Raw genomic sequence first — 42,856 nt, 5'->3', positions numbered from 1 at the left:
CGCGTCGCGGAGGCGGTCGGGGTCCGCGGCGGGGTCGCCGTCGGCGACGGGGTCGCCCGCCGCCGCGGCCGCCTCGTGGACCGCCGCGGCCGCCTCCAGCCGCTCGCGGTTCGCGGCGAAGAACGCGAGCAGGCGCTCCGGGACGGTCTCGGCGGGCTCGTCGAGGGCGTCCGGCCGGACGTGGACGTCGCCCTCGACGTCGAGCCCGGCGAACTCCTCGTCTAAGACGATCACGGTCGCGTACGAGCGGGCGAGCTCGGAGACGTCGCGGGCGTCCTCGACCGTCTCGACCGAGAGCTCCGGGACGGCGGCCTCGGCCCGCGCGAGCGTCTCGGCGTCGGCGGTCGCGAGACAGCGGTCGCGCACGCGGACCGTCGGCGGATCGGTGAGGGGTTCGACGCCCGCGAGCGCCTCGCGGACCGCGGGGTCGGGGTCGCGCTCGATCGCCGACTCGACGAACGACTGTGCCTCCGCGATCCGAGAGGCGGAGGCGCTCGGATAGAAGGTCTCCAGCCGCTTGGCGGCGTAGTCGGTGACCGTGCGCTCGCGCAGCAGGTCGATCGCCTCCCGGTACACCTCGCGGGCGCGGTCGGTCGCCAGCACGCGGCCGTCGTCGCCATGTCGGCGGCGGATCGCGCCGCGGGCGATGCGGGCCGCGCGGGCCTCGTTGACACCGGGCGCGCGGGCGATCGCGGCGACGTCGCCGGACTCGACGGTCGCGGCCGGGTCGTCGAGCTCGCGCAACGCGGCGGCCGTCTTCGCTCCGACGCCGGGGATCGCCTCCAGCTCCATCTACTCGGCGCTATCGCGGCAACGCGCAAAAGGATGGGGGGTCGCGGTCGAAATGAGGTGCGACGCCGGATTCCTCGCGCTCGCCGCGGCCGACGCGCTTTTTCCCGCCGCCCGCGAACGCGGGGGCATGAGTCACCACACCCTCGCCGCCGACCGGGACGCCCTCGACCCGGAGACGGCGGCGAAGGCGGCGGCCGCCCGCGACGCCCTCGGCGAGCGCGACGGCGTCCTCGTCGCCTTCTCCGGCGGCGTCGACTCCGCGGTCGTCGCCGCGATCGCGCGCGACGCCCTCGGCGACGACGCGGTCGCGTGCACGGCGCGGAGCGAGACGCTACCGGCCGCGGAGCTCGACGACGCGAAGCGGGTCGCCGGCGAGATCGGGATCCGCCACGAGACCGTGACGTTCTCCGAGCTCGACGACCCGAACTTCGTCGCCAACGACGGCGACCGGTGTTACCACTGCCGGACCATGCGGCTCGGCCGGATGTACGAGACCGCCCAAGAGCTCGGCATCGGCACCGTCTGCGACGGGACGAACGCCGACGACCCCGGCGAGGGGCACCGCCCCGGCCTGCGCGCGGTCGAGGAGCTGGACGTGTCCTCGCCGCTGCTGGACGCCGGGATCTCGAAGGGCGAGGTCCGCGAGATCGCCGAGGCGTACGACCTCTCGGTCGCCGACAAGCCGTCGATGGCGTGTCTCTCCTCGCGGATCCCGACCGGCCTAGAGGTGACGGAGGAGCGGCTGACACGCGTGGAGAAAGCCGAGCGAGTGCTCCGCGAGTGGGGGTTCGAGGGGTTCCGCGTCCGCGACCACGACGGGCTCGCGCGCGTCGAGATCGCCCCTGACGAGCTGGAGCGCGCGCTCGACCCGGCGTTCGCCGACGCCGTCCACGAGCACCTCACCGACCTCGGCTTCGACTACGTCACCCTCGACATGGCCGGCTACCGGACCGGGAGCGTGAGTCCGGGCGAGGAGACGGCGGAGGACACCGGAGACGAGAGCGCGGAGAGCGACGACGCAACCGAAGCGGAGGACGGCGGCCACGGCGTCGACCTCGGCCGACGCTATCCGCGCTGACGGCGGTCGAGAGGTGCGCCGCCGACGGTTGAGAGGCGCGTCGACGACCGCTCGTCCCGTTATCACCCGTGAGAGCCCGACGCGAACGCTTATTATCCGTGTTGGGAAACCGACACCTATGAGCGAGGCACAGACGCTCGCGGTCATCGCCGGCGGCGTCGGCGGCTCCGTCGGCGCGTTCGTCGGCGTCGCGGTCGGCGGTGACGCACTCTCGGTGACGCTGACGACGCTCGTCGTCGCGCTGCTGGTCGGCGGCGGCGTGGTCGCGAGCGCGGTCATCGCCGGCGACGTGGAGTTCTTCGCGAACGCCGACGGCGAATAAGCGGAGTGAGAACTCTGAGTCGGTTGTTTATAGGCGGACAGCTGCGGATCGCCGGTGAACACCTCCAAAGCCCCGGCCGCTCGGGTATACGCAGCTGCTGACGGAGCGAGGACGAACACCTCCAAAGCCCCGGCCGCGACGTCTCGCGCGCCTTGCTGCGCTCCTCGCTCGCTATCGCTCGCTGCGGTGCTTGCTGCGGCGTGCTTCGCCCTCGCGACCGCCCCTTTGAGTCCCGCCCCCACCGCGACCGCAGCCTCACACCTCCCCAGCCTCGCGGTTCGCGCTCTTCGAGCGCTCACCGCGTCCCTCGCGCGTGCACCTCGCGCCCGGTGGGCGCTCGGTGGCACGCGCCACCGCACAGCTTTACTTATAAATAAGCGTTCGGCGCTGTCGCAAGCTCCGGCCAGCATCACGCAAAAAACGGAGTATCGAGATCGCGTCGGCCTCGGCAACCGAGGGGGTCGACTCGGCTGTTACGCGATCTTCTCGTACTGCTCGGAGAGCTTCTCGGCGGCCTCATCGAGCAGCTCGGCCTCGTACTCGTCGAGGTCCCACTCGACGACCTCCTCGACGCCGTTCGAACCGAGCTTCGCGGGCACGCCGAGCGCGGTGTCGTCGTAGCCGAACTCGCCGTCGAGCACGACCGAACAGGGGAGCACCTCGCCGGTGTCGTTCAGGATCGCCTCGACCGTGTGCGCGACGCCGGTGGCCGGGCCCCACTGCGTGGCGCCCTTGCGGCTGATCACGTCCATCGCCGACTCCTGGAGGTCCGCCAGGATCTGCTCTTTCTCGTCGGCGTCGAACTCGGGGTCGCGGCCGTCCACGCGCACCTTCGAGAAGACGGGCGCCTGCGCGTCGCCGTGCTCGCCGAGGATCGTCGCCTCGACGTTCTGCACGGGCGCGTCGAAGCGCTCGGAGAGGACGTAGCGGAAGCGCGCGGAGTCGAGCCGCCCGCCGAAGCCGACCACCTGACCGCGGTCGCGGTCGCCCGCCTCGTACAGGTGGCGGTTCAGCAGGTCGACCGGGTTCGAGGTGGTGACGGTGACGAAGTCGTCGTTGTGCTCGGCCAGCGACGAGCCGATGTCCTCCATGATGGGCGCGTTGTCGCCCGCCAGATCGATCCGGGTCTGGCCCTCCTTCCGCGGGATCCCGGCCGTGATCACGACGACGTCCGAGCCGGCGGTGTCCGCGTACTCGCCCTGCCGGACGGTCGTGTTCGAGTCGTAGGCGATGCCGTGGTTGGTGTCGGCCGCCTGCCCGATCGTCGTCTCGCGCTGGTCCGGGATGTCGACGAAGACGAGCTCGTCGACCACGTCGCGCAACGCGAGGTTGTAGCCGGCCGCGGCCCCGACGGTCCCCGCCGCACCGATGACGCTGACTTTTGTCATACCGTCTGAAATCGCGTCCGGCCGGCGAGTAAACGTTTCGGAAGCGGGTGATCGATCGTGGCTATTCCGAGCGGCTCCGGGGTCGCCCGGCGCTCCGCCCCCGCCGGGCGTCGCGAAAACCCTAACTCCCGCGGCCGCACACTCCCACCCAGTGCCGACGTTCCGCTACCCGTGTCCCGGCTGTCGGACGACCAACAGCCTCCACGACGCCGACTGCGACTTCGAGGGCGTGAGCTGGCCGACCATCGAGAAGGCGTACACGGACCTCCTGACGGTCCTCACCGCCGAGCCCGACGGGATGGCCGAGTCCACGCTCCGCGAGGCGGTCCACGGCGAGTGGGGCGGGCTCCGTAAGGCCGCGCTCGACGCCTTGGAGCGCGAGCAGCGCGTCGTCGAGGAGAACGGTCGGCTCCGGCTGCTCACCGCCGCGGAGTTCAAGGAGCTCGTCTCGGAGCCGACCCGCGACCCCATGCGGACCGTCTACGAGCACGGCTCCGTCCCCGGCTGCCACGACAACGCCGTCTTCGCGATGGTCGCGTGGTACGAGATGGTCGGGCTCTCGTGGCCCGAGACCCGCGAGAACGTCGTCGAGTGGCTGCGCGAGTCCGGCGCGTGGGACCGCGGCGGCTTCGAGGAGTCGACGCCCGAGGAGCTCGTCGACGCGAAGCGCCACGTGTACGACGAGGGGTACGGCTGGAAGGAGAAGGGGCAGGCCGCGAAGCGCGTCATCGAGCGGCATTTATAAGTCAGAGTCGCCGCCGGCCGCGGCGACGTACCGCGGCCGCCTTCTTAAGTTCGCGCGCGGCCTCTCTCGACCGTGACACACCCGGAGGCCGGCGCGGCGGCGAGCGGGGACGAGGTGGAGACGCTCGTCGCCGACCGCGGCGACGACGAGGGGCAGCGACCACCCGCCGTCGCCAACCCGCGGCGCGCGCTCGCGGTCGTGATCGGCGTCGTGTTCATCGACCTGGTCGGCTTCGGGATCGTGATCCCCATCCTCCCCTTCTACGTGCGGTCGTTCGGCGTCAGCGACGCCTTCATCGGCCTGCTCGCGGCGTCGTACTCGCTCGCGCAGTTCCTCGCGGCGCCCACGCTCGGCCGGCTCTCGGACCGGATCGGGCGCCGGCCCGTCCTGCTCGCGTCGCTCGCGACCGCCGGCGTCGCGTGGGTGACGTTCGGCTACGCCGGGGAGTCGGGGGCGCGCTTCGGCACCGTCGCCGCGCTGGCGACGCTGTTCGGCTCCCGGACGCTCGCCGGGGCGATGGGCGGCAACATCGCCGCGGCGCAGGCGTACGTCGCCGACATCACGCCCCGAGACCGACGCGCGGGCGCGCTCGGGCTCGTCGGCGCCTCCTTCGCGCTGGGCTTCGTCTTCGGCCCGGCGATCGGTGGCCTGCTCGCGGCCGATCCCGTCGTGGCCCGCGCAGGCGCTCTCTTCCCGGCGTTCATCCCGGCGACGGCGTACTCGCTGCCGAGCTTCGCGGCGGCGGGGATGAGCTTCCTCGCGGTGGGCGTCGGGTTCGTCTTCCTCGAGGAACCGAACCGGACGCGGCCGGCGGCGGGCGCGGCAGGCGCGGAGGGCCGCCGCCGCACCACCGCGATCGGCCAGTTCCGCGACGCGCTCTCCTCGGTCGCGCTCCGACCGCTGACGGTCGCGTACTTCGTCGTCGCCGTCGCGTTCGCGGGCGTGCAGGTGATGTTCATCCCGTACGTCGCCGACGCGTTCGGCTACGACGCGACGGCCGCCGCGTTCCTGCTCACCTACGTCGGCGTCCTCGGGGCGGTGAACCAGGGGGTGCTCGTCGGACGGCTCTCGCGGATCGTCCCCTCGCGAACGCTCGTCGCCGTCGGATCGGTCGTTCTCGCGGCCGCGCTCGTCGCGATCCCCGCCACCGGACTCGTCGACCGGGCGGCCGGCGACGTCGCGCTCGGCGGGCCGGCGTGGCTCACGCTCCCGCTGGTCGCGCTGCTCGTCGCGCTCGCGGCGCTCTCGCTGGGGAACGCCCTCGTCAACGTCTCGCTGGCGACGCTCGTCTCGACGTCGGCCGACGACGCGGAACAGGGGGCCGCCTTCGGCGTCACGCAGGGCGCGTCGAGCCTCGGTCGAACGGTGGGGCCGCCGCTGATGGCCGTCCTCTACACGGTCGCCGTCGCGTCGCCGTTCCTCGTCGGCGCGCTGCTCCTCGTCCCCGTCGCGGCGGCGTTCGGGCGCCGGACCGGATGACCGCGCCGAGGCGGGGGCGACTCGGACCGCGGCCGCACGACAGTTTTACGCCGGCCGTCGCCGTCGTCCCCCACGCATGGTCCTCGACCTCGTCCCCGCGTGGCCCGCCGGCGGCTCGCTCGCCGGCGGGGCGGGGGCGATCGGTCTCGCGCTGGCGATCCGCGAACACCGGGGACGCCCCGGCGTCGACTGGTTTCTCGGCGTGTTCGCCGCGCAGGCGACGTGGTGTCTCTCCTACGGGGTCGGGCTGCTCGTCTCGGACCCGACGCTCCGGGCCGCGCTGGAGACGACGGCGTGGCTCGGGATCGTCTGGACCGGCGTCGCCTTCCTCGGCTTCGCGCTGGAGTACACGGGCCGGAGCGACGTGGTCCGCGGCCGGCTGTTCGCCTCCGTCGTCGGCTTCGGGCTGCTCTCGACGGCCCTCTTGGCGACGAACCCGTTCCACGGGGCGTTCTGGACCGGGTTCGGGATCGACCCCGCGTTCGGCGTCGCGACGGCCTCGTACGCGTTCGGCCTCTGGGCGTACCTCGTCGTCGCCGTCGAGACCGTGCTCGTCGCCAGCGCGGTCTTCCTGCTGGTCGACACCCTGCTCAGCTACGGCCCGCTGTACCGCCGGGAGAGCGCCGCGGTCGCGCTGAGCTCGCTGCCGCCGGGGTTCGCCCTGGTCGCGTGGACGCTGCAGATCGGGCCGGTGCCGCGGCTCCAGCTCGCGCCGATCATGTTCGTCCCCCACGTGCTGCTCGACGCGTACGCGTTCAACCGCGCGGAGATGTTCGACCGCAACCCGACGACGAGCCGCGCCGCCGAGCGAACCGCGATCGACGACCTCGCCGACCCGATCGTCGCGCTCGCACCGGACCGACGCGTGGTCCGGCTCAACCCCGCCGCCGAGACGCTGCTGGGCGCGGACGCCGAGACCGCCCGCGACCGCCCCCTCGACGCGTTCCTCGACGTCCCGGTCGGAGCGGACGGGAAGGACAACGAGAGCGGCGACGACGAGGGGGGCACCACCCGCGAGACGGTCGAGGTCGACACCGGACTCGGCGCGGGGCGCCGCACGTACGCGGTGTCGACCTCGCCGCTGACCGACCCCAGCGGGACCCGCGTGGGCTACACGGTCGTCTTCTCGGACGTGACGGAGCGGGAGCGCCGGCGGCAGCAGCTGGAGGTGTTGAACCGCGTGCTCCGGCACAACCTGCGGAACGACGCCGGCGTCGTCCACGGCTACGGCGAGCTGCTCGCCGACCGATTGGAGGACCCCGAGCTGGCGCGGATGGCCGACGCGATCGAGCGCCGGGCGGGCGCGCTGGCCGCGCTCGGCGAGAAGGCGGGCACCGTCGAGCGGCTCCTCTCCGACGGGGAGGCGAACGCGGTCGCCGTCGACGAGCTCGTCGAGAGCGCCGTCGCCGACGGGCGGGAGCGCGACGGCGACGCGACCGTCGAACTGGACGTGGGGCGGGGCACAGAGAGGGACACCGAAGAGTGGACCACCCGCGTCAGGGCCGACGCGCTCCGCGCGGTCGTCGAGAACACCGTCGAGAACGCCGTGGTCCACCACGACGGGGAGGGCGTCGAGCGCGACGACGGCGGGCCGTGGGTCCGGGTGTCGCTCGAACGGGAGCGCGGCGAGGGCGACGAGGAGGAGCCCGACCGGTTCGTCCTCACCGTCGCCGACGACGGTCCGGGGATCCCCGACCACGAGATCGAGACCGTCGAGGCCGGGCGGGAGACGGCGCTCGAACACGGCTCCGGGCTCGGGCTGTGGGTCGTCGCGTGGGGCGCCGCGGCGGTCGGCGCCGACGTCGACTACGCCGAGCGCGAGCCGCGGGGGACGACGGTGACGGTGTCGATCCCGATCGTGAACGGAGAGTGAGGAATAGAGCCGTCAGACAGCTACACTGGAAAGGTCGTTTTCGGGCGCTTCAGTCGCTCTGAATGCGGGGGGCTAGCATGAATGTCACATTTCCGAGCCCTTCTGCGAACCCGTAGTGGAGCTTGACCGGGAACTCCTCGCCGAGCTCGATGGTGACCTCGGCGTCGCCGGGGATCGCCTTGTTCATGTCCTTCAGGTAGTCGAGGCTGAACAACGAGTCGGCGGGGCCGGCGGTGAGCGCGATGAGGTCCTCGCGCGTGAGTTCGAGGTCGACGTCGTCGGTGTCGCCCTCGGCCTCGATGAAGAACGCCTCGTCGGTCTCGTCGACGCGCAGGCGGATGTGGTCCGAGACCATGTCGGCGGCCTTGATCCCGCGGTCGATCTGGGCGCCCTCGACGACGATCTCGGCGGCCAAGTCGAGGTCCGGGATGTCCGGCTCCTGGCGGATAGAGTCGGGGTCGATGAGCGCGAGGGTGTACGAGAGGCCGTCGATCTCGATGTGGAGCTTGCGGGTCTCCTCGTCGAGTTCGAGGTGGATCAGGTCGCCGGAGTTGGCCATGCCGGCGATGTCCTCCAAGCGCGCGAGGTTGACGCCGATGACGCCGCCGTCGGCCTCGTACGACTCGAACGCCGCGGCTTCGAGGGTGAGGTCGACCATGCCAACGTTGGCGGGGTCGACGGCGCGGATCGAGAGCTCCTCCTCGTTCAGGCGGATCTTACACTCGTCGACCAGCACGCTCACCGAATCGAGCGCGTCCTGAAACGTCGACGCGCCCACGATGGCCTTGAACATATACGTTCGGCTAGGGCGGTATCACCTAAAAAGGCACCCAATCGGGCCGGCACGGAAACGCTCAAAGCGACCGGATGAGGCGGGCGACGACGACCGCGAGCGTCGCCAGCGTCCGCCACAGCCGGAGCCGTTCGAGCCGGTACGCGAGGGGTGCCTCGTCGCCGTCGCGGTCGGGGTTGTCGCCGTCGCGGTCGGGGTTGTCGCCGTCGCGGTCGGGATCGTCGTCCGACGCGATCGGCGCCTCCCCGTCGGGCGGGTCCACTCCGTCTCGGGGGCGAGGCGAGGGAGGTTCGGTCGCGGGCGCCTCCCCGCCGCGTTCCGGTCGGTCGTCGCGCTCGCGGCGGTCGTCGGTCGGTTCGGCCGTCGAGTCGGCGATCGGTACCTCCGTCGTCCGTGGCGCGGGCGGCTCGTCGTGCATGGGACTCGCGGCCGGAGGGCGACCGCACGCGACGATACGAAGTTAATTTATAAATATTCGAGCCGAATGCAAGGCGGAACTGAAAGTCGTTCGCCGTGCGCCGCGGGGATTCGACGCGCCGGGTCGGGCGTCCTCGGCGGCGCGCTCAGATCAGCGGCTCGACGATGTCGCGGCCCTCGGCGAGCAGCTCGTCGACCGCCTCCTCGCCGTCCGCCTCGGCGTACACCCGAAGCTTCGGCTCCGTCCCGGAGGGGCGCACGAGCAGCCACGAGCCGTTCTCTAAGAGGAGCTTGAAGCCGTCGAGCGTGACGACCTTCGCGACGGGGGAGCCGCGGACCGACTCGGGGATGTGGTCCTCCAGCTCGTCGAGGACCCCCTCCTTGCGGTCGTCCGGGCAGTCGAGCGACACCTTCCCGGCCGCGATCTGCCCGTGCTCGTCGAGCAGGCGGTCCACCCGCTCGTCGAACGGCTCCGCGGCGTGGGTGCCCGCGGCGAGCAGCGACATCAGCACGCCGTCCTTCTCCCGGACGTGCCCGCGGAGGGTGAACCCGCCCGACTCCTCGCCGCCGAACAGCGCGTCGTGCTCGCCCATCGCCTCGGCGACCCACTTGAACCCGACCGGGGTCTCGTACACCTCCTCGCCGTGCGCCTCGGCGATTCGGTCGACGAGGAACGTCGTCGAGACGGTGCGGACCGCGGGGCCGGAGTCCTCCTCCAGCAGCCGGTCGTAGCAGGCGGCGTAGAAGAGGTTCGCGTCGAGCACGCCGCGCTCGGGCGTGACGACCGCGATCCGGTCGGCGTCGCCGTCGTTGGCGATCCCCAGGTCGACGTCGCTGTCGGGGTCGGTGACGCGGGCGGCCAGTTCCTCGAGGTGCTCGGCCGACGGCTCGGGGGAGTCGCCGCCGAACGTCACGTCGCGCTCGCAGCGCAGGCGGCGGACCTCCGCGCCGGCGGACTCCAGCAGCGCGTCGGTGACGCCGCGCCCGCTCCCGTGCATCGCGTCGTACGCGACCGTGAGCCCCTCCAGATCCGCGCCCACGAGGTCGTGGGCCGCGTCGGCGTGCGCGGAGACGAGGTCGACGCGGGAGATCTCGCCGCGCTCGTCTTCGGGGAGGAGGTCGGGCTCGGCGAGTCGGTCGACCACGTCCTCCGTGACGTCCGGGAGCGCTGGCGCGCCGTCGCTCGGGATGAACTTCACGCCGTTGTACTCGGGCGGGTTGTGCGAGGCCGTGACCATGCAGGCGCCGGCGAGCCCGCGGTCGACGATGGCGTACGCGATCACGGGCGTCGGCGCGTCGCGCTCGGGGAGAACCACGTCGAAGCCGTTGCCGGCGAACACCTCGGCGAGGCTCTCGGCGAACCCCTCCGAGGTCTCTCGGGCGTCGTAGCCGACCGCGACCGGTTCGTCGTGGCCCGCCGCGTCGAGGTGGTCGGCGATGGCCTGCCCCACGATCCGCACGCGCTCGTCGGTGAAGACGTCGAGCGTCGCCCGCCACCCGTCCGTGCCGAAGGCAATCTTGTCCATGTCCACCCCGTCGGCGGCCGGGACAATAATGCCCGGTGCCGCGCGCGAGCCTTGCGGGGGCGAGCCGAGAGTGATGATTTATAAATGGACTGTGGTGGCGCGCGCCGCCGAGCGCCCGCAGGGCGCGAGGTGCACGCGCGAGGGAGTCGGTGGTCCGGAGCGAAGCGAAGGACCACCGACGAGGCTGGGGAGGTGTGAGGTGCGGTTGCGGTCCCGCGAGTGGAACGAGCGGGAGCATGGAAGTCGCAGCCCGCGCAGCGAACCCAGTGAGCGAGCAGGACCGTCTTCCAGTGGTGCTGTTGGGCGGGACTCAAAGCGGCTGGGGCTTTGGAAGTGTTCGCTGTCGATCCGTCAGCAACGACGTATCGCCGAACGGCTGGGGCTTTGGCGGTGTTCGCTGTCGATCCGTCAGCAACGACGTATCGCCGAGCGGCTGGGGCTTTGGAAGTGTTCGCTGTCGATCCGTCAGCAACGACGTATCGCCGAGCGGCTGGGGCTTTGGCGGTGGTCACCAACGGTCTCTAGTCAATTATTTATAAACGACGACAAGACAGCGCGGTCGGTCACCGACGATGGCCCTCGTTTTTTGCCGTTCGGCGCCGAGCCTGACGTATGACCCGAATCGTCGCCGTCTCCGGCAGCCGGCGGACGAACAGCACCACGCGGACCGCGCTGGAGGTCGCGCTCGGCGCCGCGGCGGACGCCGGCGCCGAGACCGGAATGATCGATCTGGGCGCAGTCGACCTCCCGCTGTACCACCCGGACGAGGACGCGCAGGGCGACAGCGAGGCGCTGCTGCGGCGGGTGCGCGAGGCCGACGGCGTGCTGGCCGGCACCCCCGTCTACCGCGGCTCCTTCTCCTCGACGTTCAAGAACTTCCACGACTTCTGCGGCTCGACGGAGTACGAGAACACCGCGGTCGGACTGCTGGCGACCGCCGGCGGCGGCTCCTACGGCGGAACCTTAGAACACCTCCGGTCGACGTTCCGGAACGTCCACGCGTGGACCGTCCCCCACGAGGTCGGGATCCGCGGGGCCTCGGGCATCGTCGGCGAGACGGGGATCACCGACGACGACGTCCGGGAGCGCACGGAGCGGCTCGGCCGAGTCGTCGCGGAGCACGCGGAGCGGCTTCGGGAGTGAGTACGCGGAAGCGACTGGGAGAGTGAGCGCGACGGGAGGTGCCTCGACGCGGCGACGACGCCCGCGAGCGGCAGTGATTTCCCCCGCGAACCCGATCGTCCGCCGATGGGTCGCATCCTCCCCGCCGAGTTGGACGAGCGCCTGGGAACCGACGACGAGCCGCTCCTGCTCGACATCCGGCCCGCGTCCGACTACGAGCGCGGCGCAATCGACGCGAGCCGAAACGTGCCCGTGTACGACGACCTGCGAGGCGGCGACGAGTCGACGCTCCGACGCCGACTCGACGAGCTCCCCGACGACCGGGAGGTCGTGACCGTCTGCAAGATGGGTATCGTCGCCAAGCGCGCGACGAGCGTGCTCGATGCGGCCGGCTACGAGGCGTCGACGCTCGCGGGGGGCATGAGCGGGTGGAACGGGTACGAGCGGAACTCGCTGGGGTATCGGGTCCGATCGCTGTGGTGGCGGCTGCGCGGGTGACGCGGGACGGGCGGAGTCAGAGAGCGGGCCGCGCCGACCCGCCGCCCTTTTGACCGCCTCGCGCCTACGGCGCGCATGACCGAACCGGGTGACGACGACCGTGTCCGCTAACCGGAAGGGCGACCGCCGCGAGCGCGAGTTGGTGAACGCGCTGGACGAGGCCGGCTTCGCCGTGATGCGCGCGCCGGCCAGCGGCGCCGCGACGGAGCGAGAGCTCCCCGACGTGCTCGCCGGCGACGGCGACACGTTCTACGCCATCGAGGCGAAGTCGAGCGCGGGCGACCCGATCTACCTCACCGGCGAGGAGGTGGAGGCGCTGACGTTCTTCGCGCGGAACTTCGGCGCGAAGGCGCGGATCGCGGTGCGGTTCGACCGCGAGGACTGGTACTTCTTCCACCCGGGCGATCTGTACACGACGGACGCCGGGTCGTATCGGGTGAAGAAGGAGAAGGCGCTCGCCGACGGCACCGACTTCCCCGAGTTCGTCGGCGAGACGGAGAAGGTGACCCTCGACGAGATCGGCGGCGGCGAGGACGCGGTCGACCCCGAGGCGGAGGAGCGCCGCGAGGTGCTGGAGGCGGTCCGGGACGGCCACATGCCGGTGGAGGACGCACTCGACGTGCTGTGACCCCCTCGCTTATCCCTCGCGGCGACGAACGCCGAGGCGAATGAGCGAGGAGTTCGTCCTGCTAGAGCCCGACGACCAGCCCGGCGACGAGTGGGAACAGTTGGACGTCTCCGACACGGAGGCCGACCGGATCGCCCGGCGGCAGGACCGCGAGTTCGACGAGTTCCGCAAGCGGATCAAGGACACCGAGCAGTTCAAGCTCCAGGAGTCGGTGTTCGACGACGCGACGCTGGCGGCGGTGTACAAGCTCGTGCAGGACGGCTACGTCGACGCCTTCGGCGGCCCGGTGTCGACGGGGAAGGAGGCGAGCGTCTTCGAGGCGCTCGGCGGGCAGGCGGGCGAGCGCCCGGAGCCCGGCTCCGAGGCCGCGAGGGGCGGCCCCGAGGGCGCCCACTCTGAGCGCGAGGTCGCCGTTAAGGTGTACCGGATCAACTCCTCGAACTTCCGGCAGATGCGCGACTACCTCGAGGGCGACCCGCGCTTCGAGGGGATCGCGAGCGACAAGAAGGCGGTCGTGCTGGCGTGGACCCGCAAGGAGTTCGCGAACCTCGAACGCGCGCGCAAGGCCGGCGTGCGCGTCCCCGAGCCGATCGCGGTCCAGCGGAACGTCCTCGTGATGGAGCTCGTCGGCCACGCCGAGGACCGCGCCCGGCGGCTGAACGAGGTCGACGTGGAGAACCCCGAGACCGCCTACGAGGTCGTCCGCGAGTACATGCGCCGGCTCTACCGCGCCGGCCTGATCCACGGCGACCTCTCGGAGTACAACATGATCATCCACGACGGCGAGCTGGTGATCATCGATCTGGGGCAGGCGGTGACGGTCCACCACCCGAACGCCGGCGAGTTCCTCCAGCGGGACTGCGAGAACGTGGCGACATTCTTCACCCGGCAGGGGATCGACGTCGACCCGGACAACCTCCGGTCGTACGTGACGGAACCGGAGGCCGACCCGAGCGGGGAGCCGGACGAGTGAATCGCGACGGTATCGGTCTCAAGCGGCCGAAGACCCCGTCACGCGACCGCACACCCGGGGCCGGCGGACACGCTTAAAAGGCTTCGCCGGGTATTCCGACGCATGCAACACGTGACGGTTCCGCAGGACCGTATCGGCGTCGTCATCGGCGCCGGCGGCGAGACGATGCGGGAGATCGAGGAGCGGGCGAACGTGCGGCTGGACGTGGACTCAGAGTCGGGCAGCGTCGCCATCGAGGAGCGCGACGACCCCGTCGCCGCGATGGTCGCGCCGGACGTGATCAAGGCGATCGGGCGGGGGTTCACGCCGGAGACGGCCATGTCGATCCTCGACCACGACCTCCGGACGCTCGACCTGATCGATCTGTCCGAGCACACCCGCAACGACAACGACCTCCAGCGCAAGAAGGGGCGGATCATCGGCGAGAACGGTCGGACTCGGGAGCTGTTAGAGGAGCTGTCGGGCGCGAACGTCGTCGTCTACGGCTCGACGGTGGGCGCCGTCGGCCAGCCCGAGGAGCTCGAAGTGGTCCGTCGAGCGGTCGGGATGCTGCTGGACGGCGCGCCCCACGGCGCGGTGTACTCGTACCTCGAACGGATGTCGAACGAGCTCGACGACGACGTGAGCTTCAACGCACCGAAGTAATCAGACTAGGGCGTCCCGGTTGTCGGCGTCGTCACTCAGTTATAGTTCAGCGTGGTGGCGGTGGACCGCTCCAAACCCCCAACCGCTCGTTTATAAACGGCTCATACTGGATCGACGGTGAACACCGCCAAAGCCCAGCCTCGTCGCGCGTGCTCCTCGCGGGCCGACGGCCCGCTCGTAGGCACGCGCCGACCGCAGATCCATTTATAAACGATCCACGCCTCATCGCCCAATCTGTCGTTCTATATAAACACCCGTGTGAACATAACCCATACCGGCCGGTACTCCCCCACCGTGTTGCGGTTTCGCACGACCCGAACGAAGGGTTTATATAGAATCACAAACAATCAAAGGTTGTAATGTCACAGCGCCAGCGGATGGGCAATCAGCCCATGATCGTACTTTCTGAGGAGTCGCAGCGAACCTCCGGAAAGGACGCTCAGAACATGAATATCACGGCCGGCAAGGCGGTCGCGGAGTCCGTCCGCACCACGCTCGGCCCGAAAGGGATGGACAAGATGCTCGTCGACTCCGGCGGGTCCGTCGTCGTCACGAACGACGGCGTCACCATCCTGAAGGAGATGGACATCGACCACCCGGCGGCCAACATGATCGTCGAGGTCTCCGAGACGCAGGAGGAGGAGGTCGGCGACGGCACCACCTCCGCGGTCGTGGTCGCCGGTGAGCTCCTCGATCAGGCCGAGGAGCTCCTCGATCAGGACATCCACGCGACGACCCTCGCGCAGGGGTACCGTCAGGCCTCCGAGAAGGCCAAGGAGATCCTCGAAGAGGAGGCCATCGAGGTCTCCGAGGACGACTACGACACGCTCGTCGAGATCGCCGAGACGGCGATGACGGGCAAGGGCGCCGAGAACTCCAAGGACCTCCTCGCCGAGCTCGTCGTCGACTCCGTGCTCGCAGTCGCTGACGACGACGACATCGATACGGAGAACGTCTCCGTCGAGAAGGTCGTCGGCAGCTCGATCGACCAGTCCGAGCTCGTCGAGGGCGTCATCGTCGACAAGGAGCGCGTCGACGAGAACATGCCCTTCGCCGTCGAGGACGCGGACGTGGCGCTGTTCGACGGCGCCATCGAGGTCAAGGAGACGGAGATCGACGCCGAGGTCAACGTCACCGACCCCGACCAGCTCCAGCAGTTCCTCGACCAGGAAGAGGAGCAGCTCCGCGAGATGGTCGACCACCTCGTCGACATCGGCGCCGACGTCGTCTTCGTCGGCGACGGCATCGACGACATGGCCCAGCACTACCTCGCGCAGGAGGGCATCCTCGCCGTCCGCCGCGCGAAGTCCGGTGACCTGAATCGTCTCGCCCGCGCGACCGGCGGCCGCGTCGTCTCCAACCTCGAGGACATCGAGTCGGACGACCTCGGCTTCGCCGGCTCCGTGGCCCAGAAGGACATCGGCGGCGACGAGCGCATCTTCGTCGAGGACGTCGAGCAGGCGAAGTCCGTCACCCTCATCCTCCGCGGCGGCACCGAACACGTCGTCGACGAGGTCGAGCGCGCCATCGAGGACTCGCTCGGCGTCGTCCGCACGACGCTGCTCGACGGGCAGGTCCTGCCCGGCGGCGGCGCCCCCGAGGCCGAGCTCGCGCTGCAGCTCCGCGACTTCGCCGACTCCGTCGGCGGCCGCGAGCAGCTCGCCGTCGAGGCGTTCGCCGACGCGCTGGAAGTCGTCCCGCGCACCCTCGCCGAGAACGCGGGCCTCGACCCCATCGACTCGCTGGTCGACCTCCGCTCCCGCCACGACGGCGGCGAGTTCGGCGCCGGTCTCGACGCCTACACGGGCGACGTGATCGACATGGAGGCCGAGGGCGTCGTGGAGCCGCTCCGCGTCAAGACCCAGGCCATCGAGTCCGCCACCGAGGCGGCCGTCATGATCCTCCGCATCGACGACGTCATCGCGGCCGGCGACCTCAAGGGCGGCGGCACCGACGACGGCGGCGACGAGGGCGGCCCCGGCGGCGCGCCCGGCGGCATGGGCGGCGGCATGGGCGGCATGGGCGGTATGGGCGGTGCGATGTGAGCTTCGCGTAGGCCACACCACACACCCCACGCCGACCGCAGTCGCTTCGCCGAACCGACCCGCCGACCGACCGTCGCGCGCCCTCACGGGCCTCGACGACACGCGATTTTTATCGAGACGACCGCTCGCGTAGCCGGCGGCTCGTCGATCGCGGTATCGACCAGCTCGTCTTACCCGTCACGAACCGAGCGGTCGCCCCGCCGACACGACGATAACACCGGTGTCACCACCCGACACGAGTGTTCGCGAGTCGTTAAGTGTCGTCCGCTCCTCGGTTCGTACACGAGACGGACCCGGCGTCTCTCGGCGTGGACTCATCCACGGAGCGGCGCACCGTGGTCCCGATTCGCGGTCACTTCACCATGCCACAACAGAAAGCGGACTACGCGGACGACACCGAGATCGACGACGCGCTCGACCAGCTCCCCGACGACGAGACCGTCGAATCGGCGGTCGAGGGCCTCGAAGCCAACGGGTTCGAGGTCGTCGTCGTCGACTCCGCCGACGAGGCGCTGGCGGCGGTCGAAGCGCAGATCCCCGCGGGCGCGTCCGTGATGAACGGTCACTCGACGACGCTCGAGGAGATCGGGTTCGACGAGCTCCTGAGCGAGGGCGACCACGAGTGGGAGAGCCTCCCGGACGAGATCTGGAGCATCGACGACGACGCCGAGCGACAGGCGGCGCGCCGGAAGGCCCAGACCGCGGACTACTTCCTCGGCGGGATCAACGCGATCGCGGAGACGGGCGAGCTCGTCGCCGCCGACCTCTCCGGCAGCCGGATCGGGGCGTACCCGTTCGCCGCCGGCAACGTGGTCATCGTCAGCGGCGCGAACAAGATCGTCCCGACCCTCGACGACGCCCTCGACCGACTGGAGTCGGTCGCGTACCCGCTGGAGAACGAGCGCGCCCAGGAGGCGTACGGCGTCGAATCGTCGATCGCCAAGCAGCTCATCTACCGACAGGAGACGGAGGAGGGCCGGACGACGGTCGTCCTCGTGCGCGAGCAGCTCGGGTACTGAGTTCGGTTTCGGCGACACGTCACGCGCTTTTTCCCTCGATTTCGACGGCTTGGAGCGGCCGCGTCGCTCTCGGTGTTGCTCGCGGCGGTACAGCGGGCCGGGAGGGATTCGAACCCCACTCGCACGGTTGCCTCGCTTCTCTCGGCGCTGCGTGCTCCCTGGTTCGAATCCCGCTGGCGTTTTCACTGCTCCCGTTGGTCGCAGGAAAACGGGCCGGGAGGGATTCGAACCCCCGACCGTCCGGTTAAAAGCCGGACGCTCTCCCTAACTGAGCTACCGGCCCAGACACGAATTCGTACGCACAGACCACGGATAAACGTTTAGAAACCGCGTGCGGCGAGGGGATCGCCCGCCGATCCGAAACGATTTCGGGACCGCCCGCGTCGCCGCGAGCATGGACTTCGACATGCGCGCGTTCGCCGCCGACCTCTGTCGGTTCGCCTCCACCGCCGGGAGGGAGGCGGCCGCGGCCGACTTCGTCGAGGACCGCCTCGACGACCTCGGCTTCGAGACGTACGCGTGGGACGCCGACTCCGAAATCCTCGCCGAGCATCCCTCCTTCCCGGACGACCTCGACGAGTCGGACGTGGCGGGACGCCGGAGCGTCGGCGGCGTGCTCGAACTCGGCGGGGTGAGCGAGGAGGACGTCGCCAGCGACGCGACGCCCACGGTCGTCCTCAACGGTCACATCGACGTGGTGCCGGCCGAGCCCGCGGAGTGGTCGAGCGACCCCTTCGAGCCGGTGTGGGGAAGCGAGGACCGCGACGCCGAGAGCGACGGGGACACCCTCACCGCCCGCGGCGCGGCGGACATGAAGTCGGGGGTGGCGGCCTGCGCGGGCGCGGCACTCGACGTCCGGGAGTCGGTCGCGGCCGGCGAACTCGACCTCCCGGCCGGCGGGCTCCGCGTCGTCGTCGAGGCGGTCGCGGGCGAGGAGGACGGCGGGTACGGCGCGGCGACCGCGGCGCTCGCGAACCCGTATCCGTTCGAGCGCGACGCGGCGATCGTGGCGGAGCCGACCGAGCTGCGCCCCGTGGTCGCCACCGAGGGGTCGCTGATGGCGCGGCTGGAGCTGACCGGGCGGAGCGCGCACGCCGCCACGCCGTGGCGCGGCGAGGACGTCCTCCCGCGGTTCGAGGCGATCCGGGAGGCGTTCATGGACCTAGAAACCGAGCGCGGCGAGTCGGTGACGCACCCCCTGTACACCGAGTTCCCGGTGCCGTGGCCGGTGGTCTGCGGGACGGTCGACGCCGGGTCGTGGGCGTCGACCGTGCCGGCATCGCTGACGGCGGAGTTCCGGATCGGCGTCGCACCGGGCGAGACGGTCGACGAGGTGGCGGCGGCGTTCCGCGAGCGGCTCGACGCGGTCGTCGCCGAGGACCCGTGGCTGCGCGAGCACCCGCCGACGTTCGAGCGGTTCTCCGTGCAGTTCGAGGCGAGCGAGGTCGCCGTCGACGAGCCGATCGTCGAGGCGGCGCGGGCGGGGCTGGTCGAGGCCGGACTCCCGAACCCGGAGCCGACCGGCGCGACGTACGGCGCCGACTCCAGGCACTACGTCGCGGCGGGGATCCCGACCGTGCTGCTGGGGCCGGGGACCGTCACGGAGGCGCACTACCCGGACGAGACGATCGCGTGGAACGAGGTCGAGAAGGGGCGGGCGGCGATCGCGGCCGCGGTCGGTCGGTTCGCCGAGCGCTACTCGGAGCCGTCGGCGGCGAAGTAGTCGTCGAGCGCCTCGGTGACGAGGGCGCCGGGCTCGACGTTCCGGTTCGAGGCGCGTCGCCGGAGCTCCACGTACGTGTCGAGGGGGAGCCGGACGCCGAGGAACCCGAGTTCGACGCCCGCCTCGCGGACCGCGCTCTCGACGTCGGCCCCGTCGTTGACCGCGGAGGCGATGGAGCGCACCTCGCGGACGGTGAGGTCGCCGTCGATGGTCGCCCACGCGAGCAGGTAGCGGTCGGTGCCGCCGAGGCGCGCGACGTGTTTCGCCGCGCTCGGCGCGATCCGGCCGCTCGCGACCTGCCGGCGGATCGCTTGCGGGAGGTCGTGGACGCGGGCCCACTTGCGGATGAACGCCACGGAGACGTCGTCGCCCGCTCGCTCGGCGGCCGCCTTGTACGAGCCGACGCCGCGGACCAAGGCCGCGCAGGCGGCCGCCCCGCGCAACATTAGGACGTTGTCCTCGTCGCCGACGTCGCCGGCCGCGAAGCGGGCCACCGTCTCGGCCGCCTCGGCCACGCTCTCGGGGTCGTCGGGGTCGAAGCCGACCGCCTCCGCGGCCCGCTCGCCCGTCACCTCGGGGTCGGCCCGGACGACGGGCTCGCCGACGGGGGAGCGCCGGTCCGCGCGAGAGTCCTCGTTCATACCTTCACCTTCCGTTGTACACATATAAGCGACCGGCACCGGGGCAGGATTCGCTCACGACCGTGACGGGCCACAGGAACCGCCGACAGCGACTCGGAACGGACGGCAAAGCCCCGACGACGGCGACGTGGTTTATAAAGAGGTCGCGGAAGGGCGTCACAGCCATTTATAAACGAGCGGTGGCGCGCGCCTCCGAGTGGCCGGTAGGCCACGAGGAGCGCCGCGCGAGGGAGTCGCTGGCGGCGCCAGCCGCCAGCGACGAGGCTGGGGAGGCGTGAGGCTGCGGTGCTGTGCGGGGCGGGACTCAAAGGGGCAGCCGGGAGGACTCGGGGGCCGAAGTAAGGACCGCAGGGAGCGAGCAGCGCGAGCGACCGAGGACCGCAACGAGGCCCCCGAGTCCTCCCGGCTGGGGCTTTGGAGGTGTTCACCGTCGATCCACAGTCGGCCGTTTATAAACAAGCGGTCGGAGACCCGAAGCTACTCGAAGTCCATCTGCCGTCGACAACGTATTCGCCGACACGCATTACCGCCCCGAACCCCTACCTCGCGTATGGCCTCGGAGTCGTGCCACGTCTGCGAGCGGTCCGTCAGGATCGCCGGCGGGATCGGCGACCTGTGGAACTTCGCGTTCGAGTCGACGCAGGGGATGACCCTGGAGCTCGCCGACGGCTCCGAGTTCTTCCTCTGTTTCGACTGCATGGAGCGGCTCCCGGACGACCGCGAGCCCACCGAAGCGGACGTCGTCGACCTCCGCGAGCGCACCGACCCCGTCGAGGACGACGGCAACGACTTCTGGCACTGGCGCTAGGGCGCGGCCTCCACGCCCGAACGCCGCTCTCCCTTTCGCGGATATCACAAGGAACATACTGTCTCGCGACCCGATACGATCCATCAGGTGGATCCCGTGACAGAGAAACGCGAATACCGCGACGACTACGACGACAAGACGCTGTACATCCCCGGGCCGACCGAGGTCCGCGACGACGTCATCGAGGCGATGACGGAGTCGACGTTCGGGCACCGGATGGACCGGATGACCGACCTGTACACGACCATCGTCGAGGACACGAAGGAGTTCCTCGGCACCGACAACGACGTGATCATCCTCACGGCCTCCGGCACGGAGTTCTGGGAGGCGTCGACGCTCAACCTCGTCGACGACCGCGTCCTGGTGCCGACCTGCGGGAGCTTCAGCGAGCGGTTCGCCAACGTCGCCGAGCGGCTCGGCAAGGACGTCACCCGGCTGGAGTACGAGTGGGGCGACGCGGTCAAACCCGAGGACGTCCGCGAGGCGCTCGAAGCCAGCGCCGAGGGGTACGACATGGTCGCGGGCGTGATGAACGAGTCGTCGACCGGCGTCCGGAACCCGATCGAGGAGATGGGCGACGTGATCGCAGAGTTCCCGGACACCTACTTCGCGGTCGACGCCGTCTCGTCGCTCGGCGGCGACTACGTCGATATCGAGGAACACGACATCGACGTCATCTTCGCGTCCACGCAGAAGGCGTTCGCGATGCCCCCGGGGCTCGCGGTCTGCGTCGTCAGCGACGACGCCTACGACCGCGAGGTCGAGAAGGGCGACTCCTCGTGGTACGGCGGCTTCCGGCGTGCGATCGACTACTACGACCGGAAGGGCCAGACCCACTCGACGCCCGCCATCCCGATCATGCTGGCGTACCGCAAGCAAATGAAACACATGCTCGACGAGGGGCACCGCGCCCGCGACGAGCGCCACCGGGAGATGATGGAGTACGTCCACGACTGGGCGGACGAGCACTTCGCGATGTTCCCCGAGGAGGGGTACGAGTCGCAGACGGTCGCCTGTATCGAGAACACGCAGGGGATCGACGTCGCCGCGACGATCGAGGAGGTGAGCGAGGAGTACGACATGGCCTTCTCGAACGGCTACGGCGACATCGCCGAGGAGACGTTCCGCATCGGTCACATGGGCGAGCACACGGTCGAGAGCGTGAAGGAGCTCACCGACGCGATCGAGGACGTCGCGGACCTGTAGCGCGGTCCCTCCGGTCGTTATCTGAATCCCGTCACTCTCTAAATCCCGTCACTCGTCTGACCGCGGCTCAACCAGATCGAGCCGGTACCGGCGCCCTCCCGCCTTCGTCTCCTCGACCGCGACGACCACGAACGAGTGGTCGCCGACGTCGACGATGTCGCCCGTCGAGAGCGGGCCGTCCGGGCCGCGCTCGCCGCGTCGGCGTCGGTTCCGGCGGGCGCGCTCCGGGTTCTCGGCGTCCAGTTCCTCCCCCACGACCTCCGGCGCGACGCCGATGACGGCGCGTTTGGCGTCGATCGCGCGGCTCCAGAACGCGTCCGACGGCGGGTGCGGTCCCAACAGCTCCGCGAGCTCCGCCCTCCCGAGTCGCTTCATACCCCCGTCCTCACAGCCAGAGCAGTTGTGCGTGTCGGGTCTCCTCGACCTCCAGCACCGTCTCCTCGTCGACGAGCCCGGCCTCGACCGCGACGCCGACGGCCTCGCGCCCGACGATGTTCGCGACCTGCGCGCGGCGGAGTCCGGCGACGACCTCCTCGGCGCTCGCCTCGACGGCGTCGTCGCCGCCGTAGAACTCCTCAGTGACGGCTAGCCTCACGGGGCCGTCCTCGTACGTCTCGCCGAGACAGTCCGCGTCGCAGACGGAGACGAGCGTCCCCTCCGCGGTCTCGCGCTCGCGCAGGAGCATCACGGGAGCCGGCGAGCCCATCTAGAAGCCCTCGGGCCCCTCGCCCTGCAGCTCGCGCTCCGGGGACTCGGCCGGCTCGCCGCGCTCGCCGGCGCCCGGCTGACCGCCGCGACCGCCGCGGTTTCCGGCGCCGCCCCGCCCGCCGCGACCGCCCGGTCCGGGCGCCTGTCCGGTCTGTTCCTCGACCATCTGCCCTTCCGCCTCGCGGCGGATCTCTTCGGCCCGGTCGGCGACCTCCTCGGCCTGCTCGTGTTCGCCGGCCTCCTCGAGGGCGCGCGCCTTCTCCTCGAGGACGCCCGCGCTCCGGTAGCCGAGGCGGATCGCGTTGTCGAAGCAGGTGACGGCGTCCTCGGCGAGCCCGCGCTCGACCAGCATGAACCCGCGGTTGTACCACGCCTCGGCGAAGCGCGGGTCGGTCTCGACGGCGCGCTCGGCGTGTTCGAGCGCCTGCTCGGTGCGGCCGAACTCCCAGAGCGCGTACGCGAGGTTGGTCTCGGCGGTCGCGGCGTGCTCCGAGGAGTCGTCGATCCGCAGCGCCTCCTCGTAGGCGCCGATCGCCTGGTCGTACTCTTCGAGTTCGGCGTGCGCCGCGCCCTTGTTCACCCACGCCTCCTGGGCCTCCAGCGAGTCCTCCTCGGCGAACTGGGCGGCGCGCTCGAACGTCTCCGTCGCCTCCTCGAAGCGGTTGATCCCCATATACGAGAGCCCGACGTCGATCAGGCGCTCCACGTCGATGGCGTCGCTCTCGACGTTGCGCTTGTCGAGGATATCGGTGAGCACGCGGGAGTCGACGGGGTCGACCGTGTTCGGGTCGGCGTCGATCTCCTCGGGGTCGAGGGTGAACTCCTCGTAGTCGGCGTCGACGCCCTGCCCCGCGGAGAACTCGTGGCGGTCGCCGTCGCGTTCGTCGGTCATATACCCGGTTTTGACGGTCACGACGCGTAAGGGTTGCGTCGCCGACCGAACGACTGCGTCATGGTTGTTGACGGCACGGTGAACTCCTCTACAGCCCTGGGCGTTTGTTTATAACTGAGTGAGACCGGATCGACGGTGACCACCGCCAAAGCCTCAGCCGCTCGGCTGTACGTCGTTGCAGCCGCGGTGACGGAAAACACCTCCAAAGCCCCAGCCGCTCGGCTGTACGTCGTTGCAGCCGCGGTGACGGAAAACACCTCCAAAGCCCCAGCCGGGAGGCGGGCGCACGCTCGCTGCGCGCTTCGGTCGCTCACTTCGTTCGCTCCCTCCAGTGCTTGCGTCGCCTGCGCCCGCCTCCCGGCTGCCCCTTTGAGTCCCACCCGCCCGCAACCGCACCGCAGCCTCACGCCTCCCCAGCCTCGTCGCTGGCGGCAGGCGCCGCCAGCGACTCCCTCGCGCGGCGCTCCTCGTGGCCTACCGGCCACTCGGAGGCGCGCGCCGACCGCATGTGCTATTTATAAATCGTCGTCCGTCACCTCCCGTCGACGTCGATCACGTGCGCGTCTTCGGGGTCGAAGCCGACGACGACCTCCCCGGAGAGCGGGTCGCGCGTCCGGACGACGAGGTCGCGACCGCCCCAGTCGAGGGTCACGCGCGTCGTCTCGCCGAGGAACTCCGCGCTCGCGACGGTCGCCGCGAGCCGGCTCTCCCCCTCGTCGATCCGCAGGTACTCGGGCCGGACCGAGAAGGTGAGGCGGTCGCCGACGGCGACGTCGGTGGCCCCGCCGACCCTGACGCGGAGCGTCTCGCCGCCGGCGTCGACGGCGGCGGTGGATCCCCCGGAGGTGCCCTCGATCGCCGTGACCCGGCCCGCGAACACGTTGTTGTCGCCGACGAACTCAGCGACGAACCGGGTCGCCGGCTCGCGGTAGACGGTCCGCGGGGGCGCGATCTGCTCCGGTGTTCCGTCGCGCATCACCGCCACGCGGTCGGAGATCGCCAGCGCCTCCTCCTGGTCGTGGGTGACGTAGACGGTCGTAATCGAGAGCTCCGACTGGATCTCCCTGACCTGCACCCGGAGGCGCTCGCGGAGCTGCGCGTCGAGCGCGCTCATCGGCTCGTCTAAGAGGAGGAGGTCGGGACCGGGCGCGAGCGCGCGAGCCATCGCGACGCGCTGCTGCTGCCCGCCGGAGAGGCTCTCGGGCTCGCGGTCGGCGGCGTCGGGGAGGTCGACCAGCTCCAGCAGCTCCGCGACGCGCTCGTCGCGACTCATTCCCTCGGGCGGGTCCGCGAAGTTGAGCCCGTACCCGACGTTCTCGCCGACGGTCATGTGCGGGAACAGCGCGTAGTTCTGGAAGACGACGCCCACGTCGCGGTCCTCGGGCGGCACGCCCGCGACCGACTCGCCGGAGAAGCGGACGGTCCCCGCGGTCGGCTCCTCGAACCCCGCGATCAGCCGGAGCGTCGTCGTCTTGCCGCAGCCCGAGGGACCGACCAGCGTGAAGAACTCGCCCTCGCGCACTCGGAGGCTCACGTCGTCGACGGCGGCGGTGTCGCCGTACCGCTTCGTCACGCCGTCGAGCTCGACCGCCGGGGGGCGGTCCGGGTCGGGGGCGGGCGCCTCGCCGCCGGCGGGACGGCGCTCCGGATCAGAGCCCACTGGTCTCACCTCCGAGGCGCTCGATGACGACGAAGCTGAGCCCGGTAACGACGAGGAGGACGACGCCCATGGCGGTCGCCGGTCCGAGCCGACGCCCGATGAACCGTTCGATGGCGACCGGCATCGTGTACGCGTCGGCGCCGGTCGCGAGCACCACCGTCGCCGTGAACTCGCCGATCGAGATGGCGAACGCGAACGCCGCGCCGGCGACGACCCCGGGCCACACGAGGGGGAGCTCCACGTCGCGGATCACCCGCGCCCGCGACGCGCCGAGCGCCCGAGCCGACTCGACCAGCGAGCGGTCGAGCCCCTCCAGCCCGGGCGCGACAGTCCGGACGACGAACGGGTAGCCCGCGACCGCGTGCGCGACCACGATGGCGACCGCGCCGGTCGCCGCGATCCGCCAGCCCGCCACCTCGACGCCGAAGACGAGCCCGCGCAGCAGGCCGAGCCCGACGATGATCCCCGAGACCGCCAGCGGCGCCATCGCGGCCGCGTCGACCAGCTTCCGGCCGCGGTACCGCCGGGTCGTCAGCACCGCGACGACGACCCCCATCGGCAGGGCGAGCAGCGTCGACGCCGACGCGAACGCCAGCGAGTTGCGGATCGCGGGCCACGGACGCACCTGAAACGCCGCCCCCGTGCGCTGGCGGTCGAGGAGGAACCGATAGTGCTCCAGCGTGAGCGCGCCGTCGCCCCCCGTGACGCTCGCGAGGATCATCGAGGCGATCGGCGCGAGGAAGAGGACCGCCACGGCGACGCTGTAGGCGGCGAGCCCGACGCGCGGCAGGAGGTCACGAGCGGTCGGCGCCGAGGGGAGCAGGCGCCTGCGCGGGAGGGGGCGAGCGCCCCGCGCGCTGACGGTGTTGCGCGCCTCGTAGCGCAGGTACGCCAGCAGCACTCCGAGGGAGATGACGAGCTCGACGATGGCCAGCGCGGCCGCCTCGGCGTAGCTCAGGTCGCGGACGAGCCGGTAGACGAACACCTCGACCGTCGCGAGCTCGAACCCGCCGAGCGCGAGGACGATGGGGAAGGTGCCGAAGGTGAAGACGAACGTCAGCGCCGCCCCCGTCAGCACGGCGGGGTACACCTGCGGCGCGACCACGTCGAAGAACGCCCGGACCGGCCCCGCACCGAGGCTCCGGGCGGTCTCGACCGCGCGCGCGTCGACCGATTCCCACGCCGCGGTCGTCACCCGGGCGACGAGCGGCGCGTTGTAGAAGGCGTGCGCGATCACGACCGCTTGGAGGGTGAACATCAGGTCGACGCGTGGGAGCCCGAGCGCCGACAGGACGGCGTTCAGGGTCCCGTTGGTGCCGAACGTGGCGACGAAGCCGACCGCGACCATGATCGACGGGAGCACGAACGGGACGATCGTCAGCGACCGCAGCGTCCGTCGCCCGGGGAACTCGAAGCGCGCGAGGAGGTACGCGGCGGGCAGTCCGATCGCCACGCTGGCGACGGTCGAGAGCGCGGCCTGATACGCGGTGAAGCCGACGATCCCGAGCCGGCGGTCGGGGCCGAGGAGCGCGCTGGCGACCGCGAGCGGCGACTCGCCCGCGAACAGCCGGGCCAGCTCCCCGAAGTAGAACGGGTCGCGCAGCAGCGCGGCGAACACGGAGAGCGTGGCGGCGCCGTCGACGACGACCGCCTCGACCAAGACTGTGCCGACCGGATAATAAAAGACGACGACGAGGACGACGCTCGTGAGGACCGCGAGCGCGGTCAGCAGGCGCCCTTCGAGCCGGTCGCGGAGCGAGCGGGCGCGGCCGCGACTCGCGTCGCCGTCGCTGCGACGGTCCGTCACGCGGTCGCCCTCAGTTCCCGGCGTACTGCCGCTCCCAGGCGTCGATCCACTCACTGACCGAGCCTTGGAGCTCGTCGTACGTGAACGTCACCGGTTCTGCCGGCTCCTTCGCGAGCTCGGCGTAGTCGTCGGGGAGCGTCGCGGTGTCGGTCGCGGGGAAGGCGACGTTGCGCTGGGCGATCTCGCCCTGCACGTCCGGCTCCAGCATGAACGACATGAACTCGCGGGCGAGCTCCGGCTCGTCGGCGTCGGCGAAGACCGCCATCCCCTCCGGGTTCGCGTACGCCTGATCGTTCAGGAAGCGGATCTGGTGCTGTTCGAGGTCCTCGCCCGCGTCGGCCGCAAACACCTGGTCGGTCGAGTAGGAGACGACGATCGGCGCCTCCCCGTTGCTCCAGGCGGTGTAGGCGTCGTCCCACGAGCCGAGCACGCGCACGTCGTTGGCCTGGAGGTCCGCCCAGTAGTCGAGGTAGTCGTAGTCGGGGTCGCCGTCGCCGCCCTCGACCGTCTCGCCGTCGCCGTCGCTCGCGACGCCGCCGTCGCCGAAGCGGTGGATCGTGTGCAGCAGGAACGAGCGCCCCGTCGAGGAGCCGCCGGGGTTCTGCGCGATGAGCGCGCCGCTGTGCTCGTCGGCGAGCAGCCCCTCGAACGTCGCCGGCGCCTCGATCGCCGTGCCGTCGTAGACGAGGCTCACGTAGCCGGTGTCGAAGGGGACCGCCCGGTCGAACGGGTCGAACAGGAGCCCGTCACGGACGTTGTCGAACCCGCCCACCTCGCCACGCTCGGCGAACAGGTCGTCGTCGAGCTGGTCGTCGACGCGCACGAGGTCCTCGGTGGTGAGGCCGACGTAGAGGTCGGCGTCGATGGAGACGCCCGAGGCGGCCCGCTCGACGTAGTAGTTCAGCTCGTTGTCGGGCGTCGCCCACTCCAGCTCGGCGTCGACGCGCGACTCGAACTCCTCTTTGAGCCACTCGCCCGGGCTCACCGACGGCGCGTCGATGAAGCTGGTGTACGTCGCGACCGTCAGCGTGGGCGTCTCCGCGTCGTCGCCGTCTTCCCCGTCTTCGCCGTCTTCGCCGTCGGAGCCGTCATCGTCGCCGTCGGACCCGTCCGACCCGTCCTCGGAGCCGCCGTCGCTCCCGTCGTCGCCGGTCTGCTCCGCGCTACACCCCGCGAGCGCGAGGGTGCCCGCGGCGCCGCCGAGCGCCAGGAACCGGCGGCGGGTCGACGGGCGGGGTCGCCGCCGGGCCCCGGGCACGTCCGATTCGTCGTCGGCGGTCGCAGTCGCGTCCGCGTCAGTAGTCGCGTCCGTGTCGTCTGCCATTACTCGGTTGTCACACTGGGTGGTTATAAGCGATCCGTGTCGGTGGCGGTCTCCGGTCCGTCGGTCTTCCGCCGTCCGACACCGGCGATATCGGTCCCGATAGCCGCGGCGACACCGATTTACCGCGGGGCGCGCTCCGTGTGGTATGAACGGACTGTCGACGGAGGACGCGGCCGGAACGACGCGCCGACGGCTGCTCGCCGCGGGCGCGAGCGCCGCGGCCGTCGGCCTCGCGGGCTGTCTCGGTACCCGCGACGGGCCGGTGCCGGAGCCGACCGTGACGAGCGAGCGGATCGACGACGGCTGGCGGCTCCTCGACGAGTCGGAGAGCACGGTCTTCGAGCAGGCGTACGGCCCGGTGACAGTGCGTGCGCTCGAACGCTCGCTGATTTACGAGTACGTCTCCGTCGCCGAGGCGCTCGACGAGACGTTCGGCGCGAGCGGGTCGCCGGTGGCCTTCTTCGCGACCCGGATCGATCTCCGCCCCGCCCTCGACGGGCTCCCGGCCGGGATCGGTCGAGATCGGCTGATGACGGAGGTGGAGACGGCCGCGGTCGACGCGTTCCGCGCGCAGCTCCGGAACGCCGGGATAGAGAACCTCGAGGAGGTCGACGAGGGGATCACGACCGTGACCGGCGGCCACACCGCGACGGCGTGGCGCTTCGAGGGCGAGTTCGCGCTCGACGGGGAGGTCCCGCTCCCGGACGGCTCGACGACCGCGGTCGACGAGACCGTGGGCGTCACCGCGCGGCTCGCCGTCTGGCACGACGGCACTGACGTGCTCATGGCCGGCGGGGCGTTCCCGTCGGAGGCGGTCACCGAGGTCATCGGCGACGCCCTCTCGGTCGCGGTCGACGGCGAGACGGTCGTCGAGTCGATCGCCGACGCGGAGACCGCCGAGGCGCTCGCCACCGACCCGGCCGCGTTCGACGAGGAGATATCCGCGCTGATCGTCTCGGTGGAGTGAGGCGTCCGGCGAGTCGACGCGGCGACTCGCGCGGCGCGGTCGCCGCCCCCGCGAATCGACCCGTTTAATCCCCGCCCGCGACTCCCGACGGGTATGAGCGGCGTTTCCGACTTCGAGGTGGTCCCGGCGGTCGACGTACAGGACGGCGAGGTCGTCCAGCTGGTCGGCGGCGAGCGGGGCACGGGCAAGCGGTACGGCGACCCCGTCGAGGCCGCCGAGCGCTGGATCGACGCGGGCGCGCGGACGCTCCACCTCGTCGACCTCGACGGCGCGTTCGAGGGCGAGCGCGTCAACGCCGACGCGATCGAGGCGGTGGTCCGGAGCGTCCCCGAGGAGATCGGGCTCCAGCTCGGCGGCGGCATCCGCACGGCCGAGGGTGCGCGCGACCTCCTCGATCTGGGGCTCGACCGCGTCATTCTGGGCACCGCGGCGGTCGAGACGCCCGAGATCGTCGCCGCAATCGACGAGACGCACCCCGGCAGCGTCGTCGTCAGCCTCGACGCGAAGGACGGCGAGGTCGTCGTGTCGGGCTGGACCGAGGGAACTGGGCTGGACCCCGCTGAGGCGGCGGTTCGGTACGAGGAACTGGGCGCGGGCGCGATCCTCTTCACCAACGTCGACGTCGAGGGGCAGCTGGAGGGGATCGATCGGGAGGCGGTCCAAGGCGTCGTCGAGGCCGTGGATATTCCGGTTATCGCGTCCGGCGGCGTGGCGAGCGTCGACGACGTGGTCGCGCTGAAGGAGGCCGGCGCGGCCGCTGTCGTCGTCGGCACCGCGCTGTACGAGGGCGAGTTCACGCTGCGAGAGGCGCAGAACGCGGCGGACGTGATTTAAATATCGCGACGTGGTGTCGGCGTCGTTCATTTATAAGCGGTCGTGATCGGGTCGGTGGTGAACACTGCCAAATCACCGACCGTTTGCCCGTAAACGGCTGACTGCGGATCGATGGCGAACACGTCCAAAGCCCCAGCCGCTCGGATATGCGTGGTTGACGGCGGATCGTCAGTGGATACCGCAAAAGCACCAGCCGCTCACTTATAAGCAAGTGACACCAAATCGGCGGAGAACAACTCCAAAGCCCCAGCCGCGACGACTCGCGCGGCTTGCTGTGCTCCTCGCTCGCGTTGCTCGCTGCGGTGCTTGCTGCGCCGGGCTTCGCCCTCGCGGCTGCCCCTTTGAGCCCCGCCCGACCGCACCGTCACCGCAGCCTCACGCCTCCCCAGCCTCGCCGCGGCTGCCTTTGGCAGCCGCGGGCTCCCTCGCACGCGCTCCTCGCGCCCTGCGGGCGCTCGGAGGCGCGCGCCACCGCAACATCCCTTTATACTGAACTCTCCTTTATACTGAACTCTCTCTCCCACACCCGCAACCGACTTACGAATCGGCCGCGACGGGCCGGTATGAGCGAGCACGACCGGACGGCCGCGGTCACCCGCGAGACGAGCGAGACGACGATCGAGCTCACCCTCGCGGTCGACGGCGACGGCGACAGCGAGGTCGACACGGGGATCGGCTTCTACGACCACATGCTGGCGTCGTTCGCCAAGCACGGCCTCTTCGATCTCACCGTCAGGTGCGACGGCGACACCGAGATCGACGACCACCACACCGTCGAGGACGTGGCGATCTGCCTCGGCGAGGCGTTCGACGAGGCGCTCGGCGACAAGCGCGGCATCCGGCGGTACGCCGACCGACGGGTCCCCCTCGACGAGGCGGTCGCGAGCGTCGTCGTCGACGTGGCCGGGCGCCCGTACTACGACTTCTCGGGCGAGTTCTCCCAGGAGTCGGTCGGCGAGTTCACCAGCGTCATGGCCGACCACTTCGCGCTGTCGTTAGCGCACAACGCCGACCTGACGCTCCACGCCGCGGTCGAGACGGGCGACAACGCGCACCACGAGGTGGAAGCCCTTTTTAAGGCGCTCGCGCGGGCGCTCGACGACGCGACGCGGCTCGACGAGCGCCGCAGCGACACGCCGAGCACGAAGGGCGAGCTGTAGTCGTCGCCGAGAGAGCAGGCGGGTCCCCCGCCACCGCCCCGTTCCGACGGTTTAAATCGGGTCGGGGCCCACCCTCCGGTAATGCAACCGAGTTCGCTCTCCGGGCTCCCCGCGGGCGTCGGCGAGGCGCTCGAAGCGGAGGGCGTCGCCGAGCTGTACCCGCCCCAAGCGGCCGCCGTCGAGGCCGGCGTCGTCGACGGCGACAGCCTCGTCGCCGCGGTCCCGACCGCCTCCGGGAAGACCCTGATCGCCGAGCTCGCCATGCTGTCGGCGATCGAGCGCGGCGGCAAGGCGCTGTACATCGTCCCGCTGCGCGCGCTCGCCAGCGAGAAGAAGACCGAGTTCGAGCGCTGGGAGGACCACGGCGTCACGGTCGGCGTCTCCACCGGCAACTACGAGTCCGACGGCGAGTGGCTGGCGACCCGAGACATCATCGTCGCCACCTCGGAGAAGGTCGACTCGCTGATCCGCAACGGCGCGCCGTGGATCGACGACCTCACCTGCGTCGTGAGCGACGAGGTCCACCTCGTCGACGACCCGAACCGCGGCCCCACCCTCGAGGTGACGCTCGCGAAGCTCCGGAAGGTGAACCCCGGACTCCAGACGGTCGCGCTCTCGGCGACCGTCGGCAACGCCGACATCATCGCCGACTGGCTCGACGCCGGGCTGGTCGAGTCCGACTGGCGCCCCATCGACCTCCGGATGGGCGTCCACTTCGGCAACGCGATCGACTTCGCCGACGGGAGCAAGCGGGAGGTGCCCGTCGAGCGCGGCGAGGACCAGACCGCCCGGCTCGTCGCCGACGCGCTCGACACCGAGGAGGACGGGCAGGGCGGCTCCTCGCTCGTCTTCGTCAACTCCCGGCGCAACGCCGAGTCGTCGGCCCGGAAGCTCACCGACGTCACCGGGGCGCGGCTCACCGACGACGAGCGCGACCGCCTCCGCGAGCTCGCCGAGGAGATCCGCGGCGTCTCCGACACGGACACCTCGGAGGACCTCGCCGACGCGGTCGCGCAGGGGTCGGCGTTCCACCACGCGGGGCTCGCGAGCGAGCACCGGTCGCTCGTCGAGGACGCGTTCCGCGACCGCCTCATCAAGTGCATCTCGGCGACGCCAACCCTCGCCGCCGGCGTCAACACCCCCGCGCGTCGGGTGATCGTCCGCGACTGGCGCCGCTACGACGGGGAGTTCGGCGGCATGAAACCCCTCGACGTGCTGGAGGTCCACCAGATGTGCGGGCGCGCCGGGCGGCCCGGGCTCGACCCCTACGGCGAGGCGGTCCTGCTCGCGAACGACGCGGACACGAAGGAGGAGCTGTTCGAGCGGTACCTCTGGGCCGACCCCGAGCCGGTCCGCTCGAAGCTCGCCGCCGAGCCCGCGCTCCGGACCCACGTGCTCGCCACCGTCGCCTCCGGCTTCGCCTCCACCCGCGACGGCCTCCTCTCCTTCCTCGACAACACCCTCTACGCGACCCAGACGGACGACGAGGGGCGGCTCGCAGCCGTCACCGACACAGTCCTCGACTACCTCGCCGTCAACGACTTCGTCGACCGCGACCGCGACGGCGGGAGCGAGAGCCTGACCGCGACCGGTATCGGCCACACCGTCTCGCGGCTCTACCTCGACCCGATGAGCGCCGCGGAGATGATCGACGGGCTCCGGTCGGTCGGGGGCGACACCGTCGGGGACGCCGACGCGGCGACGGGCGGGGGCGACACCGGCGAGTTCGTCATGACCGCCGACGACGACGGCGACGAGCCAGGGTTCGGGACGTACACGCGGGCCGGCGAGGACGGCGAGGAGAGCGAGGGTCCAAACTCCGAGGGCGACGCCGACGCCGCGAGCGATTCCGACGGCGGCGGAGACGCCGCCGCTCCCGAGGTCACCCCGCTCGGCCTCTACCACCTCGTCAGCCGCACCCCCAACATGTACGAGCTCTACCTGAAGTCCGGGGACCGCGAGGAGTACACCGAGCTCTGCTACGAGCGCGAGGGCGAGTTCCTCGGCGACGTGCCCTCCGAGTACGAGGACGTGCGCTTCGAGGACTGGCTCGCGTCGCTGAAGACGGCGCGCCTCCTGGAGGACTGGGCGAACGAGGTCGACGAGGACCGCATCACGGAGCGGTACGGCGTCGGCCCCGGCGACATCCGCGGGAAAGTCGACACGGCGGAGTGGCTGCTGCGCGCGGCCGAGACCCTCGCACGCGACGTGGAGGGCGTCGACGGCGACGTCGTCGTCGCGGTCCGCGAGGCCCGCAAGCGGATCGAGTACGGCGTCCGCGAGGAGCTGCTCGACCTGGCCGGCGTCCGCAACGTCGGTCGGAAGCGCGCCCGCCGGCTGTACGAGGCCGGCGTCGAGACCCGCGCGGACCTCCGCGAGGCCGACAAGGCAGTCGTGCTCGGCGCGCTCCGCGGCCGGGAGCGCACCGCCGAGCGCATCCTCGAGCACGCCGGCCGCGAGGACCCGTCGATGGACGACGTGCGGCCGGACAAGTCGGCGTCGGCCGCGGCGACCGCCGGCTCCGCGAGCGACGAGAGCGGCGACGGGCAGGCGAGCCTGGGTGATTTCGAGTGAGCGGCGAGGACGCTCTCGGCACCGGCGGAAGCGACGACGCCCTCCCAGACCCCCCGACCCCGCCCCACCGACTCGTGCGCGGAACGGTCGCGATCGACGACCTCGACGGCTTCCTCTCCCGGCTCGACGAGATCGGCGCCGAGACCGGCGCGGTCGTGCAGGCGTTCGACGCCGACCTCGTCGTCTCCGACGCGCACCTCCGCGAGGCGACCCGCCTCGCCGCGCGGGCGGTCGCCCGCGGCGAGGCCGTCGCGCGCGACCCGGGCGTCGAGATCATGCTGTACGCGGCCGGCCGACGGCAGATCGACCGCGCGCTGGCGCTGGGCGTCTCCGAGGGCGAACAGCGCGCGGCCGTGCTCGTCGCCGACTTCGGCGGCGTCCCCGGCGCGGACCGCCCCGCCGCGGACCTCGACGCGGCCGCCGCGGCGGTCGAAGAGCTGACGACCGAGGCGGACGGCGCGGGCGACGGCGACTTCGACGCCGAGCGCGTCAGGGAGTTCTACGGCGTCTCCGACCGCGAGCTCGCGGCGACGGCCGGCGACCTGACCGACGTCGTCCGCGAGCGGGTCGCGCTGCTCGACGTCGAGAAGTGAGCGGGATGGCGGGCGAACGGTTCCCATACCCCTTGGTTTCTACTGGAAACCGCAGTACGTGAGCGGTTTTTGATTCCAAGTGAAAGAAGACGTCGAGGCGAACGAGGCGATCCACGCGAAACGAACCCCCGCAGATGAACCGAAGCGGGGCGCCAGTTCGGGGTCGGAGACAGGCGAACCGCGAGAATAGTCCATCCTGGATTCGAACCAGGGTCGTTGCCCCCAGAAGGCAACAGGATTGGCCACTACCCCAATGGACTGTGCGCAACCATCGATAGCCAGTGCGTGTTTGTAAGCGTTGCGCGTCGCCGGCCCTCTGTCACGCGTTCACAGAGAGCGGCGGATCGGGACGGCGAGGCGGAGTCGCGGGCCCCGCCGCCGCTGCGAACACAGGGCTCGACCGGCACCGAGTCTGATCGACGAACGTGCGTATATCGATGCGTTTTACTCGCCCGAATAACCACGAAGCTGTATGTACGTCGGACGATTCGTCGTCGTCGCCCCCGGAATCGGCGCCTACCGCGTCTCCTCCCGCTCGTTCCCGAACCGACGCGTGCTCGACCGCGACGGGACCCTCACGGTCGGACCGACGCCGGACGCGCCCGAGACGGACAACCCGTACGTCTCGTACAACTGCGCGCGGCGGGTCCGGACGCCGGCGGACGAGCCGCTGGCGGTCGTCGGCAACGGCTCGCACGTCGACCCGATCGCGGAGAAGCTCGAGCTGGGGTACCCGGCGCGCGACGCGCTGGCGACGCCGCTGCTCGCGCTCGACTTCGAGAAGGACGACTACGACACGCCGCGGATCGCCGGCGTCGTGGGCGCGGAGACGGCGACGATCGGCGTCGTCCGCCGCGACGCGCTCCTCGTCGAGGCCGTCGACGAGCCGACGATCGTCGCCACCTACGAGACCGACAGCCCCGAGCCGTACGCCCTCGCGGCGGCCGACGCCGAGACGCCCGACGCGGCGGCGGCCGCGACGGAGGTCCTCGGCGCCGACTTCGAGCACCCCGTCTGCGCCGCGGGCGCGACCGTCGACGACGACGGCGTGACGCTGGCGTTCGACAACGGCGACGAGTAGGGGAGACGGCGTCGGCGTCGCCACCGACCCCTTTTCCGGCTCCCGACGCCTTTTGCCCGCGGCGGTCGACCCGACTCCATGGAGCGCGTCACCGCGGCCGACTACCACGACATCGCGACGCCCGCCGACCCGCGGATCTCGCCCGACGGGGACCGGGTCGCCTTCCTGCGACGCCAGCCGACCGACGACGAGGAGTACGAGGCGACGGTGTACCTCGCCGACGTCGCGGGCGGCGACCCCCGCCGGCTCACTCTGGCCGAGGGCTCCGACGCGGAGCCGCGCTGGAGCCCGTCCGGCGACCGGATCGCGTTCACGTCGACGCGGGGTGCCGACGACGACCGCCAGCAGCTGTGGGTGCTCCCGGTCGACGGCGGCGAGGCCCGGCGGGTCACCGACGTCGTCGGCGGCGTCTCGGAGATCGCGTGGTCGCCCGACGGGGAGCGGATCGCCTTCGTCCAGTCGGTGACCGCCGAGGACCGCGAGGAAGACCGCGATCTGTCGGTGCCGGCGGAGTACGAGCCCGACGAGCACCCCGACCCGCGCGTGATCGACCGCACCGTCTACCGCTCCGACCAGCAGTTCTTCGACGGCCGGCGGTCGGGCGTGTACGTCGTCGACGCGGACGCGGCGGTCGGCGGCGCGACCGCGACGGACCCCGCCGAGGGCGTCGAACGGGTGACCGACCGCGACGCCGACTTCGCCGCGCCGGACTGGGGGGACGCCGACACGCTCTATTTCGCCGAGGAGGTCGGCGACGACCCCGACGACTCCGCGGAGATCGCGATCCGCGCGCACGACGTCGAGTCGGGCGAGACCGAGCACGTCCACACGACGACCGGCTGGGGCGCCGCGATCGCGGCGACCGCCGACGGGCGGGTCGCGTTCACCCACGCCGAGCCGGAGCAGGTGTCGATGCAGCCGGTCGACCTCCGCGTCGTCGACCGCGAGACGGGCGCGGTGACCGACCTCACGGGCGAGATCGACCGCGGGCTCGGCTACGAGGCCGCGCCGCAGTGGGGCCCGGACGACGCGACGCTGTACTTCGCGACCCCCGACGAGGGGAAGACGGCGCTGTGGCGCGTTCCGGCCGACGGGGGCGCGGCGCCCGAGCGCTTCCTCCGGCCGGGGACCGTCTCCGGCGCGACCGTCGGCGGCGACGACGGCGCCGGGCCGGGCGAGGTGACCGTCGCGTTCGCCGCCAGCGAGCCGGACCACCCGGGCGACGTCTTCGCGCACGACGCGTGGAGCGGCGAGACGACCCGTCTCACGGAGCTGAACGCCGACTTCCTCGCCGAGCGCGAGATTCCGGAGCCCGAGGAGATCCGGTTCGAGTCGGACGGGACGGAGATCCAGGGGTGGGTGCTGACGCCGCCGGAGTTCGACCCGGACGGCGAGGGGGGCGAGGAGGACGAGGAAGGCGAGGAGTTCCCCCTCGCGGTCGAGATCCACGGCGGCCCCCACGCGATGTGGTCGACCGCGGGGACGATGTGGCACGAGTTCCAGACGCTCGCGGCCCGCGGCTACGTCGTCTTCTGGTCGAACCCACGCGGCTCGACCGGCTACGGCGAGGCGTTCATGCAGGCGATCGAGCGCGACTGGGGCGACGTGACCCTCTCGGACGTGATGGCCGGCGTGGAGGCGGTCGCGGAGCGCCCGTACGTCGACGAGACGAACGCCTTCGTCACCGGCGGCTCCTTCGGCGGGTTCATGACCGCGTGGGCGGTGGGCCAGACCGACTACTTCCGCGCGGCCGTCTCCCAGCGCGGCGTCTACGACCTGACCGGCTTCTACGGGTCGACCGACGGGGCGTACAAGCTGCTGGAGGGCGACTTCGACACCGTCCCCTCCGAGGAGCCCGGGTGGCTCTGGGAGCAGTCCCCGACCGGCCACGCCGACGAGGTCGAGACGCCGACGCTGCTGGTCCACAGCGAGGACGACACCCGGACGCCGATCTGCACGGCGGAGCTGTACCACCGGATCCTCCGGAAGAACGGCGTCGACACGCGGTTCGTGCGCTACCCGCGCGAGGGCCACGAGCTCTCCCGCTCGGGCGAGCCCGGGCACGTCGTCGACCGCATCGAGCGGATCGTCCGCTGGTTCGACGGCTACTCCGAGCACCACGACGCGCCGCGGGCGCTCGACCGCCCCGACGAGGAGGGACTGAGCGCCGCGGAAGACGGAGACGAGGAGGGCGAGGCGGACGAGAGCTAACCGCTCTCTTGGTCGTCCGGGTCGAAGCCCTCGATCGCCGCGTGGACGCCCTCGACCCACTCGTCGAGCGCGTCGTGGAGGCGCTCTTTCGCCTCCGGGACCGGGATCGCGGTGTACTGGTAGACGTAGCCGCCCGAGTCGAGCAGGCGGCGGCGGCGCTCGACGAGTCCCTTGTCCCGCAGCGTCGACAGCGAGCGGTTCACGTTCGACCGGTCTCGGTCGAGGGTCTCGGCGAGCTCGGCGACGGTGCTCCCCGGGTGATCGAGTAGCGTCAGGTACGTGCGGCTCTCGTGGTCCCGAATCCCGAACACGCAGGAAAGCACGTGTTCGAACGAGGGGGAGACGTCGCCGACGAGGTCCTCGATCTCGGGGTCGCTCATGGGGGTCGTTCGACTGCGGCCGGGTTAAAAGCCGTCATCGCCGACGGGGGTCGGCGTCCGCGGACGAGCGGCTACTGCTCGGAGGCGGCGTACCCCATGCGGTCGATACAGCCGCGCATCTCCGCTTCGTCCGCGTGGCGGTGGAGGTTCGTCGGCGTGTCACAGTGGTACGTTTCCCCGTCGTAGCGGAGCACGACCTCGTGGCGCCCGCCGGCGACCTCGACGTCGACGAGGACCCGGCTCCCGTCGTTGAGCGCGTCGATGATCTCGTCGGACGACAGCTCGCCGGCCTCGATCCGGAGTACCTCGGTCATAGGTCCCCTTCGCGGGTCGTCGGATTAAAACCGTGCGTGTGTCGACGGGGCTACGTCATCGTCGAGTCCGGGCCGCCCTCCTCCTCGGGCGGTTCGACGCCCTCGGCGGCGGCGACGTCGTCGGTGCGCTTCTCGGTCTCGACGTGCCAGCGGTCGATCTCGGACTCGTACTCGGCGAGGATGTCGCTCACCTCCGCTTTCAGCTCGTCGTCGTTGACGTTCACCTCGAACTCGAACGTCTCGCCGTCCTCGCCGCGCCCGACCTCCTGGATGTTGGCGCTGACGAGCTCGTTGTCGAAGTAGTACGGCGCCATCTGGGTCATCACATTTTGGTAGACGGTGTCTTCCACCTTCCGGAGCGCCTTGCGGCTCGCCGAGTCGGCCGCGCGGGCGACGTGGCCGATCGACTCGCCCCACCGCTCCATGGCGCTCTCGGTGTCGTTCTCCTCCACCTTCTCGTAGGACTCGGTGAGCTTCTCGCCGGCCGTCTGGAGGTCGTCGCCCGGCGTCTTGCCGGCCTGTTCGCCCTCGCCCTCGCCGACGGACGCCTGCTCGGCGGTCTTCGCCGACACGTCCTCGTCGATGCGCTCGTGGGACTTCGGGCGCCAGTCGTCGAACTCGTAGAAGGCGTCGCCGTCGGCGCCCGTCTCGCGGAGCGCTAAGGCGATCCGCTCGCCGTGCTCGACGACGTCGCCCCAGTCCCCGCGCACCTTGAAGCCGGAGATGCTCTCTTCCATCGCGTGGGCCCCCGTAGGAAACGAACGCGTATAAGTCTCTCCGACGCGGCGCGAGCGTGCGCCGGTACCCCGGTCGATGAGCGCGACCGCCTACTTCCCGTACGAGAGCCGACGCCCGAGTTCGTCGACCCGGTCCTTGAGGTCGCTGAGGAACCCGGCGGGCGACACGCGCCGGATCGAGGACTCGTCGACCTCGATGCGCTCGCCGGCGAACGGGTCGTGCTCGGTGCGTTCGTCCGGGTCTTTGTCCCCGTTCACCGCGCCCACGACGGTCGACATGGAGCACCGTCCGCACGCCTCCGCTTGGATCTCGTCGTCGGACATATGTATCTCTACCGAACGATCGTGTTCGACGGCCTTAAATCCCCTCGTCGGCCCCGCTACGGGACGTTCTCTGTCGTCACCGTCGACCTCGGAACCGACCGACGCCGGCCCGATGGCGGTCCGCTGTCGGCCCGACGCCGGCCCGATGACCTTTTCAATCGCTCCGTGGAATGAGTTCACATGGGATACCGCGTCGTCGACACGGACTCGGTGGAGCCGAAGCCCGACCGCCCCTGTGAGTGCCGGAAGCTCGCCGGGCCGGGGGGGTTCGACTCCGCGGCGATCAACCGGTTCCGCGCCGATCCGGGCGAGCAGCTCCCGCTTGCGTACCACTACCACGAGACCCAACAGGAGGCGTTCTACGTCCTCGACGGGACGCTCTCGGTGGAGACGCCGGAGGGGATCTACGAGGTGCCCGCGGACGACCTGTTCGTCGTCGACCCCGAGAGCCCGCAGCGCGCGTACAACCCGGCCGACGCCGACGGCCCCGTGACCGTGCTGGCGATCGGCGCGCCGCCCGCCGCGGACGACGCGGTCGCCTACGATCCGGACGATGAGTGACGCGGCCGGCGGGGACGGCGACCGGCGCGCGCCCGAGGAGCTGCCGGCCGAGATCCGGGAGGCAGTCCCCGACTACGACGACGAGTACCTCGATCGCGTCTCCGACCGGCTGATGTACAGCTACGACCTCGACGCCGACGTCGTCGTCGACGGCGAGCGCTTCGAGCTGACCGCCGAGATGCGGATGCGCAACCAGAAGCAGTTCCTCCACCCCGCCCTGAGCTACGCGGACCACGACGTGATGGAGCACCTGTTCGCCCGGCGCGTCGCCGCCCCGACGGTCGGGGAACTGGAGCGGCTCGTCGAGTTCGCCCACGGCGTCGCCGACGAGCGCGTCGACGGGAACGAGCAGCACTACGGGACCGATATCACGGTCGTGCTCGTCGCAGACCGGATCCCTGAGGACGTCGCCGAGTTCGTCGACGGGTTCCGGGACCGGACGCTGCTGAAGCTGGGCTACTACGGCCACTACGAGGTGAACCTCGTCGTCGTCGCGCCCGACGAGGAGCGGCTCGTCGCCAGCGAGGCCGCGAGCAGCGCCGAGGCGCTCCGGCTGTGGGAGCCGGTCGAGAAGCCGGACGACGGGATCTTCTCGCGGTTCGCCAAGCGGTTCTGGCGATAGCTGGGGCGCGAAAGTGTACTTTTAAAAAAGAAACAGCACCGCGGAGCGGCGTCGCCGTCAGTCGTCGCTCGGCTCGGCCGCGGGCGCGTCGCTGCCGCGCACGGACCGGAGATTACCGACCCCGATCCGGACGAGGGACAGCGCGATGTAGATCAGCACGATCCCGAGGATCATCTGCGCCGCGGACGACAGCTGCGCGCCGAGCGTCCCGGCGCCGCCCTGAATGAGGTTGACGTAGAGGTTGTTGTACAGCGCGACCCACGTCAGCCCGAGGACGGTGATCGTCACCATCACCGCCATCGGGACGCCGGTGGAGACGAGCTGCTTGGACTCGTCCCAGTTGGCGAGCCACACGGTCGCCGTCAGCAGCGCGAGCGCCGCCAGCAGCTGGTTCGCGCCGCCGAACAGTCCCCAGAGCGTCTGCCACTGGCCCGAGATGACGAGCACGTACGCGATGCCGATCTGGATGACCGGATTCGTGTATCGACCGCGAGCGGCCGCTCCGATACCGCCGGAGAGCCCGGAGACGGTCATGCCGTCGTCCATGCCGACGATCTCCTCCATCATGTACCGACCCAGGCGCACGGCGGTGTCGGTGGAGGTGAGCAGGAAGCTCACCAGGACGAGCGCCATGAACACGCTCCCGATCGCCTGCGGGATCCCGAAGCTGGTGAGGATGATCCCGCCGCCGGTCGCGAAGTTCGGCAGCGCGCCGCCGATGCCGCCGGCGGCCGCGTCACCGGCGAAGCCGGCGACCGCGAGCGTCGACAGCGCGAGGGCGCCGAGCAGCCCCTCGCCGAGCATCCCGCCGTAGCCGATCAGGCGGGCGTCGCTCTCCTTGTTGAGCTGCTTCGAGGTTGTCCCCGAGGAGACGAGCGAGTGAAACCCGCTGATCGTCCCGCAGGCGATGGTGATGAAAAGCAACGGGAACAGCGGGAACAGGCCGGCCGCCTCGATCCCCCAGAAGCCCTCGAAGACGCCGATCGAGGAGTCGATCGTGAGCTCCTGGCTCGACGTGCCGAAGATCGTGCCGACGATGATCGCCAGCACGCCCCCGCCGACCCCCGCGTACAGCAGGAACGACGAGAGGTAGTCACGCGGCTGCAGGAGCACCCAGACGGGGAGGGCACTCGCGATGCCGGCGTACACCATCACGACCGGGATCCAGGCGGCGGTGTTGCCGCCGAGCGCCGCCGCGCCCGGGACCCAGCTGCCCGTGCTCCCGCTGAACAGGACGAACGTCCCCGCGGGGTGGCTCCCCTCGGCGAGCGCGAACAGCGCGAACGGGTACTGGATGCCGACCCAGACGCCGGCGAAGACGCCGGCGACGAACAGGATCGTCCCCGGGACGAACGGTCCGTTGAGCTGGTAGAGGTAGACGCCGAACGCGAGCGCGAGCGCCACGTACACGAAGCTCGCGGTCGTTACCTGCGGGAACGCGTTGAACACAATCCCCACGACCAGCGCGAACACGGCGACGACGAGGATGATAGTGAGGAACGCGAACCACAGCAGCAGGTTCTTCCCCCGTTCCCCGACGTACTGGCCCACGATGTACCCGATCGAGCGCCCCTCGTGACGGATCGAACTCGACAGCGAGATGAAGTCGTGGACCGCGCCCATCAGCGGGTTGCCGATCGCGATCCACAGCATCGCGGGGACCCATCCCCAGATGGCCCCCGCCGTGATCGGGCCGACGATCGGCGCGCCGCCCGCGATGCTCGAGAAGTGATGCCCCAGTAGTACCGGCTTCTTCGACGGTACGTACTCTTGGCCGTCCTCGTACTTGTGTGCCGGCGTCTCCCGCTCGTCGTCGAGTTCGACGAACCGCGAGAGGTACCGCGAATACCCCATGTATCCGACAGTGAACGTTCCGAGGACCGCGACCATTATCCATATTACGTTTGTCATGAGTTCCCCTGCCTCACGAAATCGGTTCGGAAAGAGCGTATTAAATATTGGCTTCGACCGTGATAGTTACGCGGGAGACCCGAGCGGATCCCCCGACTCGAAGCCGTACGGCGATTCGTTTCTCCGAAATGAACTTTGATTTCGCGACTCGAACGTCGGTTCTTACTCGCGCGCTCAGAGAACTACTCGCGCGCACCCACGGGGTGTCCTGTTTCGACGTCGAGCGCGGCCGCGACCTCCGCGAGCACGTCCCCGCGGACCTCGCTGGTCCGCGACTCGATCTCGGCGACCAGCGGCGGGTCGAACTCCTCGCGGACCTGATCGAGCCGCTCGCGCTCGGTCGCGACCTTGTCCCGGAGGTAACTGGCCCCGCGCCCCTCCTCGTCGTCGTCCGGCGTCGGGGTGAGCTTGTTCGCCACGAGCCCGCGGACCCGGAGGTCGCGCTCGGTGAACCCCTCGATCGCCCGACCCGTCT

General features: G+C 70.8%; 42 protein-coding genes and 1 tRNA gene (1 of these 43 running past the window's edge). 24 read left to right on the top strand and 19 right to left on the bottom strand.

The genetic code is table 11. From position 1 onward, the window contains the following. A partial coding sequence (locus tag B4V06_RS03950) for a helix-hairpin-helix domain-containing protein (protein WP_498167594.1) occupies positions 1-792 on the bottom strand: 792 nt, incomplete at its 3' end. A gap of 127 nt (positions 793-919) precedes the next feature. On the opposite strand from B4V06_RS03950, the gene larE reads away from it, so the two are divergent. Continuing rightward, a complete protein-coding gene (larE, locus tag B4V06_RS03945) occupies positions 920-1,870 on the top strand; it encodes an ATP-dependent sacrificial sulfur transferase LarE (protein WP_123113508.1) in 951 nt (316 codons plus the stop codon). A gap of 118 nt (positions 1,871-1,988) precedes the next feature. Next, positions 1,989-2,192, top strand: coding sequence for a hypothetical protein (locus tag B4V06_RS03940; RefSeq protein WP_123113509.1), 204 nt, complete (start codon positions 1,989-1,991; stop codon positions 2,190-2,192). Between the two features lie 473 nt (positions 2,193-2,665). Here the strand turns inward: B4V06_RS03940 and mdh are convergent, their stop codons facing one another. Beyond that, positions 2,666-3,580: a malate dehydrogenase gene (mdh, locus tag B4V06_RS03935; protein WP_123113510.1), complete on the bottom strand. Its 915-nt coding sequence runs from the start codon at positions 3,578-3,580 to the stop codon at positions 2,666-2,668. Between the two features lie 151 nt (positions 3,581-3,731). Between mdh and B4V06_RS03930 the strand changes: the two genes are divergently transcribed. The 3 genes from B4V06_RS03930 (at position 3,732) to B4V06_RS03920 (ending at position 7,677) form a co-directional block, all read left to right on the top strand. Next, positions 3,732-4,325, top strand: a complete 594-nt coding sequence (locus B4V06_RS03930) for a DUF7474 family protein (RefSeq protein ID WP_123113511.1) — start codon at positions 3,732-3,734, stop codon at positions 4,323-4,325. A 72-nt stretch (positions 4,326-4,397) separates the two neighbouring features. Next, the gene (locus tag B4V06_RS03925) at positions 4,398-5,804 is read left to right on the top strand and encodes an MFS transporter (protein WP_123113512.1); all 1,407 of its coding nucleotides are present in this window, start codon (positions 4,398-4,400) and stop codon (positions 5,802-5,804) included. A 76-nt stretch (positions 5,805-5,880) separates the two neighbouring features. Further along, on the top strand, positions 5,881-7,677 hold the full coding sequence (locus B4V06_RS03920; RefSeq protein ID WP_123113513.1) for a sensor histidine kinase: 1,797 nt from the start codon (positions 5,881-5,883) through the stop codon (positions 7,675-7,677). Between the two features lie 49 nt (positions 7,678-7,726). Here the strand turns inward: B4V06_RS03920 and B4V06_RS03915 are convergent, their stop codons facing one another. From B4V06_RS03915 to B4V06_RS03905, 3 genes are all read right to left on the bottom strand, one after another. Continuing rightward, positions 7,727-8,470, bottom strand: a complete 744-nt coding sequence (locus tag B4V06_RS03915) for a DNA polymerase sliding clamp (RefSeq protein ID WP_123113514.1) — start codon at positions 8,468-8,470, stop codon at positions 7,727-7,729. A gap of 61 nt (positions 8,471-8,531) precedes the next feature. Continuing rightward, entirely contained in the window at positions 8,532-8,888 is a 357-nt protein-coding gene (locus B4V06_RS03910) for a hypothetical protein (RefSeq protein WP_123113515.1), read from the bottom strand. 145 nt (positions 8,889-9,033) lie between these two features. Then, on the bottom strand, positions 9,034-10,413 hold the full coding sequence (locus B4V06_RS03905; RefSeq protein ID WP_498167587.1) for a phosphoglucomutase/phosphomannomutase family protein: 1,380 nt from the start codon (positions 10,411-10,413) through the stop codon (positions 9,034-9,036). Positions 10,414-11,025: 612 nt separating this feature from the next. Between B4V06_RS03905 and B4V06_RS03900 the strand changes: the two genes are divergently transcribed. From B4V06_RS03900 to B4V06_RS03870, 7 genes are all read left to right on the top strand, one after another. After that, on the top strand, positions 11,026-11,556 hold the full coding sequence (locus B4V06_RS03900; RefSeq protein ID WP_498167584.1) for an NADPH-dependent FMN reductase: 531 nt from the start codon (positions 11,026-11,028) through the stop codon (positions 11,554-11,556). 105 nt (positions 11,557-11,661) lie between these two features. Then, positions 11,662-12,033: a rhodanese-like domain-containing protein gene (locus B4V06_RS03895; protein WP_123113518.1), complete on the top strand. Its 372-nt coding sequence runs from the start codon at positions 11,662-11,664 to the stop codon at positions 12,031-12,033. Between the two features lie 88 nt (positions 12,034-12,121). Continuing rightward, positions 12,122-12,661 (top strand): Holliday junction resolvase Hjc, encoded by a 540-nt coding sequence (gene hjc / locus B4V06_RS03890; RefSeq protein WP_123113519.1) that lies wholly within the window; start codon positions 12,122-12,124, stop codon positions 12,659-12,661. A gap of 40 nt (positions 12,662-12,701) precedes the next feature. Beyond that, positions 12,702-13,634 carry a serine/threonine-protein kinase Rio1 gene (gene rio1, locus B4V06_RS03885; RefSeq protein ID WP_123113520.1) on the top strand — a complete coding sequence of 311 codons (933 nt, stop codon included), beginning with the start codon at positions 12,702-12,704 and terminating at the stop codon, positions 13,632-13,634. Between the two features lie 102 nt (positions 13,635-13,736). Beyond that, positions 13,737-14,279 carry a KH domain-containing protein gene (locus tag B4V06_RS03880; RefSeq protein ID WP_123113521.1) on the top strand — a complete coding sequence of 181 codons (543 nt, stop codon included), beginning with the start codon at positions 13,737-13,739 and terminating at the stop codon, positions 14,277-14,279. Positions 14,280-14,671: 392 nt separating this feature from the next. Next, positions 14,672-16,324: a thermosome subunit alpha gene (thsA, locus tag B4V06_RS03875; RefSeq protein WP_498168038.1), complete on the top strand. Its 1,653-nt coding sequence runs from the start codon at positions 14,672-14,674 to the stop codon at positions 16,322-16,324. A 362-nt stretch (positions 16,325-16,686) separates the two neighbouring features. Further along, on the top strand, positions 16,687-17,343 hold the full coding sequence (locus tag B4V06_RS03870; RefSeq protein WP_123114893.1) for a lactate utilization protein: 657 nt from the start codon (positions 16,687-16,689) through the stop codon (positions 17,341-17,343). 209 nt (positions 17,344-17,552) lie between these two features. Here the strand turns inward: B4V06_RS03870 and B4V06_RS03865 are convergent. Then, positions 17,553-17,626, bottom strand: a tRNA-Lys gene (locus B4V06_RS03865). 111 nt (positions 17,627-17,737) lie between these two features. Here B4V06_RS03865 and B4V06_RS03860 point away from each other — a divergent pair. Then, positions 17,738-19,066, top strand: a complete 1,329-nt coding sequence (locus B4V06_RS03860) for a M20 family metallopeptidase (protein WP_498167577.1) — start codon at positions 17,738-17,740, stop codon at positions 19,064-19,066. Here the strand turns inward: B4V06_RS03860 and B4V06_RS03855 are convergent. After that, positions 19,039-19,707, bottom strand: coding sequence for a DUF7119 family protein (locus tag B4V06_RS03855; RefSeq protein WP_123113523.1), 669 nt, complete (start codon positions 19,705-19,707; stop codon positions 19,039-19,041). The genes B4V06_RS03860 and B4V06_RS03855 overlap by 28 nt on opposite strands. 550 nt (positions 19,708-20,257) lie before the next feature. Between B4V06_RS03855 and B4V06_RS03850 the strand changes: the two genes are divergently transcribed. Both B4V06_RS03850 and B4V06_RS03845 read left to right on the top strand, forming a co-directional pair. Next, positions 20,258-20,515 carry a DUF7561 family protein gene (locus tag B4V06_RS03850; RefSeq protein WP_123113524.1) on the top strand — a complete coding sequence of 86 codons (258 nt, stop codon included), beginning with the start codon at positions 20,258-20,260 and terminating at the stop codon, positions 20,513-20,515. Positions 20,516-20,611: 96 nt separating this feature from the next. Next, on the top strand, positions 20,612-21,721 hold the full coding sequence (locus B4V06_RS03845) for a pyridoxal-phosphate-dependent aminotransferase family protein (RefSeq protein WP_498167573.1): 1,110 nt from the start codon (positions 20,612-20,614) through the stop codon (positions 21,719-21,721). A gap of 48 nt (positions 21,722-21,769) precedes the next feature. On the opposite strand, the gene B4V06_RS03840 is transcribed toward B4V06_RS03845, so the two are convergent. The 6 genes from B4V06_RS03840 to B4V06_RS03815 form a co-directional block, all read right to left on the bottom strand. Continuing rightward, positions 21,770-22,096, bottom strand: coding sequence for a hypothetical protein (locus tag B4V06_RS03840; protein WP_123113525.1), 327 nt, complete (start codon positions 22,094-22,096; stop codon positions 21,770-21,772). A gap of 10 nt (positions 22,097-22,106) precedes the next feature. Continuing rightward, the gene (locus B4V06_RS03835; RefSeq protein WP_123114895.1) at positions 22,107-22,406 is read right to left on the bottom strand and encodes a DUF424 domain-containing protein; all 300 of its coding nucleotides are present in this window, start codon (positions 22,404-22,406) and stop codon (positions 22,107-22,109) included. A gap of 21 nt (positions 22,407-22,427) precedes the next feature. Further along, complete coding sequence (locus tag B4V06_RS03830; protein ID WP_123113526.1) at positions 22,428-23,321, bottom strand: tetratricopeptide repeat protein; 894 nt, start codon at positions 23,319-23,321, stop codon at positions 22,428-22,430. A gap of 532 nt (positions 23,322-23,853) precedes the next feature. Continuing rightward, the gene (locus B4V06_RS03825) at positions 23,854-24,981 is read right to left on the bottom strand and encodes an ABC transporter ATP-binding protein (protein ID WP_498167569.1); all 1,128 of its coding nucleotides are present in this window, start codon (positions 24,979-24,981) and stop codon (positions 23,854-23,856) included. Continuing rightward, positions 24,971-26,788, bottom strand: a complete 1,818-nt coding sequence (locus tag B4V06_RS03820) for an ABC transporter permease (RefSeq protein WP_498168035.1) — start codon at positions 26,786-26,788, stop codon at positions 24,971-24,973. The genes B4V06_RS03825 and B4V06_RS03820 overlap by 11 nt, the downstream gene beginning before the upstream one ends. A 10-nt stretch (positions 26,789-26,798) precedes the next feature. Beyond that, the gene (locus B4V06_RS03815) at positions 26,799-28,112 is read right to left on the bottom strand and encodes a thiamine ABC transporter substrate-binding protein (protein ID WP_498167566.1); all 1,314 of its coding nucleotides are present in this window, start codon (positions 28,110-28,112) and stop codon (positions 26,799-26,801) included. A gap of 145 nt (positions 28,113-28,257) precedes the next feature. Between B4V06_RS03815 and B4V06_RS03810 the strand changes: the two genes are divergently transcribed. The 7 genes from B4V06_RS03810 to B4V06_RS03780 all read left to right on the top strand — a co-directional run bounded on the left by B4V06_RS03810 (position 28,258) and on the right by B4V06_RS03780 (position 37,532). Beyond that, a complete protein-coding gene (locus B4V06_RS03810) occupies positions 28,258-29,079 on the top strand; it encodes a DUF6517 family protein (RefSeq protein WP_123113531.1) in 822 nt (273 codons plus the stop codon). Between the two features lie 93 nt (positions 29,080-29,172). Beyond that, positions 29,173-29,913: a 1-(5-phosphoribosyl)-5-[(5-phosphoribosylamino)methylideneamino]imidazole-4-carboxamide isomerase gene (hisA, locus tag B4V06_RS03805; protein ID WP_498167563.1), complete on the top strand. Its 741-nt coding sequence runs from the start codon at positions 29,173-29,175 to the stop codon at positions 29,911-29,913. Positions 29,914-30,476: 563 nt separating this feature from the next. Further along, positions 30,477-31,073: an imidazoleglycerol-phosphate dehydratase HisB gene (gene hisB / locus B4V06_RS03800; protein WP_498167561.1), complete on the top strand. Its 597-nt coding sequence runs from the start codon at positions 30,477-30,479 to the stop codon at positions 31,071-31,073. Between the two features lie 81 nt (positions 31,074-31,154). Then, positions 31,155-33,647, top strand: a complete 2,493-nt coding sequence (locus tag B4V06_RS03795) for an ATP-dependent DNA helicase (protein ID WP_498167559.1) — start codon at positions 31,155-31,157, stop codon at positions 33,645-33,647. Next, the gene (cgi121, locus tag B4V06_RS03790) at positions 33,644-34,240 is read left to right on the top strand and encodes a KEOPS complex subunit Cgi121 (protein ID WP_123113535.1); all 597 of its coding nucleotides are present in this window, start codon (positions 33,644-33,646) and stop codon (positions 34,238-34,240) included. The genes B4V06_RS03795 and cgi121 overlap by 4 nt, the downstream gene beginning before the upstream one ends. Before the next feature lie 472 nt (positions 34,241-34,712). After that, on the top strand, positions 34,713-35,321 hold the full coding sequence (locus B4V06_RS03785; protein ID WP_498167556.1) for an IMP cyclohydrolase: 609 nt from the start codon (positions 34,713-34,715) through the stop codon (positions 35,319-35,321). A gap of 78 nt (positions 35,322-35,399) precedes the next feature. Continuing rightward, a complete protein-coding gene (locus B4V06_RS03780; RefSeq protein WP_498167553.1) occupies positions 35,400-37,532 on the top strand; it encodes a S9 family peptidase in 2,133 nt (710 codons plus the stop codon). Here the strand turns inward: B4V06_RS03780 and B4V06_RS03775 are convergent. The 4 genes from B4V06_RS03775 to B4V06_RS03760 all read right to left on the bottom strand — a co-directional run bounded on the left by B4V06_RS03775 (position 37,529) and on the right by B4V06_RS03760 (position 39,287). Further along, positions 37,529-37,912, bottom strand: a complete 384-nt coding sequence (locus tag B4V06_RS03775) for a helix-turn-helix domain-containing protein (RefSeq protein ID WP_123113538.1) — start codon at positions 37,910-37,912, stop codon at positions 37,529-37,531. The genes B4V06_RS03780 and B4V06_RS03775 overlap by 4 nt on opposite strands. A gap of 71 nt (positions 37,913-37,983) precedes the next feature. Then, a complete protein-coding gene (locus B4V06_RS03770) occupies positions 37,984-38,226 on the bottom strand; it encodes a DUF8001 family protein (protein WP_123113539.1) in 243 nt (80 codons plus the stop codon). A gap of 50 nt (positions 38,227-38,276) precedes the next feature. Beyond that, positions 38,277-38,963 carry a DUF5828 family protein gene (locus B4V06_RS03765; protein WP_123113540.1) on the bottom strand — a complete coding sequence of 229 codons (687 nt, stop codon included), beginning with the start codon at positions 38,961-38,963 and terminating at the stop codon, positions 38,277-38,279. 90 nt (positions 38,964-39,053) lie between these two features. Further along, positions 39,054-39,287 (bottom strand): DUF8007 family protein, encoded by a 234-nt coding sequence (locus B4V06_RS03760; protein ID WP_123113541.1) that lies wholly within the window; start codon positions 39,285-39,287, stop codon positions 39,054-39,056. A 180-nt stretch (positions 39,288-39,467) separates the two neighbouring features. On the opposite strand from B4V06_RS03760, the gene B4V06_RS03755 reads away from it, so the two are divergent. After that, a complete protein-coding gene (locus B4V06_RS03755; RefSeq protein ID WP_123113542.1) occupies positions 39,468-39,848 on the top strand; it encodes a cupin domain-containing protein in 381 nt (126 codons plus the stop codon). Further along, positions 39,841-40,470: a DUF8052 family protein gene (locus tag B4V06_RS03750; RefSeq protein WP_123113543.1), complete on the top strand. Its 630-nt coding sequence runs from the start codon at positions 39,841-39,843 to the stop codon at positions 40,468-40,470. The genes B4V06_RS03755 and B4V06_RS03750 overlap by 8 nt, the downstream gene beginning before the upstream one ends. A gap of 57 nt (positions 40,471-40,527) precedes the next feature. On the opposite strand, the gene B4V06_RS03745 is transcribed toward B4V06_RS03750, so the two are convergent. After that, positions 40,528-42,381 carry a carbon starvation CstA family protein gene (locus B4V06_RS03745; RefSeq protein ID WP_498167549.1) on the bottom strand — a complete coding sequence of 618 codons (1,854 nt, stop codon included), beginning with the start codon at positions 42,379-42,381 and terminating at the stop codon, positions 40,528-40,530. A gap of 182 nt (positions 42,382-42,563) precedes the next feature. Continuing rightward, positions 42,564-42,856 carry the final stretch of an ArsA family ATPase gene (locus B4V06_RS03740; protein ID WP_498167547.1) on the bottom strand. The gene runs 685 nt beyond the window's last position, so 293 of the gene's 978 nt are visible here — the last part of the coding sequence; its start codon lies beyond the right edge, outside the window — the gene reads right to left on this strand; the stop codon is at positions 42,564-42,566.

This window comes from Halorubrum sp. B53, assembly GCF_059752395.1.
This window is presented reverse-complemented; position numbering and strand designations above follow the sequence as displayed.

Bases quoted from the DNA above. Each gene is read 5' to 3' on its own strand.
- B4V06_RS03905 (WP_498167587.1), bottom strand. From the start codon at position 10,413: ATGGACAAGATTGCCTTCGGCACGGACGGGTGGCGGGCGACGCTCGAC.
- mdh (WP_123113510.1), bottom strand. From the start codon at position 3,580: ATGACAAAAGTCAGCGTCATCGGTGCGGCGGGGACCGTCGGGGCCGCG.
- B4V06_RS03770 (WP_123113539.1), bottom strand. From the start codon at position 38,226: ATGACCGAGGTACTCCGGATCGAGGCCGGCGAGCTGTCGTCCGACGAG.
- B4V06_RS03750 (WP_123113543.1), top strand. From the start codon at position 39,841: ATGAGTGACGCGGCCGGCGGGGACGGCGACCGGCGCGCGCCCGAGGAG.
- B4V06_RS03900 (WP_498167584.1), top strand. From the start codon at position 11,026: ATGACCCGAATCGTCGCCGTCTCCGGCAGCCGGCGGACGAACAGCACC.
- B4V06_RS03815 (WP_498167566.1), bottom strand. From the start codon at position 28,112: ATGGCAGACGACACGGACGCGACTACTGACGCGGACGCGACTGCGACC.
- B4V06_RS03780 (WP_498167553.1), top strand. From the start codon at position 35,400: ATGGAGCGCGTCACCGCGGCCGACTACCACGACATCGCGACGCCCGCC.
- B4V06_RS03870 (WP_123114893.1), top strand. From the start codon at position 16,687: ATGCCACAACAGAAAGCGGACTACGCGGACGACACCGAGATCGACGAC.
- B4V06_RS03760 (WP_123113541.1), bottom strand. From the start codon at position 39,287: ATGTCCGACGACGAGATCCAAGCGGAGGCGTGCGGACGGTGCTCCATG.
- thsA (WP_498168038.1), top strand. From the start codon at position 14,672: ATGATCGTACTTTCTGAGGAGTCGCAGCGAACCTCCGGAAAGGACGCT.
- hisB (WP_498167561.1), top strand. From the start codon at position 30,477: ATGAGCGAGCACGACCGGACGGCCGCGGTCACCCGCGAGACGAGCGAG.
- B4V06_RS03895 (WP_123113518.1), top strand. From the start codon at position 11,662: ATGGGTCGCATCCTCCCCGCCGAGTTGGACGAGCGCCTGGGAACCGAC.
- B4V06_RS03915 (WP_123113514.1), bottom strand. From the start codon at position 8,470: ATGTTCAAGGCCATCGTGGGCGCGTCGACGTTTCAGGACGCGCTCGAT.
- rio1 (WP_123113520.1), top strand. From the start codon at position 12,702: ATGAGCGAGGAGTTCGTCCTGCTAGAGCCCGACGACCAGCCCGGCGAC.
- B4V06_RS03860 (WP_498167577.1), top strand. From the start codon at position 17,738: ATGGACTTCGACATGCGCGCGTTCGCCGCCGACCTCTGTCGGTTCGCC.
- B4V06_RS03785 (WP_498167556.1), top strand. From the start codon at position 34,713: ATGTACGTCGGACGATTCGTCGTCGTCGCCCCCGGAATCGGCGCCTAC.
- hisA (WP_498167563.1), top strand. From the start codon at position 29,173: ATGAGCGGCGTTTCCGACTTCGAGGTGGTCCCGGCGGTCGACGTACAG.
- B4V06_RS03745 (WP_498167549.1), bottom strand. From the start codon at position 42,381: ATGACAAACGTAATATGGATAATGGTCGCGGTCCTCGGAACGTTCACT.
- B4V06_RS03920 (WP_123113513.1), top strand. From the start codon at position 5,881: ATGGTCCTCGACCTCGTCCCCGCGTGGCCCGCCGGCGGCTCGCTCGCC.
- B4V06_RS03775 (WP_123113538.1), bottom strand. From the start codon at position 37,912: ATGAGCGACCCCGAGATCGAGGACCTCGTCGGCGACGTCTCCCCCTCG.
- B4V06_RS03830 (WP_123113526.1), bottom strand. From the start codon at position 23,321: ATGACCGACGAACGCGACGGCGACCGCCACGAGTTCTCCGCGGGGCAG.
- B4V06_RS03940 (WP_123113509.1), top strand. From the start codon at position 1,989: ATGAGCGAGGCACAGACGCTCGCGGTCATCGCCGGCGGCGTCGGCGGC.
- B4V06_RS03835 (WP_123114895.1), bottom strand. From the start codon at position 22,406: ATGCTCCTGCGCGAGCGCGAGACCGCGGAGGGGACGCTCGTCTCCGTC.
- B4V06_RS03855 (WP_123113523.1), bottom strand. From the start codon at position 19,707: ATGAACGAGGACTCTCGCGCGGACCGGCGCTCCCCCGTCGGCGAGCCC.
- B4V06_RS03850 (WP_123113524.1), top strand. From the start codon at position 20,258: ATGGCCTCGGAGTCGTGCCACGTCTGCGAGCGGTCCGTCAGGATCGCC.
- B4V06_RS03840 (WP_123113525.1), bottom strand. From the start codon at position 22,096: ATGAAGCGACTCGGGAGGGCGGAGCTCGCGGAGCTGTTGGGACCGCAC.
- B4V06_RS03910 (WP_123113515.1), bottom strand. From the start codon at position 8,888: ATGCACGACGAGCCGCCCGCGCCACGGACGACGGAGGTACCGATCGCC.
- larE (WP_123113508.1), top strand. From the start codon at position 920: ATGAGTCACCACACCCTCGCCGCCGACCGGGACGCCCTCGACCCGGAG.
- B4V06_RS03795 (WP_498167559.1), top strand. From the start codon at position 31,155: ATGCAACCGAGTTCGCTCTCCGGGCTCCCCGCGGGCGTCGGCGAGGCG.
- B4V06_RS03880 (WP_123113521.1), top strand. From the start codon at position 13,737: ATGCAACACGTGACGGTTCCGCAGGACCGTATCGGCGTCGTCATCGGC.
- B4V06_RS03755 (WP_123113542.1), top strand. From the start codon at position 39,468: ATGGGATACCGCGTCGTCGACACGGACTCGGTGGAGCCGAAGCCCGAC.
- B4V06_RS03765 (WP_123113540.1), bottom strand. From the start codon at position 38,963: ATGGAAGAGAGCATCTCCGGCTTCAAGGTGCGCGGGGACTGGGGCGAC.
- B4V06_RS03810 (WP_123113531.1), top strand. From the start codon at position 28,258: ATGAACGGACTGTCGACGGAGGACGCGGCCGGAACGACGCGCCGACGG.